Origin of the sequence: Amycolatopsis sp. NPDC051371 (assembly GCF_040682155.1) — a bacterium.
Taxonomy (GTDB): domain Bacteria; phylum Actinomycetota; class Actinomycetes; order Mycobacteriales; family Pseudonocardiaceae; genus Amycolatopsis.
In genome coordinates this window covers 56,941-112,835 of sequence record NZ_JBFBAG010000026.1, presented here as the reverse complement: position 1 = coordinate 112,835, position 55,895 = coordinate 56,941, and the positions used below count along the sequence as shown (strand labels likewise).

Below are 55,895 nucleotides of genomic sequence, written 5' to 3'. Positions count from 1 at the left end.
GCATCAGCCACGAGGCGATCTACCAGTCGCTTTTTATCGAGGGACGTGGCGCGCTCAAGCGGGAACTGGTCGCTTGCCTGCGCACGGGCCGGGCATTGCGGACGCCCCGAGCGCGGTCGCAGAACAAGCCGCAAGGGCACGTCACCGCGGATGTCGTCCTTAGCGAGCGTCCCGCAGAGGCTGCGGATCGCGCGGTCCCGGGTCACTGGGAGGGTGATCTGATCATCGGGACCGGTCGGTCCGCGATCGGCACACTCGTCGAGCGCAGCAGCCGATCCACGCTCCTGGTGCATCTGCCACGACTGGAGGGTTGGGGCGAGAAACCACCTGTGAAGAACGGCCCACCGCTCGGCGGCTACGGCGCCATCGCGATGAATGCCGCGCTGACGACGTCGATCACGAAGCTACCCGAGCAGCTCCGCAAGACCCTCACTTGGGACCGGGGGAAAGAACTCTCCGGTCATGCCCAGTTCGCGCTCGATACCGGGACGAGAGTCTTCTTCGCCGACCCACACTCGCCCTGGCAGCGTCCGAGCAACGAAAACACCAACGGTCTGCTGCGCCAGTACTTCCCCAAGGGCACCGATCTGTCCCGCTGGTCCGCCGAGGACCTTGAAGCCGTCGCCCTGGCTATCAACAACCGGCCCCGCAAAATCCTCGGCTGGAAGACTCCGACCGAAGTCTTCGCCGACCAGCTACGCTCGCTACAACAGCCAGGCGTTGCAACGACTGATTGAACTCGCCCAGTACACCTCGGCTCAGTTCGCCCGCACCGCCGCCGAGGCCGGGGTGCGGCTTTCGGTCGGCCGCAAAGGTCAGTGCTGGGACAACGCGGTCGCAGAGTCGTTCTTCGCCACCATCAAAACCGAACTGCTCGACCGGCAGCCTTGGCCCACCAAAACCCTGGCTCACCAGGCGATTTTCAACTATGTCGAAGGGTGGTAGGGTCTGCCCAGGGTCTGGTTGACACCTCACCTGTGAGGCTTCGGCCTCGCCTGGAAGGATGTCACCGTGCCCAAGCCCTACCCCCGCGAGTTCCGTGACGACGTCGTCGCCGTCGCCCGCCGCGGCGAGACCCCGCTGAAGCAGGTCGCCAAAGACTTCGGGATCTCCGAATCCTGCCTGGCCAACTGGCTGCGCGCCGCCGACGTCGAGGACGGCACCCGGCCCGGCGTGACCCCGGACGAGTCCGCCGAGCTACGCGAGTTGCGTAAACGCAACCGCCTGCTGGAGCAGGAAAACGAGGTTCTGCGCAAGGCCGCGGCCTACCTCGCGCAGGGCAACCTGCCGGGAAAATAGTCTTCCCGCTCGTCCGTGAACTGGCCGCGGCCGGCGCCCCTGTGCGGGTGTCGGTCGCGGTGACGTGCAGGGTGCTGGGCATCTCCCGGCAGGCCTACTACCAGTGGTGCGCGGCCCCGGTCTCGCAGCGGGACTTCGACGACGCGCAGCTGATCAACGCCGCGCTCGAGATCCACGCCGACGACCCGGCCGACGGATACCGGTTCATCGCCGACGAACTCGCCCGCCGGGGTTTCACCGCGTCGGAGAACCGAGTGTGGCGGATCTGCTCCATGCAGCAGATCTTCTCGCTGCACGCCAAGAAGAAAGGCCGTTCCCGCAAGGCCGGGCCGCCGGTACACGACGACCTGGTCCGCCGCGACTTCACCGCCACCGCGCCTAATACCAAGTGGCTGACCGACATCACCGAGCATCCCACCGGTGAGGGCAAGCTGTATCTGTGTGCGGTCAAGGACTGCTACTCCAACAAGATCGTCGGGTACTCCATCGCCTCGCACATGCGAGCCTCACTCGCCCTCAGCGCACTGCGTAACGCGATCGCGCTGCGCGACCCGCACGGTGCCGTCGTCCACTCCGACCGCGGCGCCCAATTCCGATCGGCGGCCTACCGGCGCCTGTTGCGTGCCCATGGGCTGACCGGGTCGATGGGCCGGGTCGGTGCCTGTGGTGACAACGCCGCGATGGAATCGTTCTTCTCCTTGCTGCAAAAGAACGTCCTCGATACCCGGCGGTGGCGCACCCGTGAGGAACTCCGGTTGGCGATCGTGTCCTGGATCGAGACGAAGTACCACCGCAAACGGCGCCAACGCGCCCTGGGCAAGCTCACCCCGGTCGAGTTTGAGACCATCTACACGACCGCAGCAGCGGCCTGAGAAACAGTCAGCTCCGGTGTCAACCGAAGTCTGGGCAGACCCGTACAACACCCGCCGCCGGCACTCCAGCCTCGGCTACCTCAGCCCCAGCAGCTACGAACAAACCACCCAGCCGGCTACCGCACCTGAAGTAGCCTGACCCCACTCATCAACCCTGTCTGCCAAAACGGGGCAAGCCCACGTCGACGTCCGCGAAGACCACTTACTCAACGATCTTCGCGCCCGGTTTACCGAAGAGGTAAGCCACGACGCTTCCGCGATCGCGGACTACTTGAGGTCGAGTCACCTGACGATCATGTGCGGCGGTCCCACGCATGAAGTCAAACCCTGCCGCCCACCACGCATACATGCCGCAACAGACGAAACCACCGGAGGGCAGCTGCTGTTACGCGGTCGCCATCGGCCGGAGCACACCCCACAACCGCAACCAGACTCTCGCGGAACCGCTGGATGTCCTCGCCGCATGCCTGCACCACCTCGGCCGCACCGGCGAAGCGATCGCTTGCTGGCAGGAAGCCGTCGCCATCTACGCCGACACCGGCTATCTCCACCACGCCGCTGAAGTCCGTCAGCGCATCCACGCCGCCCAAGCCGCACCTTGGCTGGGCGCAGCCTCCGGGTAACCTCACTGACCAGCCGCATCTTGGGAATGCCAGGCTCTGTGGCCCTGACCCGAGCGCGGCCCCCGGAAGCCGCGTGCAGGCCTGGCCGAGGCAGAGACGTCACCCGTGGCTCACGCAACGGCGTCTACCTCGATGGACCGGTCGCCGCTGGCCTTCCTAACACCACCGACTGGCCTCAGCCGGTCCACCGTCGCGCTCAGCGCGGCAGCGCTGGGAACGGCTACCGCCGATCATCAATGCCGCGGCCGAGTTCGAGCACATGCTCGAGCTCCTCAACGCGCGCGCCCTGCGCGCCAAGGTGGAACGTCGCCGAGCTCGGCCCGAAGCCGAGGCCGTCGAGTGGACCACACTGTCAGCCACGGACCGGCTTGGCGGTCGTGCCGCGGGGCTCCCGGACCTCTTCCTTCTGCTCGCTGGCGGTTCCGCGCCGAGTCACTGTTCGGCAAGCAGCCTCTATCCGCGCCGCCGAGCGCTCCCCCACCAGCGACCGGCCCCGCCGCGGTGTCGCGGCCGGCTGCGGCGCCGGAATCGGTCCGCCGCCGGGCCACTGCCGAGGACGATGGCTGAGGACCTCTCTTGCGCCCAGATCCAACGCCTGGCATTAGAAAAACGATCAGCTGCGCAAGGCTGGCCCACGCCACGGCACACGTCGCAACCCTCGAACACAGGTAGATCATGAACCGATCACATGCGCCAGCGCCCGGCAATACTCGGTGCCCCAACTAAGAGGGAAGGGTGTTTTGGAGTACCCGGTTAGCGAGGCACAGCGCGTACTCAGCGTGCAGGTTTCGCGCATGCGCTCCGTATGCGTCGGCGTAGTCGACGTATGCCTGCAAGACCTGAGGATCATCTCCGTGACTGATATATCCTTCGATCAGCAGATGTACAGCATACGCGGAAGCTGCCGACGCTGACACGTTGATGCTCGCACAATCTGGACTGTCGGAGCTGATAAGCGCATCGACATCTTTTGTCAATCGATCAATATCTACGCCTGACAGTTTGGGCAGTGAGCGAAGCTTCGTCAACCATTCATCGCGGCTCTTCGTCAGTCGAGATTTCTGGGCTTCCCTCGAAAATTCCGGTCTCGCCATCGACCATCACCTCGGATCAGAACGATGCATCTCTACGCAGATGGGTCGTTGAACCTGTGGTTCGCGTTACAGCGCCTGAACTCCAGCCAGCAAGCTGCGCGACAGCGTGCGCGCGCTCTACGACCAGCGCTGGGCCATTCGAGTGGCCGGCAGTGTGCGCCGGAACGTGGCCAGCATGGCTAGCGATCACTAGCTGTATTGACCACGGAGGTTGGGTACGGGGCGACACGTGATCGGATGATCTTGGCGTGAGGGAGGGCCTCCAGGTTCGGTGTGGATTGCGACATCTGCACCGGCTACCAGGAGGCCCTCGTGACCCACGCTAACGCACCCCTGACCCCGACCGGCAGACTGCGCCTGGCCCGCTGCGTCGTCGAGGACCGGTGGCCGCTGCGACGAGCCGCGGAACGGTTCCAGGTCTCGGTCACCACCGCCGCCCGATGGGCCCGCCGCTACCGCGACCACGGCGAAGCCGGCATGACCGACCGCCCGTCACGGCCTGCCACCAGCCCGAACCGGACCCCGACCCGGACCGAGCGACGGATCATCAAAGTCCGCGTCCTGCGCCGGTGGGGCCCGGCCCGCATCGCCTACCTGCTCGGCCTCAACCCTTCCACGGTGCATCGGGTCCTGACCCGCTACCGGCTGGCCCGCCTGCAGCATCTGGACCGGGCCACCGGCCGGGCGGTCCGCCGCTACGAACACGACGCGCCCGGTGATCTGGTGCATGTGGATATCAAGAAGCTGGGCAACATCCCCGACGGCGGCGGCCACCGCGTTCACGGCCGTGCCGCCGGTGGCCGCAACAGCGCCGGCCACCGCGACCCGGCCCGGCCGCGCACAGTCGGTGGCCGCGCGAACCTCGGCTACGGCTACCTGCACAACGCCGTGGACGATCACAGCAGGCTGGCCTACACCGAGATCCTGCCCGATGAGACCAAGGAAACCGCTGCCGCGTTCTGGGTGCGGGCCCAGCAGTTCTTCGCCGAGGCCGGGATCACCGTCCTGCGGGTCCTGACCGACAACGGGTCCTGCTACCGCTCCCGGCTCTGGCGCGACACGCTGCGCGACGCGCAGATCGTCCACAAACGCACCCGGCCTTACCGACCGCAAACCAACGGCAAGGTGGAGCGGTTCAACCGGACCCCGCTCGACGAATGGGCTTATGACCGGCCCTACCGGTCCGAGACCGAACGGCGTGAGGCGCTTCCGGGCTGGTTGCACACCTACAATCACCACCGCGGCCACACCGCACTCGCCGGCAAACCACCCGCCAGCCGCGTCCCCAACCTCACGGGTCAATACAGCTAGGACAGGGATGCACCGGAATCCGACCCGAGACATAGCCATCCCGGTGGTCCCGACGCCGGACGGCACTCTCATGGCGTGACGGGCGGATCAGTGCCGGTATAAGGAGAAGCAGGACCAAAAACGTCCCGGTGCCGGCCAGGACGAACGTGGCGCGGGAGCCGACCACGCCGACGAGGAAACTGCCCACCGTGTAGGCGAAAGCGGCTCCCAGCTGCGCGGCCGTGCCGATCGTGCCGAACACCCGGCCGAGAAACGGGCGGGGCACGAGGTCCTGCACGACGGTGTCGTACCCGATGTTCTCCACGGCGTTGCCGGCACCCGCCACCAGCTGTGCCGCGACGACCACCGCGAGAACCGGGGCCAGTCCGTTGACGATCATGCCGGCGCCGGTGGCCACGACGGCGACGATGAGCAGGGCAACCGGTCTGCGCCCACGGGCCAGCCGGGTACAGGCGAGTGAGGCCATGAGCATCCCGGCGCCGAACGCGCTGGCTGCCATGCCGTACCCGGCCGGGCCGGCGTGGATCACGTCGCCGGTGAGGAAGATCAGCGCCACGTTGTCCACCGCGGCGAAGGCGACGAGCATGAAGAGGCTGAGAACGAGCACCAAGATCCGCCGGTTCGCCACGACGTGACGCAACCCCTCGCCCGCTTCGGCCCACACGCCCGTGACCGCGGCCGGGTCACGAGCCGGTGCGATGGCCGGGAGTCCCCTCAGCAGGAATGCCGACACGAGAAAGGTGGCTGTGTCGACGGCCAGCGCGGTGTGGGCGCCGCCGGGAGCTGCTCCCAGCAGGCCGCCCAAGCCCGGCCCGAGAGTGAGCGTCAGGGTTCGGCCCAAGCCGAAGAGGGCGTTGGCCGGTGCGCGGTCGGCCGGAGCGACCAACACCGCGACCAGGCTGCGACCGGCCGGGTTCCGGATCGTCGCCAGGATCGCGGCGACAGCGACGAGTGCGGTCAAACACGGCAAGGGCGGCAGGGTGATCGCGGTCAGCCCGATCACCAGCGCCGAGGCCAGTTCGCACCGCATCATCAATCGGCGTGTCCGGACACGGTCGGCGAGGACTCCGGCCAGCGGTCCGCCGAGCCGGGGCAGCGCGTTCGCGCCGAGCAGCAAGCCCATCCCGGTGGGGCCGTCTCGCGGGGCGACGAGCAGGACGAGTGCGGTCGTGGTGATCCCATCTCCGACGAACGACACCGCTCGCGACGCGCACAACGACCGAAATGCGGAGTTGCCGGAAAGGAGGTGAGTCTTGGACGCACGTGTCGGCAATGGTTCGACCATGACGACGAGAGTGCGGGAACGAGTACGGGGTTGCTGAGATTCGGTGGCGGCCGAATCCTGGGTGTAGCGTTTTTGCGCAATGACGCTCGTGCTGAGGTTCGGAAGCGGGGACGCGGCCCGGTGCCGGTTCGCGATCTCGCCGCTGCAAGAAACGATGTCGGCACTTCTGGTGCTCACGGAGCCGCGTCGCCACAGCTGGTACCTGTCGTGGCTGCGCGATGTCCAACCCGTCGTCGCCGGGCTTGATCTGGGAGTGCTGAACGCAGCCGCCCCGAGCAACGGGTACGGGCCGGACTTCCTGTGGCCGAGCCCGACCAGCCCGCTCACCACCATCGAAGACGACCTCGCACAGGTCCAGCGCACCGATCCCGTCATCGTCGCCGCCGAGCTTGCCGAGCACGCTCGTCGCGTCGATCGCCACGGCCCGCGCGACGCTCCCCACCGCTTCCTCACCGGCGACCCCGTCATCGCCCGGGACACACTGGTCGGACAGCAACGACTGGCCTGGCAGACATTGGTCGAGCCACTGTGGGATCGCATCCGCGGCCTGCTCGACGCCGACATCACGACCCGGGCACGGCAGCTGGCCGACGGCGGCCTGGAGGGACTGTTCACGGACCTGCACCCTCGAGCGACCTGGAAGAACGACGAGCTGCACCTCACCGGCTTCCGGCACAGCACGGTCGATCTGCGCGGCCGCGGCCTCATTCTCGTGCCCACGGCATTCGGGTGGCCGAACCTCGGGATCGGGCCGACCGATGCCATCTCCGCCACTCCCCCGGCGCTGGTCTACCCGATGCTCGGCGCGGCACGGCTGTGGGAACCGGCCCCGCCATCTCCCGCAATCGCCCGGCTTCTCGGCTCCGGACGCGCATCTGTGCTGGCCGAAACCGTCATCCCGAGCACCACCGGCGGTCTGGCCCATCGGGTCGGCCTCGCCCCGGCAACGGTCTCCGAACACCTCGCTGTGCTTCTTAAGGCCGGCTTGGTCACCGCCACGCGACGCGGTCGTGAAGTGCTCTACCGCCGGACACCGCTCGCAGCAGCACTCCTTCACCCCGACCCGTAGTGATTGAACGGCTCCCGGCGCCGGCCCTATGGCTACACCCGGCGCGACTTGGGCGTCCCGCACCCCAACCGAGCCTGGACTTCACCGAGGGGTCGCCGAAGCACAAACAACTTGCCGGAACCTGCCGCCGCCATGATCGCTGCCCTGGTCGCCCGCAGCGTCCTATCCGACCGCCGCCCTCGCCAGCGAGCTCGGCGTCCTCGCCTTCAAACGGGGGACGCCGAATGGTCCACCCACCGCGCGTCCCACCTGCCGCGCCCACGCCACGTCGACGCGGTGACCGCACTGGCCGAGACCGAACGGTTCTGGGCGGACTGGATGAGCCGGTGCCAATACGACGGGCAGTGGCCGGACGCGGTGCGACGCGCCCTGATCACGCTCAAAGCCCTCACCTACGCCCCGACCGGCGGCATCCTGGCCGCGGCGACGACGTCGCTGCCCGAGCAGCTCGGCGGCCCGCGCAACTGGGACTACCGGTACTGCTGGTTGCGCGACGCCACGTTCACCCTCCAGGCCCTCATCGGCACCGGCTACCACGACGAGGCCCGCGCCTGGCGGGAATGGCTGGTCCGCGCCGTCGCCGGCGACCCGGCGGACCTGCGGATCATGTACGGCCTCGACGGCAGCCGCCGGATCCCCGAGACCACACTGGACTGGCTGGCCGGCTACGAGAACTCGACACCGGTCCGCGTGGGCAACGCCGCCGCGGAGCAGTTCCAGCTCGACGTCTGGGGCGAAGTCCTCGACGGCCTGCATCTCGTCCGCGAAGCCGGCATCGCCACCAGCCACACCGCGTGGGACGTGCAGCGCAGTCTGCTGGATTTTCTCGAAAGCCACTGGGACCGGCCTGACAACAGCCTCTGGGAGGTCCGCGGCGAACGCCGCCACTTCGTGCACTCGAAAGTCATGGCCTGGGCCGGGCTCGACCGCGCGATCCGCAGCGTCGAACGCCACCACCTCGACGGCCCGGCCGACCGGTGGCGCGTGCTTCGCGACCGCATCCACGACGACGTCTGCACCCACGGCTACGACTCCGCCCGCAACACCTTCACCCAGTTCTACGGCTCGAAGGGCCTCGACGCCGCCCTGCTGCTCATTCCCCGTGTCGGGTTCCTGCCCGGCGACGACCTGCGCGTCCGCGGCACGGTCGACGCCGTCCGAGCCGAACTGGTCCACGACGGGTTCGTCCGCCGGTACGACCCCGACGCCGATGGCGGCGTCGACGGCCTCCCCGGCGGGAGGCGAGCTTCCTCGCCTGCAGCTTCTGGCTCGCCGACGCTCTCCACGGCACCGGACGCACCTCCGAAGCACGTGCGCTGTTCGAACGGCTCCTCGCCCTCCGCAACGACGTCGGGCTGCTTTCCGAGGAGTACGACACGAAACTGCGCCGCCAGGTCGGCAACACACCGCAGGCCTTCAGCATGGTCGGCCTGGTCAACACCGCCCGCCACCTGTCCGGCGCCCGAACCACCACCGACGCCGCCGGCGAAGCACAACGCCCCACCGGCGACACGTCGTGAGCAGCTGACGAGCGGCCGGCTTACGATTCCGTCAGGTACGTGTCCCGGTGTTCCGCCCGGGTATCTCGGCGTCATGCCGAACCTCAAAACCCTCTTACTAGCTGTCGCCGCGCTCGCGCTTCTCGGCGGCTGCAGCGAAACCACCTCAAACCCGACATCGACAGCCAGCCCGTCGAACCCGCCAGGCGCAGCACCGGCCGGCAACCTTCCCGATCTGGTGGACCAGCTCGGCCCGAGCGTCGTCACCGTCACCGTCGCGAATAGGCTGGGCAGCGGCGTCGTGCTCAAACCCGACATCATCGTCACCAACCGGCACGTCGTGGCCGACCAGAAACAGGTCTCCATCACCTACGCCGACGGGACTCAGTCCCCCGGCACCGTCCTGGCCACCGATCAGATCACCGACCTCGCGGTCATCCGCACCGACCGCAAGAACCTCCCGGTACCCAAGCTGCGCACCGACCTGCCTCGCCCGGGCGAACCCGTCCTGGCGATCGGCAGCCCGCTCGGGTTCGAGAACACCGTCACCTCGGGCATCATCTCCGGTCTGCATCGCGACGTGCCGGGTTCCGCGGCGCAGAGCGCTTCGCTGGTCGACCTGATCCAAACCGACGCCGCCATCTCGCCCGGCAACTCCGGCGGCGCACTCCTCGACACCTCCGGACAGCTGATCGGCATCAACGAGGCTTACCTGCCACCCAGCACCGGCGCGGTGTCGATCGGCTTCGCGATCCCTGCCGCCACCATGGTCGACACGACCGACCAGCTGCTCAAGTCCGGCGTGGCCAAACACCCCTACCTCGGGATCTCCATCGGCCGTCTCACCCCGGCGATTCAGCAGCGCCTCGATGTTCAGGTCGACCAGGGGGCGCTGGTTCTTGGTGTCGATCCCCACGGCCCGGCCGATGCTGCCGGCATCCGCGCCGGCGATGTCATCGTCAAGTTCGCCGGCCGAGCCGTACGGTCCGTCGACGACCTCCTGACGGAGCTTCGCGCCCACGACCCCGGCGCCCAAGCCGACCTCGAGGTCGTCCGTGGAAGCAACCATCAGCAGGCCACCGTCACAATCGGCAGCCGAACCGGCTGAAGAAGATAGTTGAGCACGGTCGGCCTCTGCAGCGTCGTCTCACAAGCGACCCGGTCGGTTCAGCCGCACCGGGCTTTCGATCGCCGGACGATCACCGACCGGCCACTCGCTCCCGGCACCGTTTCGGTCGAGGCACTCCAGCGGCCCCGGCGCGTCACGCCCGTTCATGGGGTGGACCGTGTTGGTTTCCGGACGCCCCGGGAACGACCGATACACCATTCCCGGCCGGCAGCGGCAGCTGGGAGACCTGTTCGGCCGTCCCGTCACAGGCGTGGTCCCAGTGCAGGGTGACCACTGCCGCCGCCCGACTGCTGGCGGCGGTCAGCGCCTCGTCCGTCGAGCCGCGGTTGACCAGGGTGAACCGGACCCGGGCGGCTTCCCCCTTCCGGTAGTCACCGCCCGGCGACGGCAGCAAGTACACGTTGAGCAGCGAAAGCTGGCCGAACTCCACACTCGTGCCCAGCGTGCCCGCCGGCACGTTCGGAGCCGGAGCGTACGTGGGCGGCCGCGGTGACACCGGCCGTTCCCCGGGTGCGGGCCGATCGCTGGACGCACAACCGGAGGCCAACACGACCGAGCAGACCGCGGCCCAGATCCCGCTACGGGCCACTCGGCGGCCCTGTTGCCGACCGGACCGGAATCGGCGTCCGTCTTGGCTCCGCTCCTCGCTCGTCCAGATCTGGCTCTTGCACCATCGAGTGGTCATCATGTTCCTCTTCGCGTTCATCGTGGAGCGTCCAGTACGTCTGGATTTCCCGCGAGGCAAAGGAAAACCGAGAGCAGCACCTGACGATTGCCTGACGATCCCGAGCCGGGGTTTCCCGTCGGCGACCACGGGCAACCGCCAGGACGCGGCTCAGAAGCGAAGCGGAAGGACGATCACATGGCCGGCTTCATCGCCACCATTCGCGAAGGTCACAACGCCCTGATCGCCCGCATTGCCGGGATAGCCGCCATCGGCGGCATGCTCTTCGGCTACGACACCGGTGTCATCTCGGGGGCGCTTCTCTACATCAAACGGGATCTCGGCGCCGGCACCTTCGAGCAGGAGCTCATCGTCAGCTCCCTCCTGGTCGGTGCCATGCTGGGTGCGGGACTTTCCGGTTGGACGGCCAAGCGCATCGGACGGCGCTGGACGAAGGTGATTTCCGGATCGGTGTACGTCGTCGGCTCGCTCGGGGCCGCTTTCGCCGTCTCGGTTCCGATGCTCGTCGGCTTCCGGGTGCTGCTCGGTCTGGCCGTGGGCACCGCCTCCTTCGTCAGCCCGCTGTACATCTCCGAATTGGCGCCACCCCGCATCCGCGGTGGTCTGACATCGTTCAACCAGCTGGCAGTCACCGTCGGGATCCTGGCGGCGTATCTGGTGAACTACGCTTTTTCCGGCGTCGCACACGATTGGCGCTGGATGCTCGGGCTCGCCGCGTTGCCCGGGGCCGCTCTGGCGGTCGGCATGCTCACCGTGCCGTCCTCTCCCCGCTGGCTGGTCCAGCAGGGACGCGAAGAGCAGGCGCGCCGCGTCGTCGAACGACTGCGGGAAGGTGACCCGCACGCCGATGTCGACGCCGAACTCGACGACATCCGCACGGCCGCCCGGGAAACCGGCCGGACCGGTATCGGCGCGCTGTGGGCCCCGAAGCTGCGGCCTCTGCTGCTCATCGGCCTCGGCCTGGCGCTGGCCCAGCAGTTCGTCGGTATCAACACGGTGATTTACTACGCTCCGACCATCCTGTCGGCGACGGGGTTGAGCGCCGGGGGCGCCATCGGGCAGTCCGTCTTCGTCGGGGTCACCAACGTCGTGTTCACCGTGATCGCCATTGTCCTGCTGGATCGGGTGGGCCGCCGGGGCCTGCTGCTCGCTGGCACGGCCGGTATCGTCCTCGGGCTGGCCCTCCTCGGCGTGTTCTTCCTCCTGCCCGGCCTGCAGCAGCAGGCACCGTGGCTGGCCCTGGCCGCGCTGCTGCTCTACATCGCCTCGTTCGCCGTCGGGCTGGGCCCGGTGTTCTGGCTGATGATCTCCGAGGTCTTCCCGCTGCCGGTCCGGAACATCGCGATGTCCGCTTGCACGGTCGGCAACTGGGCCGCCAACTTCGTCGTCTCCCTGACGTTCCTGTCGCTGGTTCAGGTGATCACACGGCCCGGCACGTTCTTCCTCTACACCGGCATCAGCCTGCTCGCCCTGTTGTTCTTCTGGCGGAAGATCCCCGAAACCCAGGGACGCAGCCTGGAACAGATCCAGCAACAGCTCACCGGCTGAACCACTCGATGGGGCCCCTCATGCCTTTGATCAGCAAACCCGAACTTCCCTCGCCGGAAGAGCGGGCGCTCACGGCCTACGTCCGGGCCGTCGCCGCGGAACTGGGAGTGACCGGCGACGACACCGGCAGCGAGATCAGCGAACTGGCGTCGGGATTCGTCCTGCTGTCCGAACGGACACCCGACCGACCTCTCCGGGAGCTGATCCTCACCTGGGACGACCGCCACGGCTGGGAGTTGGTGACCGAAGAGGACCGCGAGTTCTTCGCGGGCTTCCGCGGCAACTTGCTGCCCCAGCCACACGAAGTGGCCAGGTTCGTCGCCGACGCCCTCCGCGGGCATGACGCGCAGCCCGAGCCACGAGTCCCCATCGACGATCCACTCAGTGCACTGCTCGACCGCTACGGCGAGTAAGAAGGCCAGAGGCTGGCATCGAAGACGATCAGAGCCCGACCATTGCGAAGTACCGGCCGGCGCGACCAGCCGGTGCACACATGCGCACCGTCCGTCCCTGCGCCGTCAGCCGGTCGCGGACAGCGACGAGACGCCCGAGAACCGAGACACTGACGAACGAAACGTCACGGAAGTCCAGCACGAGATCATCGCTGAAGGCCGAAGTCGTCGCGCTTTCTCTCACACACTCGACAAGGCCATCAGCGTCAAGGGTGTCGACTTCGCCGGCGACCGTGATGACAACGGATCCTCTCGTGCGACGACGACTGATCACCGCATCCTCACCCTCGGCTGGCACAGGATTCTCCACCGGACATCCTCCAACGGTTTCCGAATCACCGTGGCGGCTGCGAGCGAGCCGCCTCTACAGACCTGCCCATACTCTCACGCCACGGACAGGCCGCACCTGACGAAATCCTTTCAAACAGGGAACCTCAAACGGGTTCAATTATTTGTTCATGCAACAGTTGACTGCTACATCTCAGTTGGGTAACGACCGCGGAGCCTGGACGCGTGGAACGCAAGCAGCCGGGTAGCCGCCGCGTAGCGCAGCTGCGCTCGCTGCCCAAGCCCGACGAACCCAGAGAGCTGGAGCCGATGACAACCAAGGTGGCCGACTACGTCCTCGACCGGATCCGCCAGTGGGGGGTGCACCGTGTGTTCGCCTACCCCGGGGACGGGATCAACGGATTGCTCGGTGCATTCGACCGCGCGAACGGCGACCCGGAGTTCATCCAGCCGCGCCACGAGGAGATGGGTGCGTTCATGGCCTGCGCGCACGCCAAGTTCACCGGCGAAGTGGGCTGCTGCATGGCCACGTCCGGCCCTGGCGCGGTCCACCTCCTGAATGGACTGTACGACGCCAAACTCGACCACCAGCCGGTCGTGGCGATCGTCGGGCAGCAGAAGCGCACTGCCCAGGGTGCGCACTACCAGCAGGAGATCGCGCTGGAGAACCTGTTCGCGGACGTCTCGGAGTTCGTCCAGGTCTGCATGCACCCCGGTCAGGTCCGGCACGTGATCGACCGGGCGTTCAAGACCGCGCTGACGATGCGCGGGGTCGCCACGATCGTCATCCCGGAGGACATCCAGGAAGAGAAAGCCCAGTCCGCACCGCCGAAGGACCACGGCTCGGTGTTCTCCAGCGTCGGCTGGAGCAAGCCGCGGATGCTGCCGGACGAAAACGAGCTGCGGCGCGCCGCCGACGTCCTCAACCAGGGCGAGAAGGTCGCCATGCTGATCGGGCAGGGCGCCGCGGAGGCCGCCGCCGAGGTGGTCGAGGCGGCGGAGCTGCTCGGTGCCGGGGTCGCCAAAGCCCTGCTGGGCCGGGAGGTGCTGCCCGACGATCTCCCGTTCGTCACCGGGCCCGTCGGCCTGCTGGGCACCAAGCCGAGCGACGAGATGATGATGAACTGCGACACGTTGTTCATGATCGGCACCAGCTTCCCCTACAGCGAATGGCTGCCCGATGAGGGCCAGGCTCGCGGCGTGGAGATCGACATCGACGGCCGGATGATCGGCATCCGGTACCCGATGGACGCCCACCTCGTCGGCGATTCCCGGGAGACCCTCAAAGCGCTCATTCCGCTGCTTGAGCGCAAATCGGACCGCAGCTGGCGGGAGAAGATCGAAAAGGACGTCCGGACTTGGAACCGGACCCTGGACGACCGGGCGGGACAGCACTTCGGCGGCGAAATCAACCCGCAGGCGGTGGCCCACGAGCTGTCGCCGAGGCTGCCGGACGACTGCATCCTGACCGCCGACTCCGGCTCGGCCACCAACTGGTGGGCCCGGCACCTCAAGCTGCGCCCCGGCATGCGAGCCTCGCTGTCCGGGACGCTGGCCACGATGGGACCCGGTGTGCCGTACGCGATCGGCGCGAAGTTCGCCTACCCGGACCGGCCGGTGATCGCCTTCGTCGGCGACGGCGCGTTCCAGATGAACGGCATGAACGAGATGTTCACCGTCAAGCGCTACCTCGATCGACTCGGCAACGGGCAGCCTCCCCTGATTTTCTGCGTGTTCAACAACCAGGACCTCAACCAGGTGACCTGGGAACAGCGGGCGATGGCCGGCGACCCGAAGTTCGAAGGGTCCCAGTCGATCCCGGACTTCCCCTACGCCCAGTACGCGGAGCTGCTCGGGCTTCGCGGCATCTACTGCGAGAAACCGGACGAAGTCGGCGCCGCCTGGGACCTGGCTCTCGCCAGTGACCGCCCGGTCGTGCTCGAGTTCAAGGTCGACCGGAAGTTCGCACCGATCCCGCCGCACATCATGTACGAACAGGGCAAGAAGGCAGCCAAGGCGGCGTTGCACGACCCGGAGAAGGTCGGCATGGGCGTGCGAGGGTTCCGGCAGAAGCTGTCCGAGTTCTACGAGAAGCTCCCCGGCCGGGACAGCGAATGAGCCCCGCCTCGACGAACGTGCCGGTGGAACGCGTGGACGTCCACGCGTTCACCGTGCCGACGGACGGTCCGGGCGGGGTCGAGGAAGACGGCACGCTGCGCTGGGACAGCACCACCATGGTCCTGGTGCTCGCCCACGGCGGCGGGTTGACCGGCCTCGGCTACACCTACGGCGAACCCTCGCTGGCCCGGTTCGTCGAGGACAAGCTGGCGCCGGTCGTGTGCGGCCGAGACGCGTTCGCCCCCGCGGCGACCTGCCACGCGATGTTCACGGCGATCCGGAACGCCGGCCGTCCGGGACTGGGCGCCATGGCCGTTTCGGCCGTGGACATCGCGCTGTGGGACCTGAGCGCCCGGCTGCTCGACGTCTCGCTCGCGCTGCGGCTGCCCGCCTTCCACGACCGAGTGCCCGTCTACGGCAGCGGCGGCTTCACGAACTACCCGCCGGCCCGGCTGACCGACCAGCTTGCGCACTGGGTGGAACAGGGCATTCCCCGCGTCAAGCTGAAGACGGGCCGGTCTCCGGACGAGGACCCGCAACGGCTCACCGAAGTCCGGCGCGCGGTGGGTGACGAGGCCGAACTGTTCACCGACGCCAACGGCGCCCTGACGGTCAAGCAAGCCCAGTACTGGGCCGGCCGCTACCACGAAGAGTGGGACGTGCGGTGGTTCGAGGCACCGGTGAGCTCCGCCGACCTCGAGGGTCTGCGACGCGTGCGGGACCGGGCGCCCGCGCCCCTGGAAGTCGCGGCCGGCGAGTACGGGTTCGTCCTGCGGGACTTCACGAACCTGCTCGACCACGCTTCGGTGGACTGCCTGCAGGCGGACGTGACCCGCTGCGGCGGCATCACCGGCGTGCTCTCCGTGGCCGGCCTCGCCTCCGCCCGGCAGATCGACCTGTCCGCGCACTGCGCGCCCGCGGTCTCCGCGCATGCCTTCTGCGCTGTCGAGCGGCTCCGCCACCTCGAGTACTTCCACGACCACACCCGGATCGAAAACCTGCTCTTCGACGGCGTCTTGACCCCGAAAGACGGCGCCCTGCACCCCGACCCGGACCGTCCCGGTCTCGGGCTCGCGGTCAAGTGGCCGGACGCCGAGCCGTACCGGGTCCACGGCACCATCCCAGCCCACTAGCACACGAGGTCCACATGAAACGGTTCCTGGACGTCCCGGCCAAGACGTCACCCGAGATCCCCGGGCCACCGCGAGCCACCCACCGCCTGCCGGTCGCCGACCTTGAGCGGGCCCTCGCCGAGGCAGTGACCGGGGAAGTCCGGTTCGACACCGCGTCGCTGGCCCTCTACGCCCACGACGCCTCCAACTACCGGCAGGTCCCGATCGGCGTAGTGATCCCCAAAACCCTCGACGACGTGGTGGCCACCCACCAGGTCTGCCACCGGTTCGGCGCGCCGATCGTCAACCGCGGGGGCGGCACCAGCCTGTCCGGTGAGACCGTGAACTACGCGGTCGTCATCGACCACTCCAAGTACCTCACCCACATCGGTGAAACCGACGTCGAACACCGGCGGGTGCTGTGCCAGCCCGGCGCGATCAACGAAGACGTCAACCGGTCGACCGGCAAGCACAACCTCGTGTTCGGCCCCGACCCGTCCTCGCACTCGCGGTGCGTCATCGGCGGGAACATCGGCAACAACTCCTGCGGCATCCACTCCGTCCAATCCCAGCTCTACGGCCCCGGCCCCCGCACGTCGGACAACGTGCACGCCCTGGAGGTGGTCACCTACGACGGTGCCCGCTTCTGGGTCGGCGTCGACGAAGAAGCGCACCTGGACGAGATCATCGCCGCCGGCGGCCGCAAGGGCGAGGTCTACGCCGCCCTGCGGGACCTGCGGGACCGCTACGCCGACCGGATCCGGTCCGGGTTCCGCTCGGTCGAGGAAGTGCCCCGCCGGGTCTCCGGGTTCAACCTCGACGAGCTCCTGCCCGAGCGGGGCTTCAACGTGGCCCGGGCCCTGGTGGGCACCGAAAGCACCTGCGTCACCGTCCTGCAGGCCGAGCTGCTGCTCACCCCCGCCCTGCTGCAGCGCACCCTCGTGGTGGTCGGCTACGACCACCTGCCCGCCGCCGCCGAACACGCCATCGAGATGGTCGGCACCTGGCGGCCGATCGGTTTGGAGGCCCTCGACCGCGAGCTGATCGACAACCAGCAGGAGCTGGCCATGAACGTCGACGATCTCGCCGAGCTGCCCTACCGGCAGGGCAACGCCTGGTTGCTCGTCCAGTTCGGTGCGGACACCCCGGACGAATCGATCCAGCACGCCGAGGAGTTCGTCGACTGGCTGGTCCGGGACAAGGGGTACGCCCGTAACCGGGTGCTGGTGGCGCGCAGCGTCCAAGACGGCGGCAGCAGCGAGCACCTGTGGACCATCCGGGAAAGCGGGCTGGGATCCACTGCGTTTCCCCAAGGCAAGGACCACTGGCCGGGTTGGGAGGACTCCGCGGTACCCCCGGCCCGGATCGGCAGCTACGTCACCGCACTGCGTGAGCTGATGGACCGGCATGGCCTGCACGGCGCGATGTACGGGCACATGGCGCAGGGCTGCATCCACTCCCGCATCGACTTCGACCTGCGCACCAAGAGCGGCATCGCCACCTACCGGTCCTTCATGGAAGAGGCCGCCGACCTCGTCACCTCATTCGGCGGGTCGCTGTCGGGTGAGCACGGCGACGGCCAGCAACGCGCCGAGCTGCTCGATCGCCAATACGGATCGGAACTGGTCCGGGCGATGCGCGAGTTCAAGCTCATCTGGGACCCCCAGGCCAAGATGAACCCGGGCAAGGTCGTCGACGCCTACCGGCTCGACGAAGACCTCAAGCTCGGCACGGACCACAACCCACCACGGCCACACACCCGATTCGCCTACCCGGAGGACGGCGGCGACTTCGCCCACGCCACGCTGCGTTGCGTCGGCGTCGGGAAGTGCCGGGTCCCGCACGCCGAAGAGACCATGTGCCCCAGCTACCAGGTCACCCGCGAAGAAAAGCACAGCACCCGCGGTCGGGCCCGGCTGCTGTTCGAGATGCTCCAAGGCGAGGTGATCACCGACGGCTGGCAGTCCCGTGAGGTCGCCGACGCGCTCGACCTGTGCCTGGCGTGCAAGGGCTGCACCAACGACTGCCCGGTCAACGTCGACATGCCGACCTACAAGGCCGAGTTCCGGCAGCACCACTACCGGTCACTGCGCCGATGGCGTCCCCGGCACGCCTATGCGTTCGGCTTCATCGACCAGGCCGCGCGGCTGGCGTCGCGCTACCCCGAGCTGGTCAACTTCGTCACCCAGACCCCCGGCCTGGTCCACCTGGCCCGGTTCGCCGCGGGCATCGACCAGCGTCGCCCGCTCCCCCGCTTCGCGCCGATGACGCTGCAGGAGTGGTACCGCCGGCGCGGCGGGAGCGTCAATCCCGGCGGCCGCCCGGTCGTGCTTTTCCCCGACACGTTCAACAACCACCTCCACACCGACGTCGGCGTCGCCTGCGTCGAAGCCCTCGAAACAGCGGGCTGGCGGGTGATCATGCCGGAGAAGCACGTCTGCTGCGGTCGGCCCCTGTACGACTACGGGTTCCTGGACGCCGCGGAACAGTACCTCCGCCGGGTTCTCGACGAGCTGCGGGACTACGTCCGCGCGGACATTCCCGTGGTCGGCATGGAACCGAGCTGCCTGGCCGTGTTCAAGGACGAACTGACCAAAATGCTCCCGCACGACGACGACGCGAAACGCCTCAAGGCCAACGCCTACCACTTCGGCGAGTTCTTCACGAAGTTCGACGTCACTCCCCCGCCGCTCGAAGGACGGGCGCTGCTGTGGGGACACTGCCACCAACGCGCCACCGGCGGAACCGATCCGGACCGCCGGCTCCTGGAACGCATGGGTCTCGAGGTCACCGACCTCAAAGGAGGGTGCTGCGGGCTCGCCGGGTCCTGGGGCTTCGAGTCCGGAAAGTACGGCATCTCGATGGACTGCGGCGAGCAGGCCCTGCTGCCGGCGGTCCGCGAAGCCGACCCGGATTGCCTCGTCGTCGCCGACGGCTTCTCGTGCCAGACACAGATCGCCGATGCCGGCAGTGGACGGACGGCCTTGCACACCGCTCAGGTGCTGGCCCTGGCTCGCGGATCCCGGGAGAAGGGCAGCCGACCACGCCCGTCGGCGCTCCGCCGCGCCGGCCGGATGGCGGCGCCGGTTCTCGGAGTCGCGGCGGCGGTCACCGGAACCGCGTATCTCGCCAGGCACCGATACTGAGCCGATCGTTACCAATCCGACCACGGTCACGGCCGAATGACTTCGTAGCTACGGTTACGTGCCGCTCGGGGGTCGGCCTACCTTTGGTCGGATCAGTACGCAAAGGGGGCCGGACCGCCAAGGTCCGGCCCCCTTCAACGGCACCGATTCACACACTGCTGCCGAGCCAATCGCGAACACCGTCGCGCACGCGGTCGAACACACCCAGCGGCGGCCCCGCGAGCAGATTCACCGGGGCCGACTCGCCGACGCGGGGATGGGGACGCGTCGGCGCCGTGGCCTCCGCAGCCCGCAAGGCTCCCGCCATCCGCATGAGGTCGTCGGGCGACATGCGCTGCCGCAACCGCGGGAACTCGTCGGCTTCTTCTCGCTCGGCGTGCTCGGTTACGGAGGCAGCGAACTCGGCGAACCGGGTGTCGAAGTCCGGGTGAGCGGCGCCCAGCTCGTACAGCTCGGCCAGCACGTGCTTGGCCTCGTTTTCTTCGGTCAGCCGGTCGGCCACGATTGGTGAGCCCGATCCGACGACCCGCTGGCTGGTCGGGTGCACCACGATCTCTTCCGCACTCTCGTGCACCGCGAGCAGCCGTACCAGGTCTTCGAACACAGCCTGCTTGGTGTCGCGCTCGGCGGTTTTCACCCGCTCGAGCATCGCCTTGATTTCCTCGTGCTGCGCGATCAGCAACTCTACGATGTCGCGTTTACCATTGACTGTCACGTTTGCCCCTTCCAAGCCGCCGGTTCCACCGCCGGGAATGGTGGGCGAAGTGGCCCGCCATTCCCGGCGACGGCGCTCAATGTCAGCGTGACTTCGGCGCCATGGCTTCGAGCGCGATGACCCCGAATCCGAGAAGGCAGGCAAGGCCGCCCGCGATCGCGTTGTTGACCACGACCGGGGTCGTCGTCCCGGTCTGCTGCACCGCGAACGGCGCCACGACGACCCACGCCCCAAGCAGCGGCGTCACCCACGCGATCGTGTGAGTGTGGCTGTATGCGGCCGAAAAACCGGCGCCGAGCAGGGCCAGCGCCAGGCCGGAAATCAGAGTCGTCACGGACATGTCACCGTAGTTACTGAAGCCGACCACCCACGGTGACATCGCGATGTAGAGACCGCTGATCAGCACCAGTCCGCCGAGCAGCCTTGCCTGCGGAGTCTCTGCGGCTTGTTCGTAGCCGGCACGCATGGCCAGAAGGTCCGGATGCCCCTGGATGGGAGTGGAGGTACTCAATGTCTTCACCTCTCTCGTCGTTGTCAGGTTTCCTCCTTCTTCGGGATACCGAACCAGCCACACGGCAAACAGCCGCGACCTGACGATTTTCGTCAGGTCGCGAGTCAACCGGTCGACAGCAACCGTTAGCTACGGAAACAAAACAAAGAACCTGTTGGCAAGGAGTACCCGACGATTGAAGTGCCGAAGGTGGGGTACTCGCGACTGTCCCGGCCGAGCCAGCAGCTGCGAGGTACCCATGACCCGGACCCGACCCGTCGAGACCCGGCTCGCCCCGGAGCCGGTCCGCCGGCCGCGCGCGTCGTTCGGGACGTCGCTGCTCCGACTGATCAGCACGACCGATCACAAGGACATCGGCATCATGTACGTGGCAACCACGTTCGCCTTCTTCCTGCTCGGCGGCGCGCTGGCCATGCTGATGCGCGCCGAGCTGGCGCAGCCGGGGATGCAGGTGGTCACGGCCGAGCAGTACAACCAGCTCGTCAGCATCCACGGCACGATCATGCTCCTGCTGTACGCGACGCCGAACGCGCTCGGGTTCGCCAACTACCTCGTGCCGTTGCAGATCGGGGCACCGGACGTGGCGTTCCCGCGGTTGAACGCGCTGTCGTACTGGCTGTTCCTGTTCGGCGGCCTGCTGGTGATCAGCGGTTTCCTGACCCCGGGCGGGGCCGCGGACTTCGGGTGGACCGCCTACGCCCCGCTGCACAGCGCGACGGAAAGCCCCGGGGTCGGAGCTGACCTGTGGGCGGCGGGTCTGATCCTGTCCGGCGTCGGAACGATCCTGGCCACGGTCAACATCATCACGACGATCATCTGCCTGCGGGGCCCGGGCATGCTCATGTGGCGGATGCCGCTGTTCACCTGGAACATCCTCTTCACCGGCTTCTTGATCCTCGGAGCATTCCCGATCCTCACCGCGGCGCTGTTCGGCATGCTGGCCGACCGCCACCTCGGCGCCCACGTGTTCGACCCGGCCAACGGTGGCGCGATCCTGTGGCAGCACCTGTTCTGGTTCTTCGGGCACCCCGAGGTCTACATCGTCGCCCTTCCCTACTTCGGCATCGTGAGCGAAATCTTCCCCGTGTTCAGCCGCAAACCGCTCTTCGGGTACAAAGCACTCGTCTGGGCGACCATCTCCATCATGGGCCTCTCGTTCTCCGTCTGGGCCCACCACATGTTCGCCACCGGCGCCGTGCTGCTGCCGTTCTTCTCCCTCACCTCGTTCCTCATCGCGGTGCCGACCGGCATCAAGTTCTTCAACTGGATCGGCACGATGTGGCACGGGCAGATCACCATGCGCACCCCGATGATCTTCGCCATCGGATTCCTGGTCACCTTCCTGCTCGGCGGACTGACCGGAGTGATCCTCGCGTCGCCGCCGCTGGATTTCCAAACCCACGACAGTTACTTCGTCGTCGCCCACCTGCACTACGTCCTGTTCGGCACGATCGTGTTCAGCACGTTCGCCGGGATTTACTTCTGGTTCCCGAAGGCGTTCGGCCGGATGCTGAACGAACGGCTGGGCAGATGGCACTTCTGGCTGACGTTCATCGGGTTCAACCTGACCTTCCTCGTCCAGCACTGGCTCGGCGCGATGGGCATGCCTCGCCGCATCGCGGACTACCACCCCACTGACGGCTTCACCACGCTCAACATGATTTCGTCCACCGGCGCGTTCATCCTCGGTCTGTCGATGCTGCCGTTCCTGTGGAACGTCGTGCGCAGCTACCGCTACGGCGACCCGGTCCGCGTCGACGACCCGTGGGGCTACGGCAACTCACTCGAATGGGCGACGTCGAGCCCGCCGCCGCGCCACAACTTCCATGAGCTGCCGCGCATCCGCAACGAACGGCCCGCCTTCGAGCTGCACTATCCCGACGAGGTCGAACGGATGAAGACGGACAGGTACGTCCACTGGTTCTCGAAAGGATCGGACAAGTGAGCGACGAAGAAGGCCGGCAACGCCGCCGGACGATCCTTCGCGAAGCGTCGGAGCTGGACGGCGTGCAGCTCGAAACGTACGCTGACCGCTGGCCGGTCAGCGGCACCCGCGCGGAACGGCGCGCCCGACATCGAACCATGGCGTGGTTCGGCCTCGCGGTGGTCGGCACGTTGTGTTTTGTCATCGTCTACCTGGCCTGGCCGTGGCGCTACGTACCACCGCTCGGGCACGAGGCGACCGGCTACCACCTCTACACCCCGCTGCTGGGCGCCACCTTCGGCCTTGCCCTGCTCGGGCTCAGCTTCGGCATCGGCACCTACGCCCACAACTTCCTCCCGAAGGAAAACGCGATCCAGGAACGGCACGACGAGCCGTCCTCACGAACCGACCAGGACGCGACCGCCGCCATTCTGCACGAAGCACGCGAAAGCGCCGGGCTGACCCGCCGCTCCTGGATGGCCCGGACCGTCGGAGCCGCCGCCGGGGCCTGCGGCCTCGGCGCGGGCATCGGGGCGATCGGCTCCTTCGTCAAAGACCCCTGGGACCAGCCGTCGAGCCCACAGTCGCTGTGGCACACGGCGTGGGCGTCCCCGACCGGCGAGACCGTGTACCTCCGACGGGTGACCGGCCAAGCCGACGAAGTACACCTCGTCCGCCCCGAGGACCTCGCCCCCGGGGCCGTGCTGGTCTGCGTCCCCTTCCGCGAGTCCGAACGCGACGACCCCGAGAAGCTGCACGAAGCCCTGCGGCGTGCCGACAGCCCGGTCAACCTCGTCCGCCTCCTCCCCGGCACTCCGGTAACCCCGCGATCCGGCCAGGAGAACTTCAACTGGCAGGACTTCTACGCCTACTCGCGGATCTGCACGCACCTCGGCTGCCCCATCGGCATGGACCTGGCCAAGGAGAACCGCCTGATGTGCCCGTGCCACAGCTCGCAGTTCGACCTGCACGCCGGCGCCCGCCCGGTCTTCGGACCGGCCGTGCGGCCCCTGCCGCAACTGCCGATCACCGTCGACGACACCGGCAACTTCCGGGCACGCGGCGACTTCACCGAACCGATCGGACCCTCGTTCTGGGAGCTCGGCTGATGGCGGAAGAACCACGCAAGTCACCGGCACCGGTCCTCGACGCACCGCTGCGCTGGGCCGAAGACCGCATCCACTTCTCCAGCGGGCTGCACACCCAGCTGAACAAGGTCTTCCCCGGCCGCTGGTCGTTCATGCTGGGCGAGATCGCGCTGTACAGCTTCGTCGTGCTGCTGATCTCGGGTACGTACCTCGCCCTGTTTTTCGACCCGTCGATGACCGAGGTCACCTACCACGGCGACTACACGCCGGCCGACGGGCTGCTGATGTCGCGGGCGTTCGCCAGCACCTTGGACCTGTCGTTCGACGTGCGCGGCGGCCTGCTGATGCGCCAGATCCACCACTGGGCCGCGCTGGTCTTCGTCGCCGCCATCCTCGTCCACATGATGCGGATCTTCTTCAGCGGCGCGTTCCGGCGGCCGCGAGAGGCGAACTGGGTGGTCGGGCTGCTGATGCTGGTCATCGCCATCGTGGAAGGCTTCGCCGGCTATTCCATGCCCGACGACCTGCTGTCGGGCACCGGCCTGCGCATCGCGTCCGGGATCATGCTGGCCATCCCGGTGCTGGGCAGCTGGATCCACTGGCTGGTCTTCGGCGGCGAGTTCCCCGGCGACCAGATCATCCCCCGGCTGTTCACCGCCCACGTGTTCCTCCTCCCCGGCCTGCTCGTCGCCCTGGTCTCCGTGCACCTCGGCCTGGTCTGGCGACAGAAACACACCCAGCGCCCCGGGCCGCAGCGCACCGAACGCAACGTCGTCGGCACCCGCATCGTCCCGTCGTTCGCCGCGAAGAGCTCTTCCCTGTTCGTCGCCGTCGCGGGCGTGCTGACCCTGATGGGTGGCCTGTTCCAGATCAACCCGATCTGGAACTACGGCCCGTACGACCCACTGCAGGGCTCCGCCGGGTCACAGCCCGACTGGTACATCGCCTGGGTCGACGGCGCCGCGCGGATCTGGCCGGCTTGGGAGGTCACCATCGGCGGTTACCGCATCCCGGCACCGTTCTGGCCCACCGTCGCCATGCCGGTCACCGTCATCCTCCTCGCCATGTGCTACCCGTGGATCGAAAAGCGGCTCACCGGGGACCGCGCGCACCACAATCTGCTCGACCGTCCCCGGGACGCCCCGGTGCGCAGCGGGCTGGGCGCGATGGCCCTGACCTTCGTGACCATCCTGCTGGCGTCCGGGTTCAACGACGTGATCGCGCTCGAATTCGACTTCAACCTCGACGTCGTCGTCTGGGTCGGCCGGTTCGCCATCCTGCTCCTGCCGCCGCTGGCCTACGCCATCACCTACCGCGCGTGCCGCGGCCTGCAGACGCGGGATCGCAAGATCCTGCGCGAAGGCATCGAGACGGGGATCGTCGTCCGGCGTCCCGACGGCCAGTTCGTCGAGATCCACCAGCCACTGGGCTCGGTCCGCGAGGACGGCAAGCGCGACAAGCCCGGCTACGCGGGCGCTCCGGTGCCCAAACGCATGAACGACCTCGGCCTGGCCGGCAGTCCGCTGGCCGGCGGACTGATCTTGCCGGACCCGCCCGAGGAGACCGAAGCGCTCGACCGCGCCCGGTCGGCGGGTTCGGAGAGCTGAAGGAGGTTCGATGCCCACCGGCGAATCCCCCGAAAAGCGGTTGTTCCGGCCCTTGGTCGCGGGCGCGGTGGTGAGCGCCGCCGCGCTGGCCGGCATGGGCACGACCGCGCTGCTCCGCAGTCATGGCACTGGGCCGATCGCGGTCTTCGCCGGAGCGATTGTGCTGGCGGTCAGCGTGGCCGCCGCACTGGTCCGCCGCCGACGCCGAAGCAAGACCTGGCCGGGAACCAACAACACCCGATGACCGGTGTCACATCCGTTCCTTGATGCCCTTGCGAATCAGCCACACGTTGACCGGGTAGGAGGTCAGGAACCCGATCACCATGCCGATCTGCATGAGGAACCAGTACGTGACGTGGTCGGGGTGGAGGTGCGGCTCGGGGAAGAAGACGAACGACATCAACGCCATCCAGCCGAAGAGACCGACCTCGAAGCTGGTCAGGGAAAGCACGTCCGCCTTCGCCGCCTGGACGATACCTTCGCGAAAGCCGAGACCGCGCATCGGCGCGATGGCCAGGTACTGGAAGACGATGCCGAGAAGCAAAGCGAGCACGAAGTCGCCGACGTATTCGGCCAAGAGCGTGCTCCCGGCCAGTTGGACCCCGAGCAGGAACACGCCGAATTCGGCGATGATGTCGCCCAGCGTGCACCCGGCACCGCAGTGCGAGGTGCCCAGGGCGGCCGGCACCCACCGGGGCGGATCGGCCGGTTCACGCCCGTGTTGACGCTGCCATCGATCGGACTTCGGGCGGCCCCAGCGCAGATAGGCCCAGATCGCGATCGGCCCGAAGTACAGCGCAGTAACCGGCCAGACGACGCCCATGATCGCCATGAGTGGCCGGTAACCGCGGCCGTAGATGTCGAAGACCAGCCAGGCGCCACAAAGGACAGCATCGATGATCGCGATCCAGGACAGGAAAAGCAGCCACGTCGGTACCATGTCCTCCGGATCGCCGCTGGCCGGGAGTGCCAAACGTTCGACTCACCAACGATTCCGGCACACGCTCCGGTGAAACGTGTGCCGCTCGAGCCAGCACTTGAAGACGGCTAGGAATTCCGACCAGGGCGCTCGGGCACCGGTTTGCCGATGATGCGGACCAGAGTGCCGTCTCCCGATCGGCGGACCTGGATGTCAGCTGCCGCCGCCCGCATCAGAACCAAGCCGTGGCCGCGCGTCGTCGGGCCCGGCGCCGGCTCGCGCCAGGCCCCGGCATCCCGGACCGTCAGCTCGACGTGGCGAGCTCCTGTCGTCGACCGCTTCAGGTCGGCGGTGACCTCCACCAAGCCGGAGTGAGCTGCGACGTCGGTGGCGGTGATGCCATAGCCGTGCTCGACGCTGTTGCTCACCGCCTCGCTGATCGCCAGCACGAGGTCGTCTACGTCGTTCTCAGGCCAGCGATGGGCCTCGAGCTAATCGCGCAGCCGGGTCCGCGCCACCGAGGGCGAGATCCAGTCGGCGGCGAAGATGAGCCGGAGTGTCGTCGCGGTCGAACGAACACGGAACGGCCGCGCGGTCCGACGGTTCGCCGCGTGGTTGTCCTGTTCGGATGTCGGTGGCACCGGCCCATCACCCTTCCTGCGGCCCGCGCGCGTCAGCCGGCGAGTGCATCGCTCACCTCGTGGTAGAGCGCCAGAACGCGGTCCAGTCCGATGACCTCCAGCGGCCGGATGACCGGGCGGTTCCGGTCGACGACCACGCGCAGGGTCCGGTACCCGGGCGCCATCGCGCCCTGTGCCGCGGTGTCGAGCAGCGCACACAGCCCCGGCGAACCGAGAAACCGGACCGCGGTCAGGTCGACGATCAGCATCCGCCCGTCGAGCGCCGCGAACGCCTGGGTGACCGTAGCTCGCAACCGGGCCACGGTCAGGCCGTCCACTTCTCCGGCGACCGCGAGCAGCAGGGCGTCGTCGCGCTCGACAGCGCCACGGTCATTAGCTGTTCCGGCGCCGGACCGGCCGGAACACCCGCCCTCGCGGCGCCCGGGACGACGGTCAGGGCCCACGCAGGTACCGGTCGGCAGGAGGTGGAACCGGCGCTTCGGGTACCCCGGCCAGCAGCCGAGTCATCGCGTGGAAGTAGGGCGGAGCGGCGACCGTGCCCCCGAACGCGCCGTGGCCGCACCGGCCCAGGTGGACCGGCGGGCCGGGACACACGGTCTGCGGCGACGATCCGTCGGCGAACACCAGCGAGGACACGGCGTAGTCGTTGACTCCGCCGACGAAGGCGACCGACCGGCTGTCCTGGGTCGTGCCGGTCTTGCCGAAGTCCGGGCGGTCCCAGCCGGCGGCCCTGGCCGCCCTCGCCGACGTGCCGGAAACCGTGTCCTCACTGAGGCCGGCGCGCAGTGTGGTGGCGAGGTCTTCCGGCACGACCCGCTCGCACTGTTCCTGCCGCACGGGAACAGGAGCGCCGGCGCGGTCGGTGACCGACAGGATCGGGGCCGGCGGGCACCAGACGCCGCCGCTCATCAGGGTCGCCGAGACGTTCGCCAGCTCGAGGGGGCTGACCGGGCTCGTGCCGAGGGTGAACGACAGGAGACCGCGGAAGTAGTCGGACTGGGGCTGGTTGTAGCGTGGGTCCTTCGATCGCGGGTCGGCGGGATCGGTGACCGGGGCGCCGCCGGCCGCGGTGCCCGCGAGCGTCCGGCGCAGGCCCAGCCGACGGGCCATGTCGAGCACTGCCGGTACTCCGACGCGCTGCTCGAGATCGACGACGGCGACGTTCGGCGAAGTCGCCAGCGCGTCGGCGAGGGTGATCGGATCGGAGTAGTGGCCGAGGTTGCCGACCGGATAGCACCGGGTGTGCCGGTCGGCGCGGGGTGGCGTGAAGCACTTGCTGCCGGGGTTCGGCAAGGGGGTGCGCAGCCCCGCTTCCCCGGATTCGAGCGCCGCGGCCGCGGTGAAGATCTTGAACACCGAGCCCGCCCCGAAGGGGTCGCTGACCTCGCCGACGACGTCCGTCGACCGCTCGCCTCGGCCGACGTCGACGCCGTAATCGCGGTTCGCGACCATCGCGAGGACTTCGTGCCGCTGTGCCCCCGGACGGATGATCGCCATCGTGTTCGCGACTCCGGGCTCGTCCGAGCGCACGTTCGCCTCCACGGCCTGCTTCGCGGCGCGCGCGACTCGCCGGTCCATGGTCGTGCGGATCGTGAGGCCGCCGGTGGCGAGCCGCTCGGCGGTGATGCCGCGCCGTTCGAGGTAGTCCACCGCGTACGCGCAGAAGAACCCCGCCTCCGGCGATGCGCCCAGACAGCGCCCGGGCGGCGTCTGCGACCCGCCGGGCAGCACACCCAACGGCTCGGCCTTCGCAGCCTGTGCGGCACGGACGGGGAGCGAACCCGCATCGGCCATCGCGTCCAGGACTACGTTGCGCCGGGCCTTGGCCGCCTCGGGGTGCGCGTAGGGGTCGTAACGCGACGGACTGTTGACCATTCCGGCGAGCAAGGCTGCCTGCGAGACCGTGAGTGTGTCCGCGGTTGTGCCGAAGTAGGCCTTGGCCGCGGCGGCGACCCCGTATACGGAACCGCTGAATTGGACGACGTTCAGGTACCCGGCCAGGATTTCGTCCTTGGTCATCGTGCGGTCGACGCGGACCGCGAGCTTGGCCTCGCGTAGTTTGCGGGCGAGCGAGTTCTCGCGGTCCCGCTGCTGGGCGGCCGGATCGCCGCGGTGGACGACGTTGATGAGGAAGTTCTTGACGTATTGCTGGGTGATGGTGGAGGCGCCCTGGACGTCGCCGCCCGCCGCGTTGTTCACCAGCGCACGGAAGACGCTTCTCGGATCGACCGCGCCCTCGTCGTAGAACCGCCGGTCCTCGATGGCGATGATGGCCGCCTTCATCGCCGGCGAAATCCCGCTCGCGGCAACCGGGAGCCGGTACTGGTCGTACAGCACGGCGATCGGGTGGCCGTCGCGGTCGGTCACCGTCGTGGTCAGCGGCGGGTCCTCGGCGGCGAGGTCGGCCTCGATCGCCGCGACGGAGTCACCGACCTGATTGGACAGCACGCCGGCGCCGAGGGCGGGTGGTGCGAGCAGCCCGGCCAGCAGGACGCCGGCCACCACGTACAGCGCGGCCAGCCGCGCGGGACGGAAACGCCGCATCCGCGGATCAGGCGCTGCGCTTCATCGGCGCCAAAGCACGCCGGTCCGCTTCTTCCGCGGCCGCCAAGTGCCGACGGACCGCTGCCTCGTCGCCGGCCGCACTCGCCGACTGGGCCGCGGCGCGCTCGTGGTGGGCTTCCGCCCGGCGGATCGCCGCGAACGACTCCTCCACCAACCGCGCCCACTGTGGAGTGTGACGCGGAAACCGCCGTGCTTCGCCACGCGCTTCGGCGGCTACGGCGAGCTCCTGATAAGCCATCGCCTGGCACGAGGCGACTTCCGCGAGCACGCGTTGCGTCTTGCCACGGTAGAGACCATCGCTTTCGGCGCCGGCTTCCAGCTCGACCGCCAGGCTGCGGTGCGCTCCCGCAGCTTCCCAGACCCGTTCCGCGTCCAGGCGCAACCGACGGACCTCCGGGAGCACCCATGTTTCGGAAGTCTCCTTCACCGCTACGTCGGTCGTCACGTCCTGATCACCTTCCTTCTTCCTCGCTCGGGCTCCACCCTGACACGGGAAGAGGGAGTTTCAACTGACGACTGCCTTACGATCGCGGGCGGAGCCCGACCAGTGGCAACTGCCGCGCCATCCGCAGGCGGGCGAGATCGCTGCCGTCGTATCGCCACCCCAGCAGCTTTCCAAGCGCGAACCGCACCACCGGGCCGGCCGAGCGGTTGCGGTGTTCGTAGGCGGCGATGACCGCGACGGCCTCGTCTTCGCCGAGGACGCGATGTTCGGCCGGGAACCGGCACCGTCCGACGATCACCTCGACCGGCGGCCTGGCTTGGATATTGCGGAACCAATCAGCACCCGGGCCGAGCCCGGCGACCACGACGTACTCGCCGTCGTTCGTGCCGACGACTTCGAGGACCGTCCGGTACATCCGCCCGGAACGCCGCCCGAGGTGCGTCAGGCAGAGGAACCGGCGGCCGAGCACCCAGCCGAGCCCGCGGTCGTAGAGCCGGACCGGAGCACGGAACACCCACCGCAGGACCCGGTTCACCGCGCAGCTCCGGCAGCGGCGCGGCGAAGCTCGGTGACCAACGCGGTGGGCTTGCCGGCGAGCACAGTCGCCACGTACCGGTCCAGCAGGGGAAGCCGGGCCAGCCGGAGCACAGTCCTGCGGACCACGAGCTGAACCGGGCTCGCCGGGAGGAACCACCGGGCGCTCCGGCGGGCGACGTCCTGCTTTTCCGCGACGACCGGCCGCAGCAGGCGCTCATAGTCGCTGAAGGCACCGCTGACCGAGGACCCCCGGGCCAACTGCTCACCGAGAACGTAGGCTCCGGCGACACCGAGCGAAGCGCCTTGACCGGCCAGCAACGAAACCGCGTAGCACGCGTCGCCGACGAGCACGACCCGCCCGCTGCTCCACCTCGGCATGTCCACCTGGGCCACCTGGTCGTAGTACACGGCCTCCGCGGGTGGACACCGTCGCAGCGCCCGGGGCACCAGCCACCCCAGCGACCGGTACTCCGACCGGAGTGCGGCCCGCGGGTCGTCGGGCAGCCGCCGCTCCTCGGTCCGGTGCACGGCGAAGGCGGCCACCCGGCCGTCGCGGAGCCCGTAGAAGCCCATCTGGCGGCCGATGCTGTCGGTCAGGCAGAAGCGGTCCCCCACCGCCGCCGCGATCTCCGGATCCGTCAGCACGAAGGCGGCGGTGTGGAAGCCCATATACCGCATGAAAAGCTCGTCTTCACCGAACACCAGCCGCCGGACGCCCGAGTGGACGCCGTCGGCGCCCACAGCTACGTCCGCCTCGACCACGTGGTCTCCCGCGGTCACCCGGACCCGGTCGCCCAGGTCGTCGACCGCCGTGACTCCCGCGCCGAATCGCAGGTCCACATCGGACGGCAGCTGCTCCCGCAGCGCCCGTTCGAGGTCCGGCCGCATGATGCCGCACAGCCGGTCCCGCATCGTGCGGGCGAAGGCCGCGTACCGGATCGCCGCGCGGCGGCGGCCGCGCTCGTCGAGCAGGCTCGCCTCGTCGACCCGGTAGGCCAGCTCCCGGATGCGGGGCAGCAGGCCCATCTCCTCGGCCGCGTCGAACCCCGCACCGAAGAAGTCGATCATGTAGCCTTGCTCACGCGGAGCCGGCGCGCGTTCCAGCACGACGACCTCGACGCCCTCGCGCGCCAGCTTGTTCGCCAGCGCCAGGCCGGTGATCCCGGCCCCGCACACCACGACCTTCATCGTTTCGTCTCCTTCGCGTTCAGACGAGCCGCCGCAGCACACCAGCCACATCCGGAGCCACCTCCGGGCCGATCGCGCGATGCAGAAGCAGCCCGTCGACTGCGGCAGCGAGCACCGCCGCCGTGTCTTCGGGTTGGGCAACGCCGAGTTGCCGCAAGTGGTCGCTGATCACCGCGCGGAGGTCGGCGAGCACCCGGGCCATCCCGGCCTGCAGCCCGTCGTCCCGCGTCGCCGCCAGGTAAGCCTCGACGAACAGCAGCGACGTCGGGTCGGCGCCGGTGTACTGCTCCACCGCCGCGACCATCGCGTCGACCAGCTCGCCGGCGCTGCCGACCGCGGCGACCAACGGCTCGAACCCGGCCGCCACCGCCCGCATTGCCCCCAGCACGGCTTCCACCAGAACCGCCTGCACCGACGGGAAGTGGTAGTGCACGACGCTCGGCGTGACACCGGCCCGCTCAGCCAGCACACGGGTGCTCACGGCAGTCCACCCCCGCTCGGGGATCAGCTCCATCGCCGCCGCGACCAGGCGGCGGCGGACGGCTTCACCACGAGCAGCAGCCGGCGATGTCATCGACACTCCCAACAGGGCGATCGCCCTGAACAGTCGTCCTACCAGCGAACTGAGACTAGCACAACTATTCGTCAGTGCAACAATCTGCCTGCTGCTAGAGTGCTGAAGATGCCGACGCGTGTTCTGCTCGTCGAGGACGACGCCATGATCAGCGAAGCGTTGAGCCTCGCGCTGGCCGACGAGGACTTCGACGTCCTCGCCGCCGCCACCGGCGAGGACGGCCTGGACCTGCTGGGATCCACGGCCGTCGACGTGGTGCTGCTCGACCTCATGTTGCCGGGCATCGACGGGCTCACCGTCTGCCGCGCCGTGCGGGAGCGCGGCGACCTGCCGATCATCGTGATCACCGCCCGCACCGACACCCAGGACGTCATCGCGGGCCTCGAAGCCGGTGCCGACGACTACGTCACCAAACCGCTGGTAGCGGGCGAACTTGCGGCCCGGATTCGCGCTCTCCTGCGCCGGGCCGCGTCGGCGCGTCCGGCCTGGTTCAGCCTCGGCAGGCTCGAAATCCGCCCCGACGAGGAGGCCGTCCACCGCGACGGCGTCCCCGTGCACCTCACGCGCACCGAGTTCCGCCTGCTGGCCGAGCTCGCCGCGGCCGAAGGCAAGGTCGTCACCCGTGAGCAGCTGCTGCAACGCGTGTGGGGCCACGACTACTTCGGCGACACGCGACTGCTCGACGTCCACATCAGACGGTTGCGCCGGAAGGTCGAAACCGATCCCGATGCGCCCAGCCTGGTGCTGACCGTGCGCGGCAGCGGCTACCGCATCGCCCCCGAACCATGATCCGGCGGCTTTCGCTGCGCTGGCGGGTCGCGGCCGCGTTCGGCGTCGGCCTGGCACTGGTGATGACCGTCCTCGCGGTGGCGACCTGGAACCTCACCACCGGCTACATGCTCGACCAGCGCGAGCAGAGCGTCACCCGCCAGTCCGAGGTCAACGTCCGCCTCGTCGACGCCGCGCTGGCCGATCACTCGGAGGGTCTCGAAGAGCTGCTCACCGGCCTGGCCACCGGACCCGACTCGTCGATCCTGCTGTCCCGGCCCACCGGCTGGCTCACCAGCGGCCGGCAGATCGATCCCGCTGCAGTGCCCAACGGCCTGGTCGACCAAGCTCTTGACGGCGTGGCGGCGCGGCAACGGTTCACCGCCGACGGGATCCCCGTGCTCGGTGTGGCGACGCCGGTCGGCCGCGACGGCAGCATCTACGTAGAACTCTATCCGCTCGTGGAACTGGACCGAGCGTTCCGCTACCTCAGCGCCCTCCTCGTCACAGGCACCGTCGTGGCCGCACTCTTCGGCGTCGGCCTCGGTGCCTGGGCCGCCCGCCGGGCCCTCCGCCCGCTGACCGCTCTCACCGCGGCCGCGTCCCGCGTCGCGCGGGGCGACCTCTCGGCCCGCCTGCCCGATCAGGCCGACCCGGACCTGGCCCCGCTGGCCACGAGTTTCAACACGACCGCCGGGCAGCTCGAGCAACGAGTCCGCCGGGACGCCCGGTTCGCCTCCGACGTCAGCCACGAGCTGCGCTCTCCCTTGACGACCATGGTGAACGTGAGCGAGGTGCTCGAACGCCGTCAGGACACCATGCCGGAGGCTGCGCAGCGAGCCCTGCGACTGCTGCGGTCGGAGCTGCGGCGGTTCCAGCGGATGGTCGTCGACCTGCTGGAGATCTCGCGCGCCGACCAAGACGACGTCGTCGACTCCGTGGAACTGGTCGACCTCGGGGCTCTCGTCCGCAACGTCGTCGACAGCCGCCCCCCTTCCGAAGTCCGGATCGAGATCGACTCCGACACGCCTCTCGTCGTCGCGGACCGCCGCCGGGTCGACCGGGTGGTGGCCAACCTGCTCGACAACGCGGACCGCTACGGCGGCGGGGCGGTAGCGGTCACCGTCCGCCGCCACGGCGACCACGCCCGCATCGAGGTCGACGACGGCGGCAGCGGCGTCCCGCCCGCCCTGCGCGAGCGCATCTTCGAACGGTTCGCCCGCGGCCTGCACGCCGCCCGCCGCGACCAGGAGACCGGCAGCGGTCTCGGCCTGGCCATCGTCGCCGACCACGTCCACCGCCACGAAGGCCACGTCTGGGTCGAGGACCGGCCCGGCGGCGGCGCCCGCTTCGTCGTCGAGCTCCCGGAGGCCACGACATGAGGAGCGCCCTGGCGGTGCTGACGCTGCTGTGCGTCGCCGGCTGTGGGGTCACCACGGAAGATGAGCCGGAGCCGATCACCACCCCGGTGCCGACCGCGACCCCGACGGTGACCAGCAGACCCGCTCCACCGACGCCATGCCCGCCCGAATCGTCAGCCAGTCGTCAGGTGCAGCCCGCGCCGACGCCCACACAATGAGGGCATGACCGTCGAAACCCACCAGGCCGACGACATCACCGACGAGGTCCGCACCTGGCTGACCGGCGAGTTCGCGTCGCTGCTGCCCGCGGCCGACATCGCCGAGATCGTCCGGTCGGCCCGCACCGACCTCGAAGGCCAGATCGTGCCCGAGGCCATGGGCGAGATGCTGCACCGGCTGGCCCGGTTCCGCGTTCTGCGCACGCTCGAACACGCATGACCTCCTACCGTCAGCACTGCCCGGTGGCCACCGCGGCCGAAGTGCTCGGCCAGTCGTGGACCCTGCTCGTCGTCCGGGAACTGCTGCACGGCAACAGCCGCAGCAGCGAGATCGCCCGCGGCGTGCCGGGCATGTCGTCCGCACTGCTGGCCCGGCGGCTCAAACAGCTCACCGAAGCCGGCGTGGTCACGCGGCTCGCGTCCACCGGCGAAGGACAGTTCGCGCTCACCCCGGCCGGCCGCGACCTCGCACCGGTCATCGAGCACCTGGGCCACTGGGGCCGTCGCTGGATGCCACCACCCCGCAGCGGTGACCTGAAGCCCAACCTGCTGCTGCTCGACATCTGCCGGAGCATCGACCCCGCCCGGCTGCCCCGGGAGAAGGTCTCCCTGCACCTGAGGTTCGCCGAGACCCCGCCACCCCGCTGGTGGTGGTTGGTCCTCTCCCCCGAAGGCGCCACCTCTACCGACACCGATCCCCGGCTGCCCATGGTGGCCCGGATCGACTGCACCGTTTCCGCGCTGGCCGGCGTCTGGCTCGGCCACCGGACTTGGCGGGAGGCACTGTCCGAGCATGCGATCCGGTTCGACGGAACCCGCGAAGCGGTCCGGAACACGATCGCCTGGCTCGGCCGCAACCGCTTCACCGAGTCGGCCCTGAAGGTTTCCGCATCGAACAGAATGACGGCACAACAGTTTGACTGAACCAGTTGCTTCCGGGATCCGTGTTTCCACGGGAAGACACCGAACTCTCCTGGAGGCCGACGATGAAGTCCCGGAAGTCGCGGATCGCGCTGTGTGGCGCGCTCGCCCTCGCCGTCACAGCGTGTGCCCCGCCCAACGCCCAGGTGGTGACGGCTCCCCAGGCCCCGGCGGTGACCGGCCCAGCGGCTGCGGCGGCGCCGCCGACACTGACCGAAGCCAACCTGACCGAGACGCCGTTCGGGCCGATCAGCCCGGCCGGGAGGAAGCTGCTCACCATCGTGGAACAGACCAGCCTCCGCGAGATCACGACGTCGACGTGGGCCCTGCAGCGCTCAGCCAACCCGGCCGTCCAGGAAGCCGCCCGGACCATCATCACCCAGCACAAGGACCTCGAAAGCCGCGACACCGACATCAGCACCCGGATGGGCCTGGCCGTTCCGACCCAGCCCGCCCCCGACATGCAGGCCGGGATCGACCGCATGCGTGGCGAGTTCGGGGACGCGTTCGACCGGGACTACGTCAACACCCTGCGCAAGGCCCACGCCGAGGCCCTGATCCTGGTGTCCACAGTGCGCGCCGACACGCGCAACACCCTGGTCCGGCCGTTCGCGGATCTCGCGGGCGACTACATCAAAACCCACATCAACCTGCTGGAGAAGTCCGGCGACGTCGACTACGCACAACTCCCGGTGCCCGGCCTGTGAACCAGCGGAGTCAGCGGCGGTAGGGCGCTCCAGGCGTCGGCTGCCGCACCCCGGGCCGCCGCCGGTACGCGTCCGGCCTCGCCGCGGGCGGTCGCGGCCGGGCACGTACCGGCGCGGGCCTCGCCTGCGTCTGCGGTCGTGGTCGCCGGGTGGGTGGCAGCGGGGCGGGCCGGTTGGCCCACGAATCGAACACGACGATCAAGCCGGCGAAGACCGCGACGAAGAGACCGGCCGGAACGCTGACCATCGCCACCACGATCCCGGCGACGAGCAGCATCGGCAGCACAGCGAGCAGGCAGTACGGGTCGACCTTCCCGAAGATCGGACGCGAGGGCTCCTCACGCCGGTTCATGCGCGCCCCATCGAAATATGTTTCCTCCACTCATTGTTGTAGTATGCAATACTTTACCGATCGCCGCCAGTGTCGTTGGTCACCCGGACATAAGGGATCAATCAGGCCTATTGTGAAGATCTGGCGCGGCTGATCGGCAGGTCCATGCCCACGTCGGGCACACTGGTGGGTATGCCTCGCAGCTCCTCTGCCCTCGACGCGACGGACGTCGACGCTGTCACCGATGCCGTGCTGACCGCTTCCCGTCTGCTGGTGGCCGTGTCGGCCCGGTCGATCGCCGCCGCCGGCGACGCGATCACCCTGCCGCAGTTCCGCCTCCTGGTTGTCCTGCAGACGCGGGGCCCGCTCAAGCACGCCGACCTCGCGGAGTACTTGCAGGTCACGCCGTCGACCGCGAGCCGGATGGTCGACCGCCTGGTCACGGTCGGCATGGTCGACCGGCAGCACAGCACCGTGTCTCGCCGGGAGATCGTGTTGGCCCTGACCCGCGAGGGCACCAAAGTGGTCCGTCAGGTGACCGCGCGGCGACGCAAGGAGATCGCGAAGATCGTCGCCCGGATGCCGGACGAAGCCCGCCACGGCCTGGTCGACGTCCTCACCGCGTTCGCCGAGGCCGGCGGCGAACCGCCCGCGTCGGCCGTCGCTCCCGAAGCCGTCTGGACCTGATCGCCCGCTACCGCAATGGCGGCGCGTTCCGGCCGACCGCGTAGCCGGAGAGCAACTCGGTGAGCCCCGGCCCGTCGCCGGGCAGTGGTGGCGCCGAGCGGCCACCCTTGTGGCGCCCGGCGAGCACGTCGGCGACGAACTCCCCCACCTCGGCCGGCGCCGCGATCACCCGCGTCCCGAGCCGGGCCACCACCGCCGACGGCCGGTGAGCGGTGTTCTCCAGGCAGACCTTCCAGCCACGCTCGGCGGACCAGATCAGCATCAGGTCGCACTCGGGATGGGCGGCACAGCGGTCCGGTAGCGCGAGGTAGGCCGCCGGGCGGTTTCCGAGTTCCCAGGCCGCGGCCTGCGGGGGCACGCCCACCGCCGCGGCGACCGCGCGTACGTAGCCGGCCAGCCCGAACACCTCGTGGGCAGCCTCGTTGTCCAGCATCAGTGCCCCGTTTCCTGGCCGGCGAGCCGGGCGAGCATGGCGTTGTAGGAGCGCAGCGCTTCCTCGTCGTCGTCGACCGCGGTGCCTTCGCCGAGGTCCAGGGCGGACCGGCGCGCCGACTCCAGCCACGTTCCCAGATCGTCGCCGCGATCCATCGCCGACATCCAGCGGCCGATGACGAACACGGCCAGCGCCGCCATCAGGGCGTCGCCGCCCACCCACATCGCCGCGCCACCCCAGTGCAGGTCCTCCACCAGTCCGGGACCCCAGTAGCGGACCACGGCCGCGTACGCCGGGAACGGCTCGGCCGGAGTCATCATCAACACGACGCCGACCACGGCGTCCACGACCATCGCGCCGAACAGCACGACCAGCCGGGCGAGGTGGGACAACGGCGGCCGCCCCGGCCGCACCCCGACCAGCGGCAGCAGCAGGAGCAGCCCGGAACCCAGGTAGAGCAGCTCCTCGACACCATGCGCGAGCGGCGAGGTGAGCGCGCTCTGCAGGAACGGCGTCAGGTGGGTCCCGACGACGACCGCGGTGTAACCGGCGAAGCCCACCGCCGGGTGCGTGACCACCCCCAGGGGTCGCGCAGCCCGCCCGAGCACCCGGCGCGGCCGGCCCAGGACCAGGTCGAGCGGCCGGCCGAGCAACAGCAGCGCCGGAACGACCATGATCAGCAGCAGGTGCTGGGCCATGTGCATCGAAAACAGGACGTCACTGTAGGCGTTCACGGCGCCGCCGACCGCGAACACCGCCAGCCCGGTCCCGGTCAGGAACGCGACCGCCCGGCCCCAGGGCCAGCCGGGCCGCTGGACCGCGGCGGCGACATAGCCGACCCCGGCCGTCGCGAGCAGGACCACGGCCGGAACCGGCAGATCCCATTCTGTGAGCAGAGTCGACCACGTCAGCGGAGGCATCGCACCCCGATTCCCGGGCCTTCGCAACTCGAGAGCACAATTGCTATAAGCAACATTTGTATCATGCTAGTGGACGAAGGGAGGCGTTCCGACGATGCCGGTGGTCTCCCCGGCCCCGCGACGAGCCGAGCTCGCCGTCGGCGGTATGACCTGCGCGGCCTGTGCGGCGCGAGTCGAACGGAAGCTGAACAAGCTCGATGGGGTCACCGCGAGTGTCAACTACGCCACCGAGCGAGCCGTCGTGCACACGTCCGTTCCGGACGAGGTTCTCGTGGACGCGGTGACGCGCGCCGGTTACCGGGCCGAAGTTCTCACCCGGGGACGGCCGGCGAACCGATCGTCCGACGAGGTCCGCCGGATCTGGCGGCGCCTGGTGGCCGCTTTGCTGCTGGGCGTTCCCGTCGCGGATCTGTCGTTCACCTTGGCGCTGGTGCCGTCGTTGCGCTTTCCCGGCTGGCAACTCGTCGTGCTGGCGCTGGGTCTGCCGGTGGTGACGTGGTGCGCGTGGCCGTTCCACGTCAAGGCCGCGGCCGCGCTGAGGCAGCGGACGACCTCGATGGACACCCTCGTGTCGACCGGGATTGTGGCTGCCACGCTCTGGTCCGCGTACGCGATGACCCGGCCCGCGACGTCTGCGGCCACGGACGGTGGCTGGGGCCTGCTGCTGCGGCCGTCCGGCTCGCTCTACCTCGATGTCGCGGTCGGGGTGACCATTTTTGTGCTCGCCGGACGGCTCTATGAGGCGAAGGCCAAGCGTGCCTCAGGGGACGCTTTGCGCGCGCTGGGCGAACTTGGCGTCAAGGACGTCATCGTGGTCGACGCCGACGGCCGGGAAGAGCTCATCCCCGCGGCGGACCTGCGGGTGGGTGACCGCTTCGTCGTCCGGCCCGGCGAAGCGGTCGCGACTGACGGAATCGTCTTGTCCGGCTCGTGCGCCGTGGACGGCAGCGCGATGACCGGCGAATCGGTACCCCGTGAGGTGGCGGCAGGCGACCCGGTGCTCGGCGCGACGGTCGCCATCGGCGGGCGGATCGTCGTCCGCGCCACGTCGGTGGGCCTGGACACCCGGCTGGGCCGGCTCACCCGGCTCGTCGAGAACGCACTGTTCGAGAAGGCGCGGGTCCAGCGGGTCGCCGACCGGATCTCCGCGGTGTTCGTGCCGGTGGTCCTCGCCTTGGCGGCCGGTACCTTCGCCCTCTGGTACGCCGTCGGCGGCGCGGCCGAACCCGCTTTCGGCTCCGGGCTGGCGGTGCTCATCATCGCCTGCCCGTGCGCGCTCGGCCTGGCCACGCCGACCGCGATGCTCGTCGCGTCCGGGCGTGGGGCCCAGCTCGGTGTATTCCTGAAGGGCCACCAGGCGATCGAGGCGGCGCGAGCCGTCGACACCGTGGTGCTGGACAAGACTGGCACGGTGACGGCCGGCCGCATCGGCGTCACGGCGGTCCGTTCCCACGGTGCCGCGCACGACGACGTGCTTCGCCTCGCGGCCGCCGTCGAGCAGGCGTCCGAACATCTCATCGCCACCGCGATCGTCGCCGAGGCAAACCGGACGATCGGCACTGTCCCAGCGGTGACTGGGTTCAGCGCCCTGGCCGGGCTGGGCGCCCGAGGCAAGGTCGAAAGACACGACGTGGTGGTCGGTTCGCTGCGGCTGCTCACCGAATCGGCGATCACGGTCCCCTCGGCCGTGTCCGCCGAGGCGGCCCGCTGCGAACAGGAAGGCTCCGGAGTCGTCGCGGTCGCTCGCGACGGTGTCGCGATCGGCGTCTTGGCGATCACCGACACCCTCCGGCCCGGCGCGGCCAAGGCGGTGGCCGAACTGCACGCCCTGGGGCTGCGCACGATCCTGCTGACCGGCGACCGCGAGCCGGCCGCCCGCGCGATCGCCGCCGAACTCGATGTCGGCGAGGTGATCGCCGAGGTTTTGCCCGACGAGAAGGCGGCGGTGATCCAGCGCCTGCGCCGGGAGGGCCGGACGGTCGCCATGGTCGGTGACGGGATCAACGACGCGCCCGCGCTGGCCGGGACCGATCTGGGGTTCGCCCTGGTCACCGGAACCGATGTCGCGGCGAACGCCGCTGACGTCGTGCTCGTCGGCACCGACCTGACCGTGGTCGCCCGGGCCGTGCGGCTGGCCCGGGCGACGCTGCGCACGATCCGCGGGAACCTGTGGTGGGCGTTCGGGTACAACATCGCCGCCATCCCGGTCGCGGCCGCCGGGCTGCTGAACCCGGTGATCTCGGCCGCCGCGATGGCGGCGTCCTCGCTGTTCGTCGTCTCGAACAGCCTCCGACTGCGCTCCTTCGACGCGGCGCGGACTCAGACCACCGACACCCAGTAGTCCCAGAAGGCCTGGACGATCAGCCCGGCGATGACCACGTACCACAGCGCCAAGAGCCCGGTGTGGATGCGGCGCAAGCCCGCCCCGGCCCGGGTGCCGTCCAGGTTGTGCAGCGTGGTGTACCAGAAGATCGCGATGGTCACGACCCACACGACCATGCAGTACGGGCACAGGGCGTGGATGCGGTACAGGCTCTGGAAGACCAGCCAGTGCACGAACACCACGCCGAACGTCACTCCGAGCTGCAGCCCCGACCACACCCAGCGCGGCGGGCGGTACCCGGTCAGCAGGGCGACGCCCACCGTCACGACGACGGCGAACGTCGCGATGCCGATGAGCGGGTTGGGGAACCCGAACGCCGAAGCCTGCGGGCTGTCCATCACCGAACCGCAGGACACGACCGGGTTCAGCGAACAGCTCGGGACGTAGTCCGGGTTCCGGAGCTTTTCGATCTTCTCGATGGTCAGGGTGACCCCGGCGACCAGACCGAGGGCACCGCCGGCGACGTAGAGCCAGGCCAGGCCGCGGTGGGACCGCACCGCGGCGATCACAGGTCGAGTTCCTTGTCGAGCAGGGTGCGCAGTTCCTGGCTGATCGCGGGATAGGTCGTGCCGGTCGGCCGGAACTCGGTCCCGTTGACGAACAGGGTGAGGGTGCTGGTGACGCCGGCTTTCTGCCCGTCGGCCTTGCCTTGGTCGATCCGCTGCTGGACCGCGGGCGAGGCCATGTCGCGGTGGAAGCGGTCGAGGTCGAATCCGAGGTCCTTCGCGTAGGCGTCGAAGCGAGCTTGTGCCCGCTGTTCGTCGCTGCTGACGTTCTGCCCGTCGGGCTGGACGGCCCACGACCGGTAGTCGCCGTAGAGCTTGTCGTACATCTCGCGGTACTTCCCCTGCAGGGCGGCGGCCTCGGCCGCGCGCGCCGCGGGCACCGCGAGCGGGTGCATGGGCAGCGGGAAGTTCCGGGTGACCAGGGTGATGCGGCCGGAGTAGTCGTTCACGAGCTTGCCGGTGATGTTCTGGTAGTACGCCTCGCACGCCGGGCACTGGTAGTCGATGAACTCGACCACGGTCGCCTTCCCGTCCTTGGCTTCGCTCACCGTGTGGCTGTCCGGGTGCCGGAGCACGTCCGCGGCGACCGTGTCTTCACCCGTCGCGGGTGAGTCCTTGTGCTGGAAGACCAGGACTCCGCCGATCACCAGCACGGCGACCGCGAGGACAGCGATCGTGGTCCACGCGTTGGCGGACAGCCCTTTCCCGACTGTCACCGGGTTTTGCTTGTTCTTCGCCATCGCTCCTCGGTTTCCTTTCCGTCAAAAAGAACGCACCTGGCCGCGGGGAACAACGCGAAGGCTCCCGGCCTAGCGGATCCGGTCAGAGGTCACGCCGACGCGAGCGAGGACAGCACCGCCTGGTGCGTAAGCCAGCCGGTCAGCTGGTGGTCGCCGTCCAGCACCGGCAAACCGGTGCCGGGTGCGTTCGTCAACGCGGTCAAGGCGTCGGCGAGCGATGTCTCGCAGGTGACCAGGGGCGGCAGCTCGGCCAGGTCCCCCACGGTGCCGTCGTGGTCGTCGCCCAGCGCCTCGGCGACGGCTTGCGCCGTGACGCAGCCCTGGTAGCGGCCTTCTTCGTCGACCACCGGCAAGATGCCGTGCCCGGACACCGCCAGGGCGTGCGCAGCCCGCTCCAGCGGCGTACCGGCGGGCAGGGGCTCGGGAAGCGGCTCGGCGACGGCCTCGACCGTCGTGGCGGCCAGCCGGCGTTCCTGCGGATGGCGGTCGAGGTCGACGCCGCGGCGGCGCAGTTTGAGTGTGTAGATCGTGTCCCGCGACAACGCTCGGCTCGTCGCCGTCGCGATCACGATCGCGGTCAGCATCGGCAGGATGATCGTGTACTGGCCGGTCAGCTCGAACAGCACGATCACCGCGGTGATCGGCGCCCGCGCCGCCCCGGCGAACGCGGCCCCCATCCCGATCAGCCCGTAGACGCCCGGCGACGCGGTCAGCGACGGCAGCCACGCGTGCACCACGATCCCGAACGCCGTCCCGCCCATCGCGCCGATGAACAGCGACGGCGCGAACACCCCGCCCGAGCCGCCGATGCCGATCGTCAGGCTCGTCGCGACGATCTTGCCGACCAGCAACAGCAGCAGGAACCCGATCAGGTACTTGCCTTCAACGGCGTTCTGTAGCACGGGGTACCCGACGCCGTACATCTGCGGCAGCACCAGCAGCAGCCCGCCGAGGAACACGCCGCCGACAGCCGGACGCAGCCACTCCGGCCCGCGCCACACCCAGTCGCAAAAGTCCTCGATCCAGTACAGGACCCGGGTGAACAGCACCCCGCACGCACCCACGACAACGCCGAGCACGACGAAGAGCAGGTATTCGACGGGGTTGCGCAGGGTGAAGGGCGGCAGGTCGAGGAACGCGGTGTTCCCGAACGCCGCCCGCCCGACCACGCTCGCGGTCACGCTGGCCAGCACCACCGCGCCGAACGACTCCGCGGCGAAGTCGCGCAGGATCAGCTCCATCGCGAAGAACGGACCGGCCAGTGGCGCGTTGAACGTCGCCGCAATCCCACCCGCCGCGCCGCACGCGACCAGCACCCGCAGCCGGGACTCCGGTAGCCGCGTGATCCGGCCCAACGTCGAGCCCAGCGCCGAGCCGATCTGCACGATCGGGCCCTCGCGCCCGACCGAACCGCCGGAACCGATGGTCAGCGCCGACGCCAGTGCCTTCACGGCGCTCACCTGCGCGGGAATCCGGCCGCCGCGCTCGGCGACCGCGTACATCACCTCAGGCACCCCGTGGCCGCGGGCTTCCGGCGCGAACTTGTACACCAGTGGCCCGTAGATTAGCCCCGCCACCACCGGCGCAAGCAGCAGGAACCACGGCCCCAGCTCCGGGAGCCACGGATGGGCAGCCCGCCCCGCGTCGGAATAGTCCGCTTGGCCGGAGAACAGATGGGTGAACGTCGTGATCAGCCAGCGGAACACGATGGCGCCGAGCCCGGCGCCCGCGCCGATGAGCACGGCCAGCCCGACCAGACCGCTTCGGCTTTCCCGCAGCCACCTCCCGATCGGCTGCCGGACCGGGACCGGGACGCGCCTGACCGACATGCTGTTACCTGTAGACACTATTGCATTATGCAATACTTGATTCGATCACGCGGCGCGGTCCCCCACCTGCGCCTTCGCGCGCTGCCGGTAGGTCAGCACCGCGCTGAGCCCACTCAAGCCCAGGAGCAGCACGCCCACGACTAGGTCGGTGACGACGACGCGAGCAAGCTCATACCCCAGCACGAAGGGCGCGGCGACGAGCCAGAGACCCAGCGCGGCATTGACGACGCTGAACGCCGGGAAATCCCGGGGCATCACGGTCCGGACCAGGGCCAGCACGCCGACCACCAGCGCCACCAGCACGTCGATGCCGTCAGCGACGCCGCCTCGCACGTGACTGAAGTGCAGCACGTAGGGCGCGAAGCCGAGCCACAGTGCCGCCACGAAGGCCAGCGAACTGGGCAGGCTCGGCGTCAGCGCGCCTTCGGTGCCCGGTCCGATCCAGAAGTGCTGTTCGACACCACGGGTGACCATGATCCCTCCGGCGTTCCTCGTCGCTTACCATTGCATACGACAACAGTTTACTCTTCTGACGAAGGTCTGGCGCGGCGGCGAGGCACCGCTCTGTACCCGCCGCCGCGTCACGACGCCGCTTCCGCCGAGGCCGGAGCCTTCCTGCACCCGTGGTCCGCGCCCCCAAACCCATGACGCGTTCCTCGCTCACGACGGCCGCTCCGGACCCGCCGGCGCCGGACTTCACTGTCCCGTGGAATGCTCCCGCCGGACCTGACGATTTCCTTGCGATCCTCAGCCGAGCACGAAGTAGCGCAGCCAGAGGTAGGGCGCGGCGATCAGCACCGTCAGCAGGGTGACCTGAGCGCCTTTGCGGGTGAACTCCCAGAATGAGATTGGACTGCCGGAGCGTGCCGCGATGCCGAGCATCACGACGTTGGCGCTCGCCCCGATTGCTGTCATGTTGCCGCCGAAGTCGGCGCCGAGGGCCAGCGACCACCAGAGTGCCTCCGAGTGCGTCGGGTCCAGGATGTCCTGGCTGAGCGCGAGGACGAGCGGGCTCATGGTCGCCACGTACGGGATGTTGTCGATCACCCCGGACAGCAGCGCGGACACCACGAGGATCAGCATCACCGCGAGCAGCGCGTTGCCGCCGGTGGCGTCGGCGGCCAGCTTGGCGAGGTTCCCGATCACGCCCGTCTTGACCAGCGCGCCGATCATCACGAACAGCCCCGCGAAGAACAGCAGCGTCTCCCACTCCACGCCCGCCAGGTAGTGCTCGGGACTCGCCCGGGAGATGAGCACGAGCACGCCGGCACCCAGCAGAGCCACGACCGACGGCTCGATGTGGAACAGCGAGTGCCCGATGAACCCGATGAACACCGCGAGCAGTACGAGACCGCACTTGACCAGCAGCCTGCGGTCGCGGATCGCCTCCCGCTCGTTCAGGCGCATCACGTCCGCCACCCGCGCCGGATCGACCGAGAATGATCCGCGGAACACCCATCGCAGCGCGAGTGTGAACGCCACCAGTTCGATCGCGACGATCGGAGCCATGTTGACCAGGAAGTCGTTGAACGTCAGGCCCGCCCGGCTGCCGATGATGATGTTGGGCGGGTCACCGATCAGCGTCGCCGCACCGCCGATGTTCGAGGCCAGCACCTCGGCGATGAGGAACGGTGTGGGCTTGATGTCGAGCCGGTCGCAGACCAGCAGCGTGACCGGCGCGATCAGCAGCACCGTCGTGACGTTGTCCAGGAACGCCGACGCGACCGCCGTGATCAGCGCGAGCAGCACCATGATCCGCAGCGGCGAGCCCTTGGCGCGCTTGGCCGCCCAAATGGCGATGTACTCGAAGACGCCGGTGCGGCGCAGCACGCCGACAATGATCATCATGCCGAGCAGCAAGAAGACGACGTTCCAGTCGATGCCGGTGTCGTGGGAGTAGAACGCGTCGTCGGCGCCGGTCACGCCCAAAGCCAGGACCACCCCTGCCCCGGCCAGCGCCGCGACCATCTTGGGGATCTTCTCGGTGGCGATGAAGACGTAGGCGATGACGAAGACGACAACGGCGAGGACGGTGCTCATCGCACCGTTCCTCGGGTCAGCGGGGCTTGAGGGCCAGCTCCAGCAGCCGCGATGCGGAGATCACGCCGAGCAGCCGCTTGTCTTCCATCACCGCGACCAGCGGGCAGCGCAGCCGGGCCATGATCGCCGCGACCTCCACGATCGTGTCGTCGGACTGCACCCGAGGCAACTCCGCCGGCTTCTCCGGGAGCAACGACCGCACCGTCTTGCCACCCAGCTTGTCCGCGACCCGGTCGGCCATCGACTCGTCCAGCACTCCCGCCAGCGACGGGTCGTCCTGCACGTACCGCGGCACCAGGAACTGCACGACCTGCGAAGCGGGCAGGATCGAACACGGGCAACCGGAGGCGTCGGTCACCACGATGCCCGGCAGCCGCCGCTCCGCCAGCAGCTTCGCCGCGGCGAGCGCGTCGGAGTCCAGGTCCACGACCGGGTAGTCCTCGGCCATCTCCACAGCGTGCATCCGCCCAGGGTACGGCGGGCGGGCCGGTTTCGTGCGGCACTATCCGGCGCTCCTTTCGGTTTCTTGACGGCCGGTGGGCAGGTTGTCCGGTGGCTCGAAGCTCAGCGCCTTGGCCACCGGGACGTCGGTCGAGGAGTGCAGGACGATGGACAGCGCGATGGTGACGGTGACCAGGTCGAACACCAGCTCCGCGTCGGGAATGCCGGACTGCAGGGCGAGCAGGCCGTACACGACCGATGCGAACCCCTTGGGCCCGAACCACGCGGCGGCGGCCCGTTCCCGGCCCGACATCTTCGTGCGCAGCAGTGACAAGGCCATCGCGGCCGGGCGGACCAGGACGATCGCCAGCACGGCGAGCACCCAGCCGCCCCAGCTCAGGTGCCCCAGCCGCTCCGGGGTGACCAGCGCACCGAACACCAGCAGGGCGGCGAATTTGGTGATTTCCGAGAGCAGGTCGCCGAGCGGTTCGAAGTGCTCGGCGGCCAACTTGTCCATCGTGGCGAGCGTCGAGCCGGCGGCGAAGGCAGCCAGGTACGGGTTGGCATGGGTCAGGTGGCACGCCGCGTACAGCATCACCGCGACCGCGAGCGGGCCGAGGGCCTGCAGCCGCGGCTCGGCGGTGAGTACCTTGAGCCGCCACGCCAGGGTGACCAGGGCGGGGATTGCGATCCCCAGGACCAGCCCGAGCACCAGCTCGATGCCCACCGTGCCCAGGTCCGAGTGCGTGTGGGCGGCGGTGGCCAGGAAGATCAGCACGAACGGCAGCGCGAGCCCGTCGTTGAGCCCCGATTCGACGTTCAGCAGTCGCCGCAGCCGCAGCGGGACGTCGTCGCGGCCGACGATCGCCGCCGCGAACACCGGGTCGGTCGGTGAGAGGATCGCCCCCAGCAGCAGGGCCGTCGGCCAGTCCAGCCCGACCAGGAAGTGCGCCGGCACCGCGATACCGATCATCGTGAGGGGCATGCCCAGGCCCAGCGCACGGCCGGAGAGCCGCCAGCCCTCCCGCAGCGCGCGGACGTTGGCGCGCTGGCCGTCGGTGAACAAGACCGTGAAGAGCGCGATGTCGGCGAGCGCGGTGACCAGCGGATCGTGCGGGGCGATCTGCACCAGCCCGAAGCCGCCCTGACCGATGAGTGCGCCGGCGAGCAGGAACAGCAATGCCGTCGACAGCACGGTCCGCGCGGCGACGCCGGAGAGGGACACGCTGATGAGCAAGACGACGCCGAACGTCAGTACGAGCGCCATGGAAAATCCGTCCTCGAGTCGCGTCCTCCGTCCGCTTCGGACGAAGGGCCGACCAGACTTCCCGGCACTCCAGGCGTAAAGATGCCGCAAAAATCCGCCCGGGGCAAACCGGATACGCATACCGGGCCGCCAGGGTGGGCATGCCCGCACCGCAGGATTTCGCAAAGATCCCGCGTTCCGGCTTGACACGGAGGAATCACGCTTGACCCAGCTGAAGAGCCGGCGCGGACCGGTGACGCCCAGCCGCGCGGTGCTGCTTTTCGCCTTCGCCTTCGCCGTGATGGCCGACCCGGTGTCTTCGGTCGCCTACGCCATCGAAGCCGCGCTGCGGGCACTGCGCGGCGACCTCGCCCTCCTGCTTCCGACGATGGCGCTCGTCGTCGCGATCGTCGTGCTCGTCATCGTCAACTACCACCAGCTCGTCGCCCGGTACCCTCAGGGCGGCGGTGCGGCCGCCGCGACCGGGGAGGCGTTCGGCGAGGGCACCGCCTTCGTCCCGATCGGCGCGCTGATCGTCGACTTCGTGCTGACGATCGCGATCAGCTCGGCGGCGGGTGCCTCCGCCGTGATCGCGTTCTTCCCCGCCCTCGCTCCGTGGCGGGTCCTCATCGCGGTGCTCCTGGTCGCCGGCGTGGCGGGCGGTACCTGGTTCGGTCACCTGGGGCGCACGGTGTTCGCCCTGATGACGGTGGCGTTCATCGTGCTCACCGTCGTGGTCCTGGTGTCGGCGTTCTTCGTGCCCGCTCGGGCGGCCGCGGCAGCCTCGCCCGATCCCGGCCACTCCCCGCTCATCGCGGTCGCGCTCGCCTTCCCTGTGGCGATGGCGCTGGCCACCGGGATCGAGGCGCCGTCGTCGGCGATCGCCCAGCTCGGGCAGCTCGACGACCCGGGACGTCGCCGCTTCGGCCGGGTGACCCTCTGGCTGACCCTCGGCGTGGTCGGCACGAGCACGCTGGGGCTCACTGCGCAGGCGGTCCGCCTCGGCGTCGGGGTTCCGCACGAGAACACCACGCAGATCGCCGAACTCGCGCGGGCCGCGACGTCGACACCGGTCTTCGCGGCGTTCCAGCTCACCACCGCGCTGCTGCTGCTTTCCGCGGCAAGCTCGTCGTTCCAGGCCGGGCCCGGCCTGTTCAAGGCGCTGGCGCGGCACCACCACGCCGACGGCACGAGCACGGGCATCCTGCCGGCGTGGCTGGGCCGGACGAACAGCCACCACACGCCGTACTGGGGTGTCGTGGTCTTCATGGCCGCGGCGGCTCTGGTCACCGCGGCCGCGGGCGGCCGCGACCAGGAGCTGGTGCTCTTCTACGCCGCCTCGGTGTTCGTCAGCCTCTTCGCCGGCCTGGTCGCGATGGCGCGGTTTTCCTGGCGGGAACGCCGGTTCGGGTTCCTGGTGATCAACTTCGCGGGAGCGGTCGCGGTGGCGTTCACCCTGGCGGTCAACCTCACTCGCGGTGACCCGGTCGTCTCGATCTCGGCGGCCTTGCTGATCGCCGCCGCCCTGTACGCGCTGTGGGTGCGGTCCGGGCGGCCGCGTGGCATCCGCAACGTCGCCGCCGAAGCCGAAGAAGACGACTGAAACTCAGCTGCCTGGCTCACGCAGGGCGGTCATGACCTCCGTGCCGGTGAGCCGTCGCGGGCCCACGTAGTACAGCGTCGACCCGGCCGGAAGCTCACCGTCCCAGCCGGGGTTGACCACCAGGCCGTCGGCCGTGCGGGCGGCCAGGATCGTGGCACCGAACGCCCGGCCCAGCGCCAGGCAGCACCGCTCGGTCCGCAGGGTCCCGAGCGACTGCGGTAGCGCCACGGAGTAAGTGCTCGCACCTCCCGCGGTCATCAGCTCCGCGTAGACGTCGGCGATTCCGGGAGAGGTCAGCTCCTCGGTGACCATTCGCGGTGTGTGCCACTGCACGCATTTGATATTCGGGTCGACGTAGCGGACCAGTTCGGCGCGCTCCATGTCCCGCAGCGCGACCACGACGTGCGCCGACGGGTTCGCGTGGTCGACCGTCACCGCGACGGCCAGCGCCTCGTTGTCGTCGGCCATGTCCACCAGAACGGTCGCCGCGCGGTGCACGGCCGCGCGGGCGAGCACGCCGGCGGCCGTCGGCTCGCCGCGGACGAAGTCCACTGGCTCCCCGGGCATGGGTGCACCGGGATTTCCTCACCGGTGCACAGGACCAGGCCGGTCACGCCGTCGGCCAGCAGCTGGGCCACGATGCGCTCGGTCCGGCCGGCCGTGTAGCCGATCAGCACCGTGTGCCCGGTGGTGTGCACCGGTTCGGTCCCCTGCATTCGCCGTCCTTTCGCCTGTTCGAGCGCCGTGGCGAGCCGGGTGAACACCGTCGTGAGGGTCGCGATCCCGCCGATGATGACGTAGCCGCCCACGAAGTGCCCCGCGACGCTCTCCGGCGAGTAGTCGCCGTAGCCCACCGTGGCCGCCGTCACGACGAAGTACCACCAGTAGTTGCCCGGACGCACCAGGTCGCTGCCGGCGGGTTCGGCAAGTGCCATCAGCGGCCAGCTCGTCGCGAACACGAACACGACGACCGCCACCGGTAACAGCCAGCCTCGGCTCAACACCCAGCGGGCCAGCAGCCGCGACAGGAAGAACGTCATCCATCTCCTTCACCGGCGCGGTCGTGAATCCCGCCAGCCGAACACATCGCCGGACCGGACACAACGGACTTTACCGGACTGTAATCGCTTCAAGTTGAGATCGATCAAATATTGCCATGTGCAATGATGCCTCTGGTCAACGTTGACCCGTGTTCCGGTCCCCCAAGGAAAGTCGGGAGTCCATTGCCGACAGTCAGAACCGAGAAACTGTACAAAGTGTTCGGCAGGCGCGCCCAGGAGGCCGTCCGCCGCCTCGAAAACGGCACACCACGCGACGAGCTGGACCTGCCCGGCGCCACCGCCGCGGTCGCTGATGCCTCCTTCGAGGTGCGCGACGGCGAGATCTTCGTCGTGATGGGCCTGTCGGGCTCAGGGAAGTCGACGCTGCTGCGCATGCTCAACGGCCTGCTGCCGGCCACCGCGGGACGCGTGCTCGTGGACGACCAAGACCTCACCGCTCTGTCCAAGAGCGAGGTCCGGCAGCTGCGCAGCCGGCGGATGAGCATGGTGTTCCAGCACTTCGCGTTGTTCCCGCATCGTTCCGTACTGGACAACACCGCCTACGGGCTGCGCGTCCAGGGAGTTCCGCGCGACGAACGCACCCAGCGCGCGGATGAAGCGCTACGGCTGGTCGGGCTGGACGGCTGGGGCGACCGCCTACCCGGGCAGCTCTCCGGCGGCATGCGCCAACGCGTCGGCCTCGCGCGGGCACTGGCCGCCGACACCGACATCCTGCTGATGGACGAGGCGTTCAGCGCGCTGAACCCGTTGATCCGCAGGGAAATGCAGGACGAGCTACTGCAGCTGCAGGCCCGGCTCGGCAAGACGATTGTGTTCATCACCCACGACCTCAACGAAGCCATGCGCCTCGGCGACCGGATCGCGATGATGCGCGACGGCCGGATCGTCCAGCTCGGCTCGGCGAACGAGATCCTCACCTCGCCCGCCGACGAGCACATCGCGCGGTTCGTGCAGGACGTCGACCGGTCCCGCGTGGTCACCGCCGGTTCGGTGATGCGCCCGCCCGGGAAGACGCTGGCGTCGTCGTCGGGACCGCGCGCCTCGATCCACACCATGCGCAAGCTCGAGGTCACCGAGATGTTCGCCGTCGATCCCGACGGCGGTCTCGTCGGCATCGTCACCATGGCCGACGCCGTCGCCGCCGCGGCTCGCGGCGCGAACACCGTCACGAGCGCGGTCAGCAACGGCTTCGCCGAAGTCGCCGCCGACACCAGGGTTTCCGAACTGTTCGCCCCCGCCACCGAGGACCGGCCGATCGCCGTCGTCGACGATCGCCGCCACCTTCTCGGCGTGGTGACAGCGGCGGCGATCCTCGGTGGCCTCGCTCACACCAAGGAGGTGAGCACCGATGCGTGAGGCAGCCTGGCAGGTCCCGCGGATCCCCGTGGGTGATTGGTTCCAAGCCGTGGTCGACTGGCTGCAGAACAACATCGGCCCGTTCTTCGACGTGGTCGACGCCCTCATCAAGGGTGTGGTCGAAGGCCTTTCCGATGCCCTGCAAGCACCACCGGCACCGGTGCTGATCGTCCTGTTCGCCGCGCTCGGCTGGTGGCATCGTGGCTGGCGCTTCGGCGTCGGCTCAGCGGTCGGCTTCGCCCTCATCGACGGACTGGACCGGTTTCCGTCCGCGATGGAGACGCTCGCCCAGGTGCTCGTCGCCGGTGTGGTCGCGGTCGTCGTCGCCGTGCCGATCGGGATCCTGGCCGCGCGCAACGCGACGGTCAGCCGGATCGTGCGGCCGGTACTGGACTTCATGCAGACCCTGCCCGCGTTCGTCTACCTGATCCCGGTGATCTTCTTCTTCTCGATCGGCCCGGTGCCCGGCGTCGTCGCCACCGTGGTGTTCGCGCTGCCACCAGGCGTCCGGCTGACCGAACTGGGCATCCGCCAGGTCGACCCGGAAATGGTCGAGGCGGGCGAGGCGTTCGGCTCGCCGCCGCGGAAGATCCTCACCGAGATACAGCTTCCCCTGGCGCTGCCGACGATCCTGGCAGGGGTCAACCAGATCATCATGCTGTCGCTGTCGATGGTGGTGATCTCCGGCATGGTCGGTGCCCCTGGTCTCGGCGCCGAGGTCTACGCCGCGGTCACCAGCCTGAAACTCGGTGCCGGCTTCGAAGCCGGCCTCGGCGTCGTCGTCCTGGCGATCTACCTCGACCGGCTCAGCAGTGCCCAGCCCGAACGGAAAGACCGCTAGAGAAAGGAACAAGCGTGCGGAACACCCCGAAGATCCGCCGGATCGCCGCCCTCTGCGTCGCCGTGCTGTCGGCGCTGGCGCTGACCGCCTGCGGCGGCCGCGAAGCGCAGTCCGGTAACGACCAGGGCTCGAAGTCGGTCACCATCGGCTACATCAACTGGGACGAGGATGTCGCGCTGACGAACCTCTACCAGGCCGTGCTGGAGAACAAGGGCTACCAGGTCAAGACGCAACTGCTGGACGTCGGTCCGATCTACGCCGGCCTGGCCAAGGGCGACGTCGACTTGTTCCTCGACGCATGGCTCCCGGCCACGCACGAGCAGTACTGGAAGCAGTACTCGAACCAGCTCGAAGACCTCGGCACGTGGTACGACAACGCGACGCTGAACCTCGCCGTACCAAACTATGTCCAGGGCGTCGACAGTATCGCCGACCTCAAGGCCCACGCCGCCGACTTCGGCGGCAAGATCACCGGCATCGAGGCCAGCGCGGGCGAAACCGGGATCGTGCAGAAGAACGCGATCCCGAAGTACGGCCTCGACGGAACGATCACCCTGCAGAACTCCTCGACGACGGCGATGCTCGCCGCGCTCGACTCGTCCATCAAGGACAAGAAGCCGATCGTCGTGACGCTGTGGCACCCGCACTGGGCCTACTCGCGCTACCAGCTCAAGGACCTGAAGGACCCACAGGGCGCGATGGGCAAGGGTGAGCAGCTGCACGCCATCGGGCGCAAGAGCTTCGGCACCGACTTTCCCGCGCTGGCGAAGGTCGCCAAGGGCCTCAAGCTCACCGATGAGCAGCTCGGCTCGCTCGAGGACCTGATCCAGCAGGCGCCCAGGGGGCAGGAGAAGGCCGCGGCGCAGAAGTGGATCGACCAGAACAAGGCGTTCGTCGACCAGGCCTTCACCGGCCTCTGAGGTTCGTGCGGCCGCCGCCACGCGCCGGTGGCGGCCGCACGTCTCACCGGCGGGTCCGCTGGTGGAACGTGAGCTTCCAGCCGCCCGGCCTGCGCGCGTAGACACTGCTCACCTGCGCCGAATACGGCAACGCCGAGCGCGTCGCCGCGATGCTGTAGCGGACCACGCCGGTGCCCTCGCTGAGCTCGACACAACGCAGCCCGTGCAACCGGAACTCCTCCCAGGCCGAGCCGCAGAGCGCGTCCAGAGCCTCACCCCGGGTCCGGATCGGCGGCAGGTCGGACAGCAGCACCACGATCCGCTCGTCGAAGACGCCGTCGTAGAACTTCCTCGCCGCTGCCAGCGTCGCCATGAGCGCCTGCCAGCCTTGCTGCTCCAGATCGATCAGCTCGTCGTTCTCCACCGGCCGTCCTCCACCACGGTCCGGCGGTCGCCGGTGCCACAGCCAGCGTTCCGTATCCCGGAGCGGTTGCACCTGACGATTACCTTGCGTTTTCCCCGCCGCCGTCAATGCCGCCCGTTGTCCCTGTCGGCCAGCTAAGCCACCGAACTGTCCCGGCTGCACACCCGCAACTTCATGTGAGCCGCGCAGCCACCCGCGATACACCGAGACTCCTGCGGCGACACCAGCGACATCGGATCTCTGCGGGACGCCGGCGGAAGAGCACGGTAAACCTTCCGCTCGGCTGCGACAAGGGTGGCAGTTCCCCACTTTGAAGTCGGTGAGCATCCTGACTTCGACCGTCGCCGCGCTCGCACGGGCGGAGCCTTCGTCGGCTACATCGCCTGCGGCTTCTGCTCCAAGTCCGCCTGGGCGACGGCGCCGCCACCGTCTACGGCCTCGCAGTGCTGGAAGCCGAACCAGGAAGTGCCTTTGGCGGGCGTCTTGACCGTCGCGCTCGGCGTCTGGCTGATCGTCATCTCGGTCGCAGTGGGGCGGCCTGAGGCTTTCCACCCCGGGTCATGGAGCTGAGGGGTCGAGGCCGCCCGGCGCTACACCGAGGTGCCCGTGCTCAGCCGTCCTCGCCGGGGCGGTGCCGATACTGCCGCACCAGGACGACGACCAGGCTACCCACGGCGACGCCGAGACCGATCAGGTCGACCAGGTTCAGGCCGGCGTGCCCGTCGAGCCAGATCGTGGTCCAGCCGAGCACCGCGGCCAACCGCCAGTACCGGTGGCGTCCCGGGATGAAGACGAGAGTGACTGTCGCCAGTGCCGCGGCGAACACGACGATCACCGATGCTGTTCGTCCTGTGCGGGAACGGCAGCGGCCCGGTGGTGGTGGTCCTCGGCCCGCCGAAGCGCCGCGTACGACCGGTGCATCGCCGCGTTCCACTCCGGCGAGGTGCTGGGCCGCTCCGTCGCCGAGTGCCGCGCTTCGGCGGCCCCCGCGAGCTCCTGAAAGGCCATCGCGTGCTCGGCCGCGACCTTCGCCAGCCCCCGTTCGACGCGGGCTCGGAATTCTCCGCCCAGTTCGGCGGCCAGCACCAGCCTGGCCGCCCGCGCCCGGTGCACGGCGGCGGTGCGCCACATCAGCTCGGCCACGTCCTGCAGCCGCGACACCTCGGTCACGTCGTCAGCGCCTTCCACGTCGCAGCCCCTCGCTCATCCGCTTGAGGTAGCGCAGCTGCGAGCGCGTGTGCTCACGATCGCGAGCGACCCCACCGAGCAGCCGGGCGAACGCCAGCTCCATGAGCCGCGCCCGAAGACCGGCGCGGAACTCCGCCCAGACGTGAGCGCGGACCACTGTGCTGTCGTATCCGTAGCGCTCCACGCTCCACGTGACACTCTCGGCGACGTCGACCGGCAGCCCTAACCAGCGGTAGCGCGAGAACGAGCTGCGGTTCAAGACCGGCGCCGGCCGCACGCAGGAGGACTCGGCCCGCTCGTCCGGTACCGGCGGGGTGGCGTGCCAATCACCTTCGATGCTGCGCAGCGTTTCGCGGACCGCCGGAACCGGGGCCGCGATGACGATGCCCTCCACGTAGTCGAACACGGCTACGTCCCGGCTCCGACGACGCTCACCGGGCACGGCGCGTGGTGCAGGACAGTCCTGCTCACCGAACCGCACAAGGCACGCCTGAAGGGATTCCGGCGGCGGTCACCGACCACGAGCAACGCCGCGTGCCTCGCGCGGTCCAGCAACGCCCGCTCGGGCCAGTCCCGGACGATTTCGTGCTCGAAGGGAACTTCGGGGTAGGCGGACAGCCAGTCGGCCAGTTCGGCCACCATGGCTTCCGACGGACCGGCGGGTGACCGGGCGCTCATCGCGTGGACGAGGTGCGCGGGGACCGCGTGGCGCTGGGCGAAGTCCAGTGCGAACGCCAACGCGGCGGAA

The 55,895-nt window shown here is 69.0% G+C and carries 56 protein-coding genes and 4 pseudogenes (2 of these 60 only partly in view); 28 read left to right on the top strand and 32 right to left on the bottom strand.

What is annotated here, in order from left to right; all coding sequences use genetic code 11:
* From AB0M59_RS29390 to AB0M59_RS29380, 3 genes and pseudogenes are all read left to right on the top strand, one after another.
* Nucleotides 1–737 carry the 3' portion of an IS30 family transposase gene (locus AB0M59_RS29390; RefSeq protein WP_364621404.1) on the top strand. Its footprint begins 463 nt before the window's first position, so 737 of the gene's 1,200 nt are visible here — the last part of the coding sequence; the start codon falls outside the window, past its left edge; it ends in the stop codon at nt 735–737.
* 40 nt (nt 738–777) lie between these two features.
* Nucleotides 778–945 (top strand): annotated as a pseudogene (locus tag AB0M59_RS29385) (integrase core domain-containing protein); the annotation flags it as partial.
* A 66-nt stretch (nt 946–1,011) separates the two neighbouring features.
* Nucleotides 1,012–2,171, top strand: a protein-coding gene (locus tag AB0M59_RS29380) for an IS3 family transposase (protein ID WP_364621299.1) whose coding sequence is annotated in 2 segments (ribosomal slippage) — nt 1,012–1,290 and nt 1,293–2,171 — 1,158 coding nt in all. Because the reading frame shifts where the segments join, the coding sequence is not laid out codon by codon here.
* A gap of 320 nt (nt 2,172–2,491) precedes the next feature.
* On the opposite strand, the gene AB0M59_RS29375 is transcribed toward AB0M59_RS29380, so the two are convergent.
* Entirely contained in the window at nt 2,492–2,752 is a 261-nt protein-coding gene (locus AB0M59_RS29375) for a hypothetical protein (protein ID WP_364621296.1), read from the bottom strand.
* Between the two features lie 1,448 nt (nt 2,753–4,200).
* Here AB0M59_RS29375 and AB0M59_RS29370 point away from each other — a divergent pair.
* The gene (locus tag AB0M59_RS29370) at nt 4,201–5,199 is read left to right on the top strand and encodes an IS481 family transposase (RefSeq protein ID WP_364621293.1); all 999 of its coding nucleotides are present in this window, start codon (nt 4,201–4,203) and stop codon (nt 5,197–5,199) included.
* Here the strand turns inward: AB0M59_RS29370 and AB0M59_RS29365 are convergent.
* Nucleotides 5,180–6,484, bottom strand: coding sequence for an MFS transporter (locus AB0M59_RS29365; protein WP_364621289.1), 1,305 nt, complete (start codon nt 6,482–6,484; stop codon nt 5,180–5,182). The two genes, AB0M59_RS29370 and AB0M59_RS29365, sit on opposite strands and share 20 nt — an antisense overlap.
* Before the next feature lie 154 nt (nt 6,485–6,638).
* On the opposite strand from AB0M59_RS29365, the gene AB0M59_RS29360 reads away from it, so the two are divergent.
* The 4 genes and pseudogenes from AB0M59_RS29360 (at nt 6,639) to AB0M59_RS29345 (ending at nt 10,160) form a co-directional block, all read left to right on the top strand.
* A complete protein-coding gene (locus AB0M59_RS29360) occupies nt 6,639–7,553 on the top strand; it encodes a DUF5937 family protein (RefSeq protein WP_364621287.1) in 915 nt (304 codons plus the stop codon).
* 132 nt (nt 7,554–7,685) lie between these two features.
* Nucleotides 7,686–8,711 (top strand): annotated as a pseudogene (locus AB0M59_RS29355) (glycoside hydrolase family 15 protein); the annotation flags it as partial.
* Between the two features lie 134 nt (nt 8,712–8,845).
* A pseudogene (locus tag AB0M59_RS29350) lies at nt 8,846–9,073 on the top strand (glycoside hydrolase family 15 protein); the annotation flags it as partial.
* A 73-nt stretch (nt 9,074–9,146) separates the two neighbouring features.
* Complete coding sequence (locus AB0M59_RS29345; protein WP_364621401.1) at nt 9,147–10,160, top strand: trypsin-like peptidase domain-containing protein; 1,014 nt, start codon at nt 9,147–9,149, stop codon at nt 10,158–10,160.
* A gap of 154 nt (nt 10,161–10,314) precedes the next feature.
* On the opposite strand, the gene AB0M59_RS29340 is transcribed toward AB0M59_RS29345, so the two are convergent.
* Complete coding sequence (locus tag AB0M59_RS29340; RefSeq protein ID WP_364621284.1) at nt 10,315–10,638, bottom strand: copper chaperone PCu(A)C; 324 nt, start codon at nt 10,636–10,638, stop codon at nt 10,315–10,317.
* Nucleotides 10,639–10,953: 315 nt separating this feature from the next.
* On the opposite strand from AB0M59_RS29340, the gene AB0M59_RS29335 reads away from it, so the two are divergent.
* Together AB0M59_RS29335 and AB0M59_RS29330 are read left to right on the top strand one after the other, a co-directional pair.
* Nucleotides 10,954–12,414 (top strand): sugar porter family MFS transporter, encoded by a 1,461-nt coding sequence (locus AB0M59_RS29335; protein ID WP_364621281.1) that lies wholly within the window; start codon nt 10,954–10,956, stop codon nt 12,412–12,414.
* Nucleotides 12,415–12,434: 20 nt separating this feature from the next.
* Complete coding sequence (locus AB0M59_RS29330) at nt 12,435–12,827, top strand: DUF6292 family protein (RefSeq protein WP_364621278.1); 393 nt, start codon at nt 12,435–12,437, stop codon at nt 12,825–12,827.
* Nucleotides 12,828–12,855: 28 nt separating this feature from the next.
* Here the strand turns inward: AB0M59_RS29330 and AB0M59_RS29325 are convergent, their stop codons facing one another.
* Nucleotides 12,856–13,176, bottom strand: a complete 321-nt coding sequence (locus AB0M59_RS29325; protein ID WP_364621275.1) for an STAS domain-containing protein — start codon at nt 13,174–13,176, stop codon at nt 12,856–12,858.
* Nucleotides 13,177–13,379: 203 nt separating this feature from the next.
* Here AB0M59_RS29325 and AB0M59_RS29320 point away from each other — a divergent pair, with 203 nt between their 5' ends.
* From AB0M59_RS29320 to AB0M59_RS29310, 3 genes are read left to right on the top strand one after another with little or no spacing between them, the layout of a single operon-like run.
* The gene (locus tag AB0M59_RS29320) at nt 13,380–15,272 is read left to right on the top strand and encodes a thiamine pyrophosphate-requiring protein (protein WP_364621272.1); all 1,893 of its coding nucleotides are present in this window, start codon (nt 13,380–13,382) and stop codon (nt 15,270–15,272) included.
* Entirely contained in the window at nt 15,269–16,405 is a 1,137-nt protein-coding gene (locus tag AB0M59_RS29315; protein WP_364621269.1) for an enolase C-terminal domain-like protein, read from the top strand. Before AB0M59_RS29320 ends, AB0M59_RS29315 begins: the two co-directional genes overlap by 4 nt.
* A gap of 14 nt (nt 16,406–16,419) precedes the next feature.
* A complete protein-coding gene (locus AB0M59_RS29310) occupies nt 16,420–19,530 on the top strand; it encodes an FAD-linked oxidase C-terminal domain-containing protein (protein WP_364621267.1) in 3,111 nt (1,036 codons plus the stop codon).
* Between the two features lie 148 nt (nt 19,531–19,678).
* Here AB0M59_RS29310 and AB0M59_RS29305 read toward each other — a convergent pair whose 3' ends face one another.
* Both AB0M59_RS29305 and AB0M59_RS29300 read right to left on the bottom strand, forming a co-directional pair.
* A complete protein-coding gene (locus AB0M59_RS29305; protein WP_364621264.1) occupies nt 19,679–20,260 on the bottom strand; it encodes a hemerythrin domain-containing protein in 582 nt (193 codons plus the stop codon).
* Between the two features lie 67 nt (nt 20,261–20,327).
* Complete coding sequence (locus AB0M59_RS29300; protein WP_364621261.1) at nt 20,328–20,864, bottom strand: SPW repeat protein; 537 nt, start codon at nt 20,862–20,864, stop codon at nt 20,328–20,330.
* Nucleotides 20,865–20,994: 130 nt separating this feature from the next.
* On the opposite strand from AB0M59_RS29300, the gene ctaD reads away from it, so the two are divergent.
* Genes ctaD through AB0M59_RS29280 form a run of 4 tightly spaced genes read left to right on the top strand, consistent with a single transcriptional unit; the run spans nt 20,995 to nt 25,619 of the window.
* Nucleotides 20,995–22,701 carry a cytochrome c oxidase subunit I gene (ctaD, locus tag AB0M59_RS29295; protein ID WP_364621259.1) on the top strand — a complete coding sequence of 569 codons (1,707 nt, stop codon included), beginning with the start codon at nt 20,995–20,997 and terminating at the stop codon, nt 22,699–22,701.
* On the top strand, nt 22,698–23,789 hold the full coding sequence (locus AB0M59_RS29290) for a Rieske 2Fe-2S domain-containing protein (protein ID WP_364621256.1): 1,092 nt from the start codon (nt 22,698–22,700) through the stop codon (nt 23,787–23,789). The genes ctaD and AB0M59_RS29290 overlap by 4 nt, the downstream gene beginning before the upstream one ends.
* Nucleotides 23,789–25,375: a ubiquinol-cytochrome c reductase cytochrome b subunit gene (locus AB0M59_RS29285; RefSeq protein ID WP_364621254.1), complete on the top strand. Its 1,587-nt coding sequence runs from the start codon at nt 23,789–23,791 to the stop codon at nt 25,373–25,375. Before AB0M59_RS29290 ends, AB0M59_RS29285 begins: the two co-directional genes overlap by 1 nt.
* Before the next feature lie 10 nt (nt 25,376–25,385).
* Nucleotides 25,386–25,619, top strand: a complete 234-nt coding sequence (locus tag AB0M59_RS29280; protein ID WP_364621251.1) for a hypothetical protein — start codon at nt 25,386–25,388, stop codon at nt 25,617–25,619.
* 6 nt (nt 25,620–25,625) lie between these two features.
* On the opposite strand, the gene AB0M59_RS29275 is transcribed toward AB0M59_RS29280, so the two are convergent.
* The 8 genes and pseudogenes from AB0M59_RS29275 to AB0M59_RS29240 form a co-directional block, all read right to left on the bottom strand.
* On the bottom strand, nt 25,626–26,315 hold the full coding sequence (locus tag AB0M59_RS29275; RefSeq protein WP_364621248.1) for a DUF4396 domain-containing protein: 690 nt from the start codon (nt 26,313–26,315) through the stop codon (nt 25,626–25,628).
* A gap of 107 nt (nt 26,316–26,422) precedes the next feature.
* Nucleotides 26,423–26,770, bottom strand: a pseudogene (locus tag AB0M59_RS29270) (ATP-binding protein); the annotation flags it as partial.
* 197 nt (nt 26,771–26,967) lie between these two features.
* Entirely contained in the window at nt 26,968–27,378 is a 411-nt protein-coding gene (locus tag AB0M59_RS29265) for an STAS domain-containing protein (RefSeq protein ID WP_364621245.1), read from the bottom strand.
* Nucleotides 27,368–29,479 (bottom strand): transglycosylase domain-containing protein, encoded by a 2,112-nt coding sequence (locus AB0M59_RS29260; protein WP_364621242.1) that lies wholly within the window; start codon nt 29,477–29,479, stop codon nt 27,368–27,370. The genes AB0M59_RS29265 and AB0M59_RS29260 overlap by 11 nt, the downstream gene beginning before the upstream one ends.
* A gap of 7 nt (nt 29,480–29,486) precedes the next feature.
* Nucleotides 29,487–29,945: a hypothetical protein gene (locus AB0M59_RS29255; RefSeq protein WP_364621239.1), complete on the bottom strand. Its 459-nt coding sequence runs from the start codon at nt 29,943–29,945 to the stop codon at nt 29,487–29,489.
* A gap of 76 nt (nt 29,946–30,021) precedes the next feature.
* Nucleotides 30,022–30,480 (bottom strand): nitroreductase family deazaflavin-dependent oxidoreductase, encoded by a 459-nt coding sequence (locus AB0M59_RS29250; protein WP_364621238.1) that lies wholly within the window; start codon nt 30,478–30,480, stop codon nt 30,022–30,024.
* Nucleotides 30,477–31,670 (bottom strand): FAD-dependent oxidoreductase, encoded by a 1,194-nt coding sequence (locus AB0M59_RS29245; protein ID WP_364621237.1) that lies wholly within the window; start codon nt 31,668–31,670, stop codon nt 30,477–30,479. Before AB0M59_RS29245 ends, AB0M59_RS29250 begins: the two co-directional genes overlap by 4 nt.
* A gap of 19 nt (nt 31,671–31,689) precedes the next feature.
* A complete protein-coding gene (locus AB0M59_RS29240; RefSeq protein ID WP_364621236.1) occupies nt 31,690–32,244 on the bottom strand; it encodes a TetR/AcrR family transcriptional regulator in 555 nt (184 codons plus the stop codon).
* 108 nt (nt 32,245–32,352) lie between these two features.
* Between AB0M59_RS29240 and AB0M59_RS29235 the strand changes: the two genes are divergently transcribed.
* The 5 genes from AB0M59_RS29235 to AB0M59_RS29215 all read left to right on the top strand — a co-directional run bounded on the left by AB0M59_RS29235 (nt 32,353) and on the right by AB0M59_RS29215 (nt 36,219).
* Nucleotides 32,353–33,033: a response regulator transcription factor gene (locus AB0M59_RS29235; protein WP_364621234.1), complete on the top strand. Its 681-nt coding sequence runs from the start codon at nt 32,353–32,355 to the stop codon at nt 33,031–33,033.
* Nucleotides 33,030–34,394, top strand: coding sequence for an ATP-binding protein (locus AB0M59_RS29230; protein ID WP_364621232.1), 1,365 nt, complete (start codon nt 33,030–33,032; stop codon nt 34,392–34,394). Before AB0M59_RS29235 ends, AB0M59_RS29230 begins: the two co-directional genes overlap by 4 nt.
* Nucleotides 34,395–34,595: 201 nt before the next feature.
* Nucleotides 34,596–34,811, top strand: a complete 216-nt coding sequence (locus tag AB0M59_RS29225) for a hypothetical protein (protein ID WP_364621229.1) — start codon at nt 34,596–34,598, stop codon at nt 34,809–34,811.
* Nucleotides 34,808–35,515, top strand: a complete 708-nt coding sequence (locus AB0M59_RS29220; protein WP_364621226.1) for a helix-turn-helix domain-containing protein — start codon at nt 34,808–34,810, stop codon at nt 35,513–35,515. The genes AB0M59_RS29225 and AB0M59_RS29220 overlap by 4 nt, the downstream gene beginning before the upstream one ends.
* A 62-nt stretch (nt 35,516–35,577) precedes the next feature.
* Entirely contained in the window at nt 35,578–36,219 is a 642-nt protein-coding gene (locus AB0M59_RS29215; RefSeq protein WP_364621223.1) for a DUF4142 domain-containing protein, read from the top strand.
* A 10-nt stretch (nt 36,220–36,229) separates the two neighbouring features.
* Here the strand turns inward: AB0M59_RS29215 and AB0M59_RS29210 are convergent, their stop codons facing one another.
* Nucleotides 36,230–36,571, bottom strand: a complete 342-nt coding sequence (locus tag AB0M59_RS29210) for a hypothetical protein (RefSeq protein WP_364621220.1) — start codon at nt 36,569–36,571, stop codon at nt 36,230–36,232.
* Between the two features lie 171 nt (nt 36,572–36,742).
* Between AB0M59_RS29210 and AB0M59_RS29205 the strand changes: the two genes are divergently transcribed.
* The gene (locus AB0M59_RS29205) at nt 36,743–37,237 is read left to right on the top strand and encodes a MarR family transcriptional regulator (RefSeq protein WP_364621217.1); all 495 of its coding nucleotides are present in this window, start codon (nt 36,743–36,745) and stop codon (nt 37,235–37,237) included.
* Between the two features lie 7 nt (nt 37,238–37,244).
* Here the strand turns inward: AB0M59_RS29205 and AB0M59_RS29200 are convergent, their stop codons facing one another.
* On the bottom strand, nt 37,245–37,670 hold the full coding sequence (locus tag AB0M59_RS29200; RefSeq protein ID WP_364621215.1) for a DUF6292 family protein: 426 nt from the start codon (nt 37,668–37,670) through the stop codon (nt 37,245–37,247).
* Nucleotides 37,670–38,590 (bottom strand): cytochrome c oxidase assembly protein, encoded by a 921-nt coding sequence (locus AB0M59_RS29195; protein WP_364621212.1) that lies wholly within the window; start codon nt 38,588–38,590, stop codon nt 37,670–37,672. The genes AB0M59_RS29200 and AB0M59_RS29195 overlap by 1 nt, the downstream gene beginning before the upstream one ends.
* A gap of 94 nt (nt 38,591–38,684) precedes the next feature.
* On the opposite strand from AB0M59_RS29195, the gene AB0M59_RS29190 reads away from it, so the two are divergent.
* A complete protein-coding gene (locus tag AB0M59_RS29190; protein WP_364621210.1) occupies nt 38,685–40,931 on the top strand; it encodes a heavy metal translocating P-type ATPase in 2,247 nt (748 codons plus the stop codon).
* Here the strand turns inward: AB0M59_RS29190 and AB0M59_RS29185 are convergent.
* The 7 genes from AB0M59_RS29185 to AB0M59_RS29155 all read right to left on the bottom strand — a co-directional run bounded on the left by AB0M59_RS29185 (nt 40,910) and on the right by AB0M59_RS29155 (nt 47,796).
* Entirely contained in the window at nt 40,910–41,482 is a 573-nt protein-coding gene (locus AB0M59_RS29185; RefSeq protein ID WP_364621208.1) for a vitamin K epoxide reductase family protein, read from the bottom strand. The two genes, AB0M59_RS29190 and AB0M59_RS29185, sit on opposite strands and share 22 nt — an antisense overlap.
* On the bottom strand, nt 41,479–42,195 hold the full coding sequence (locus tag AB0M59_RS29180) for a thioredoxin domain-containing protein (protein WP_364621205.1): 717 nt from the start codon (nt 42,193–42,195) through the stop codon (nt 41,479–41,481). The genes AB0M59_RS29185 and AB0M59_RS29180 overlap by 4 nt, the downstream gene beginning before the upstream one ends.
* 113 nt (nt 42,196–42,308) lie before the next feature.
* Nucleotides 42,309–44,048, bottom strand: a complete 1,740-nt coding sequence (locus AB0M59_RS29175) for a chloride channel protein (RefSeq protein WP_364621203.1) — start codon at nt 44,046–44,048, stop codon at nt 42,309–42,311.
* A gap of 45 nt (nt 44,049–44,093) precedes the next feature.
* Nucleotides 44,094–44,522: a hypothetical protein gene (locus tag AB0M59_RS29170; RefSeq protein ID WP_364621201.1), complete on the bottom strand. Its 429-nt coding sequence runs from the start codon at nt 44,520–44,522 to the stop codon at nt 44,094–44,096.
* 273 nt (nt 44,523–44,795) lie between these two features.
* Nucleotides 44,796–46,088: an ArsB/NhaD family transporter gene (locus tag AB0M59_RS29165; RefSeq protein ID WP_364621199.1), complete on the bottom strand. Its 1,293-nt coding sequence runs from the start codon at nt 46,086–46,088 to the stop codon at nt 44,796–44,798.
* A gap of 16 nt (nt 46,089–46,104) precedes the next feature.
* Nucleotides 46,105–46,551, bottom strand: a complete 447-nt coding sequence (locus AB0M59_RS29160; protein WP_364621196.1) for a CBS domain-containing protein — start codon at nt 46,549–46,551, stop codon at nt 46,105–46,107.
* Nucleotides 46,552–46,590: 39 nt separating this feature from the next.
* On the bottom strand, nt 46,591–47,796 hold the full coding sequence (locus AB0M59_RS29155) for a cation:proton antiporter (protein WP_364621193.1): 1,206 nt from the start codon (nt 47,794–47,796) through the stop codon (nt 46,591–46,593).
* Nucleotides 47,797–47,998: 202 nt separating this feature from the next.
* On the opposite strand from AB0M59_RS29155, the gene AB0M59_RS29150 reads away from it, so the two are divergent.
* On the top strand, nt 47,999–49,378 hold the full coding sequence (locus AB0M59_RS29150) for an amino acid permease (protein ID WP_364621191.1): 1,380 nt from the start codon (nt 47,999–48,001) through the stop codon (nt 49,376–49,378).
* A 3-nt stretch (nt 49,379–49,381) separates the two neighbouring features.
* Here AB0M59_RS29150 and AB0M59_RS29145 read toward each other — a convergent pair whose 3' ends face one another.
* Nucleotides 49,382–49,876: a hypothetical protein gene (locus tag AB0M59_RS29145; protein ID WP_364621398.1), complete on the bottom strand. Its 495-nt coding sequence runs from the start codon at nt 49,874–49,876 to the stop codon at nt 49,382–49,384.
* On the bottom strand, nt 49,810–50,418 hold the full coding sequence (locus AB0M59_RS29140; protein ID WP_364621188.1) for a potassium channel family protein: 609 nt from the start codon (nt 50,416–50,418) through the stop codon (nt 49,810–49,812). Before AB0M59_RS29140 ends, AB0M59_RS29145 begins: the two co-directional genes overlap by 67 nt.
* A 216-nt stretch (nt 50,419–50,634) precedes the next feature.
* Here AB0M59_RS29140 and AB0M59_RS29135 point away from each other — a divergent pair, with 216 nt between their 5' ends.
* Genes AB0M59_RS29135 through AB0M59_RS29125 form a run of 3 tightly spaced genes read left to right on the top strand, consistent with a single transcriptional unit; the run spans nt 50,635 to nt 53,556 of the window.
* Nucleotides 50,635–51,795 carry a glycine betaine/L-proline ABC transporter ATP-binding protein gene (locus tag AB0M59_RS29135; protein ID WP_364621185.1) on the top strand — a complete coding sequence of 387 codons (1,161 nt, stop codon included), beginning with the start codon at nt 50,635–50,637 and terminating at the stop codon, nt 51,793–51,795.
* On the top strand, nt 51,788–52,636 hold the full coding sequence (locus tag AB0M59_RS29130) for an ABC transporter permease subunit (RefSeq protein ID WP_364621183.1): 849 nt from the start codon (nt 51,788–51,790) through the stop codon (nt 52,634–52,636). The genes AB0M59_RS29135 and AB0M59_RS29130 overlap by 8 nt, the downstream gene beginning before the upstream one ends.
* 14 nt (nt 52,637–52,650) lie before the next feature.
* Entirely contained in the window at nt 52,651–53,556 is a 906-nt protein-coding gene (locus AB0M59_RS29125; protein WP_364621180.1) for a glycine betaine ABC transporter substrate-binding protein, read from the top strand.
* A 43-nt stretch (nt 53,557–53,599) separates the two neighbouring features.
* On the opposite strand, the gene AB0M59_RS29120 is transcribed toward AB0M59_RS29125, so the two are convergent.
* The 6 genes from AB0M59_RS29120 to AB0M59_RS29095 all read right to left on the bottom strand — a co-directional run.
* Complete coding sequence (locus tag AB0M59_RS29120) at nt 53,600–53,959, bottom strand: nuclear transport factor 2 family protein (protein WP_364621176.1); 360 nt, start codon at nt 53,957–53,959, stop codon at nt 53,600–53,602.
* A 374-nt stretch (nt 53,960–54,333) separates the two neighbouring features.
* Nucleotides 54,334–54,477: a hypothetical protein gene (locus tag AB0M59_RS29115; RefSeq protein ID WP_364621173.1), complete on the bottom strand. Its 144-nt coding sequence runs from the start codon at nt 54,475–54,477 to the stop codon at nt 54,334–54,336.
* Between the two features lie 92 nt (nt 54,478–54,569).
* Nucleotides 54,570–54,794, bottom strand: a complete 225-nt coding sequence (locus tag AB0M59_RS29110; protein WP_364621170.1) for a hypothetical protein — start codon at nt 54,792–54,794, stop codon at nt 54,570–54,572.
* Nucleotides 54,791–55,147 carry a hypothetical protein gene (locus tag AB0M59_RS29105; RefSeq protein WP_364621167.1) on the bottom strand — a complete coding sequence of 119 codons (357 nt, stop codon included), beginning with the start codon at nt 55,145–55,147 and terminating at the stop codon, nt 54,791–54,793. Before AB0M59_RS29105 ends, AB0M59_RS29110 begins: the two co-directional genes overlap by 4 nt.
* Nucleotides 55,134–55,553, bottom strand: a complete 420-nt coding sequence (locus AB0M59_RS29100) for a hypothetical protein (RefSeq protein ID WP_364621164.1) — start codon at nt 55,551–55,553, stop codon at nt 55,134–55,136. Before AB0M59_RS29100 ends, AB0M59_RS29105 begins: the two co-directional genes overlap by 14 nt.
* Before the next feature lie 2 nt (nt 55,554–55,555).
* Nucleotides 55,556–55,895 carry the 3' end of a universal stress protein gene (locus tag AB0M59_RS29095; protein ID WP_364621162.1) on the bottom strand. 518 nt of this gene lie beyond the right edge of the window, so 340 of the gene's 858 nt are visible here — the last part of the coding sequence; its start codon lies off the right edge, out of view — the gene reads right to left on this strand; the stop codon is at nt 55,556–55,558.

What these genes read in the sequence shown, in the direction of transcription:
- AB0M59_RS29220 (WP_364621226.1), top strand. Translation starts at nt 34,808, where the DNA reads ATGACCTCCTACCGTCAGCACTGCCCGGTGGCCACCGCGGCCGAAGTG.
- AB0M59_RS29330 (WP_364621278.1), top strand. Translation starts at nt 12,435, where the DNA reads ATGCCTTTGATCAGCAAACCCGAACTTCCCTCGCCGGAAGAGCGGGCG.
- AB0M59_RS29165 (WP_364621199.1), bottom strand. Translation starts at nt 46,088, where the DNA reads ATGAGCACCGTCCTCGCCGTTGTCGTCTTCGTCATCGCCTACGTCTTC.
- AB0M59_RS29225 (WP_364621229.1), top strand. Translation starts at nt 34,596, where the DNA reads ATGACCGTCGAAACCCACCAGGCCGACGACATCACCGACGAGGTCCGC.
- AB0M59_RS29215 (WP_364621223.1), top strand. Translation starts at nt 35,578, where the DNA reads ATGAAGTCCCGGAAGTCGCGGATCGCGCTGTGTGGCGCGCTCGCCCTC.
- AB0M59_RS29245 (WP_364621237.1), bottom strand. Translation starts at nt 31,670, where the DNA reads ATGAAGGTCGTGGTGTGCGGGGCCGGGATCACCGGCCTGGCGCTGGCG.
- AB0M59_RS29155 (WP_364621193.1), bottom strand. Translation starts at nt 47,796, where the DNA reads ATGGCGCTCGTACTGACGTTCGGCGTCGTCTTGCTCATCAGCGTGTCC.
- AB0M59_RS29170 (WP_364621201.1), bottom strand. Translation starts at nt 44,522, where the DNA reads ATGGTCACCCGTGGTGTCGAACAGCACTTCTGGATCGGACCGGGCACC.
- AB0M59_RS29280 (WP_364621251.1), top strand. Translation starts at nt 25,386, where the DNA reads ATGCCCACCGGCGAATCCCCCGAAAAGCGGTTGTTCCGGCCCTTGGTC.
- AB0M59_RS29275 (WP_364621248.1), bottom strand. Translation starts at nt 26,315, where the DNA reads ATGGTACCGACGTGGCTGCTTTTCCTGTCCTGGATCGCGATCATCGAT.
- AB0M59_RS29360 (WP_364621287.1), top strand. Translation starts at nt 6,639, where the DNA reads ATGTCGGCACTTCTGGTGCTCACGGAGCCGCGTCGCCACAGCTGGTAC.
- AB0M59_RS29115 (WP_364621173.1), bottom strand. Translation starts at nt 54,477, where the DNA reads ATGACGATCAGCCAGACGCCGAGCGCGACGGTCAAGACGCCCGCCAAA.
- AB0M59_RS29345 (WP_364621401.1), top strand. Translation starts at nt 9,147, where the DNA reads ATGCCGAACCTCAAAACCCTCTTACTAGCTGTCGCCGCGCTCGCGCTT.
- ctaD (WP_364621259.1), top strand. Translation starts at nt 20,995, where the DNA reads ATGACCCGGACCCGACCCGTCGAGACCCGGCTCGCCCCGGAGCCGGTC.
- AB0M59_RS29310 (WP_364621267.1), top strand. Translation starts at nt 16,420, where the DNA reads ATGAAACGGTTCCTGGACGTCCCGGCCAAGACGTCACCCGAGATCCCC.
- AB0M59_RS29130 (WP_364621183.1), top strand. Translation starts at nt 51,788, where the DNA reads ATGCGTGAGGCAGCCTGGCAGGTCCCGCGGATCCCCGTGGGTGATTGG.
- AB0M59_RS29190 (WP_364621210.1), top strand. Translation starts at nt 38,685, where the DNA reads ATGCCGGTGGTCTCCCCGGCCCCGCGACGAGCCGAGCTCGCCGTCGGC.
- AB0M59_RS29160 (WP_364621196.1), bottom strand. Translation starts at nt 46,551, where the DNA reads ATGCACGCTGTGGAGATGGCCGAGGACTACCCGGTCGTGGACCTGGAC.
- AB0M59_RS29205 (WP_364621217.1), top strand. Translation starts at nt 36,743, where the DNA reads ATGCCTCGCAGCTCCTCTGCCCTCGACGCGACGGACGTCGACGCTGTC.
- AB0M59_RS29210 (WP_364621220.1), bottom strand. Translation starts at nt 36,571, where the DNA reads ATGAACCGGCGTGAGGAGCCCTCGCGTCCGATCTTCGGGAAGGTCGAC.
- AB0M59_RS29240 (WP_364621236.1), bottom strand. Translation starts at nt 32,244, where the DNA reads ATGACATCGCCGGCTGCTGCTCGTGGTGAAGCCGTCCGCCGCCGCCTG.
- AB0M59_RS29260 (WP_364621242.1), bottom strand. Translation starts at nt 29,479, where the DNA reads ATGCGGCGTTTCCGTCCCGCGCGGCTGGCCGCGCTGTACGTGGTGGCC.
- AB0M59_RS29315 (WP_364621269.1), top strand. Translation starts at nt 15,269, where the DNA reads ATGAGCCCCGCCTCGACGAACGTGCCGGTGGAACGCGTGGACGTCCAC.
- AB0M59_RS29365 (WP_364621289.1), bottom strand. Translation starts at nt 6,484, where the DNA reads ATGGTCGAACCATTGCCGACACGTGCGTCCAAGACTCACCTCCTTTCC.
- AB0M59_RS29195 (WP_364621212.1), bottom strand. Translation starts at nt 38,590, where the DNA reads ATGCCTCCGCTGACGTGGTCGACTCTGCTCACAGAATGGGATCTGCCG.
- AB0M59_RS29200 (WP_364621215.1), bottom strand. Translation starts at nt 37,670, where the DNA reads ATGCTGGACAACGAGGCTGCCCACGAGGTGTTCGGGCTGGCCGGCTAC.
- AB0M59_RS29140 (WP_364621188.1), bottom strand. Translation starts at nt 50,418, where the DNA reads ATGACGTTCTTCCTGTCGCGGCTGCTGGCCCGCTGGGTGTTGAGCCGA.
- AB0M59_RS29175 (WP_364621203.1), bottom strand. Translation starts at nt 44,048, where the DNA reads ATGTCGGTCAGGCGCGTCCCGGTCCCGGTCCGGCAGCCGATCGGGAGG.
- AB0M59_RS29230 (WP_364621232.1), top strand. Translation starts at nt 33,030, where the DNA reads ATGATCCGGCGGCTTTCGCTGCGCTGGCGGGTCGCGGCCGCGTTCGGC.
- AB0M59_RS29285 (WP_364621254.1), top strand. Translation starts at nt 23,789, where the DNA reads ATGGCGGAAGAACCACGCAAGTCACCGGCACCGGTCCTCGACGCACCG.
- AB0M59_RS29235 (WP_364621234.1), top strand. Translation starts at nt 32,353, where the DNA reads ATGCCGACGCGTGTTCTGCTCGTCGAGGACGACGCCATGATCAGCGAA.